The 57,671-nt window shown below is 65.2% G+C and carries 43 protein-coding genes (2 of these 43 only partly in view); 25 read left to right on the top strand and 18 right to left on the bottom strand.

The features are described 5' to 3' along the window. The 3 genes from AB0P23_RS11580 to AB0P23_RS11570 form a co-directional block, all read left to right on the top strand. Positions 1–612, top strand: partial view of an amino acid adenylation domain-containing protein gene (locus AB0P23_RS11580; RefSeq protein ID WP_363797645.1) — the 3' portion only. 10,293 nt of this gene lie to the left of the window's left edge; only the last 612 of its 10,905 coding nucleotides appear in the window; its start codon lies off the left edge, out of view; it ends in the stop codon at positions 610–612. A 53-nt stretch (positions 613–665) separates the two neighbouring features. Then, positions 666–22,421: a non-ribosomal peptide synthase/polyketide synthase gene (locus tag AB0P23_RS11575; RefSeq protein WP_363797643.1), complete on the top strand. Its 21,756-nt coding sequence runs from the start codon at positions 666–668 to the stop codon at positions 22,419–22,421. A gap of 111 nt (positions 22,422–22,532) precedes the next feature. Continuing rightward, positions 22,533–28,391 carry an amino acid adenylation domain-containing protein gene (locus AB0P23_RS11570; protein WP_363797641.1) on the top strand — a complete coding sequence of 1,953 codons (5,859 nt, stop codon included), beginning with the start codon at positions 22,533–22,535 and terminating at the stop codon, positions 28,389–28,391. A gap of 70 nt (positions 28,392–28,461) precedes the next feature. On the opposite strand, the gene AB0P23_RS11565 is transcribed toward AB0P23_RS11570, so the two are convergent. From AB0P23_RS11565 to AB0P23_RS11530, 8 genes are all read right to left on the bottom strand, one after another. Continuing rightward, positions 28,462–29,445 carry an alpha/beta fold hydrolase gene (locus AB0P23_RS11565; protein ID WP_288124402.1) on the bottom strand — a complete coding sequence of 328 codons (984 nt, stop codon included), beginning with the start codon at positions 29,443–29,445 and terminating at the stop codon, positions 28,462–28,464. Positions 29,446–29,545: 100 nt separating this feature from the next. Further along, positions 29,546–30,400 (bottom strand): glycosyltransferase, encoded by an 855-nt coding sequence (locus AB0P23_RS11560; protein ID WP_176458062.1) that lies wholly within the window; start codon positions 30,398–30,400, stop codon positions 29,546–29,548. Positions 30,401–30,481: 81 nt separating this feature from the next. Beyond that, the gene (locus AB0P23_RS11555) at positions 30,482–31,336 is read right to left on the bottom strand and encodes an ABC transporter permease (protein WP_032365640.1); all 855 of its coding nucleotides are present in this window, start codon (positions 31,334–31,336) and stop codon (positions 30,482–30,484) included. A gap of 10 nt (positions 31,337–31,346) precedes the next feature. Further along, positions 31,347–32,204 (bottom strand): ABC transporter permease, encoded by an 858-nt coding sequence (locus AB0P23_RS11550; protein WP_032365639.1) that lies wholly within the window; start codon positions 32,202–32,204, stop codon positions 31,347–31,349. Beyond that, complete coding sequence (locus AB0P23_RS11545; protein WP_135046975.1) at positions 32,201–33,172, bottom strand: ATP-binding cassette domain-containing protein; 972 nt, start codon at positions 33,170–33,172, stop codon at positions 32,201–32,203. Before AB0P23_RS11545 ends, AB0P23_RS11550 begins: the two co-directional genes overlap by 4 nt. A gap of 128 nt (positions 33,173–33,300) precedes the next feature. Next, on the bottom strand, positions 33,301–34,254 hold the full coding sequence (locus AB0P23_RS11540; RefSeq protein WP_027496306.1) for a diiron oxygenase: 954 nt from the start codon (positions 34,252–34,254) through the stop codon (positions 33,301–33,303). A 32-nt stretch (positions 34,255–34,286) separates the two neighbouring features. Further along, a complete protein-coding gene (locus AB0P23_RS11535) occupies positions 34,287–35,195 on the bottom strand; it encodes a prephenate dehydrogenase dimerization domain-containing protein (protein ID WP_363797639.1) in 909 nt (302 codons plus the stop codon). Between the two features lie 12 nt (positions 35,196–35,207). Further along, a complete protein-coding gene (locus AB0P23_RS11530) occupies positions 35,208–35,702 on the bottom strand; it encodes a hotdog fold domain-containing protein (protein ID WP_027496308.1) in 495 nt (164 codons plus the stop codon). 488 nt (positions 35,703–36,190) lie between these two features. On the opposite strand from AB0P23_RS11530, the gene rpsJ reads away from it, so the two are divergent. Genes rpsJ through rpsQ form a run of 11 tightly spaced genes read left to right on the top strand, consistent with a single transcriptional unit; the run spans position 36,191 to position 41,491 of the window. Continuing rightward, entirely contained in the window at positions 36,191–36,496 is a 306-nt protein-coding gene (rpsJ, locus tag AB0P23_RS11525; protein WP_003938093.1) for a 30S ribosomal protein S10, read from the top strand. 14 nt (positions 36,497–36,510) lie between these two features. Then, a complete protein-coding gene (gene rplC, locus AB0P23_RS11520; protein ID WP_027496309.1) occupies positions 36,511–37,176 on the top strand; it encodes a 50S ribosomal protein L3 in 666 nt (221 codons plus the stop codon). Then, positions 37,173–37,850, top strand: a complete 678-nt coding sequence (gene rplD, locus AB0P23_RS11515) for a 50S ribosomal protein L4 (RefSeq protein WP_008718317.1) — start codon at positions 37,173–37,175, stop codon at positions 37,848–37,850. The genes rplC and rplD overlap by 4 nt, the downstream gene beginning before the upstream one ends. Continuing rightward, a complete protein-coding gene (rplW, locus tag AB0P23_RS11510) occupies positions 37,847–38,152 on the top strand; it encodes a 50S ribosomal protein L23 (protein ID WP_027496310.1) in 306 nt (101 codons plus the stop codon). The genes rplD and rplW overlap by 4 nt, the downstream gene beginning before the upstream one ends. Before the next feature lie 39 nt (positions 38,153–38,191). Then, complete coding sequence (gene rplB / locus AB0P23_RS11505; RefSeq protein ID WP_008718311.1) at positions 38,192–39,028, top strand: 50S ribosomal protein L2; 837 nt, start codon at positions 38,192–38,194, stop codon at positions 39,026–39,028. Positions 39,029–39,041: 13 nt separating this feature from the next. Continuing rightward, on the top strand, positions 39,042–39,323 hold the full coding sequence (gene rpsS / locus AB0P23_RS11500) for a 30S ribosomal protein S19 (RefSeq protein ID WP_008718309.1): 282 nt from the start codon (positions 39,042–39,044) through the stop codon (positions 39,321–39,323). Continuing rightward, the gene (rplV, locus tag AB0P23_RS11495; RefSeq protein ID WP_027496311.1) at positions 39,320–39,742 is read left to right on the top strand and encodes a 50S ribosomal protein L22; all 423 of its coding nucleotides are present in this window, start codon (positions 39,320–39,322) and stop codon (positions 39,740–39,742) included. The genes rpsS and rplV overlap by 4 nt, the downstream gene beginning before the upstream one ends. Next, positions 39,742–40,551: a 30S ribosomal protein S3 gene (gene rpsC / locus AB0P23_RS11490; protein ID WP_027496312.1), complete on the top strand. Its 810-nt coding sequence runs from the start codon at positions 39,742–39,744 to the stop codon at positions 40,549–40,551. Before rplV ends, rpsC begins: the two co-directional genes overlap by 1 nt. A 3-nt stretch (positions 40,552–40,554) precedes the next feature. Then, positions 40,555–40,971, top strand: coding sequence for a 50S ribosomal protein L16 (gene rplP / locus AB0P23_RS11485; protein WP_027496313.1), 417 nt, complete (start codon positions 40,555–40,557; stop codon positions 40,969–40,971). Beyond that, on the top strand, positions 40,971–41,216 hold the full coding sequence (gene rpmC / locus AB0P23_RS11480) for a 50S ribosomal protein L29 (RefSeq protein ID WP_027496314.1): 246 nt from the start codon (positions 40,971–40,973) through the stop codon (positions 41,214–41,216). Before rplP ends, rpmC begins: the two co-directional genes overlap by 1 nt. Next, positions 41,213–41,491 carry a 30S ribosomal protein S17 gene (gene rpsQ / locus AB0P23_RS11475; RefSeq protein WP_027496315.1) on the top strand — a complete coding sequence of 93 codons (279 nt, stop codon included), beginning with the start codon at positions 41,213–41,215 and terminating at the stop codon, positions 41,489–41,491. The genes rpmC and rpsQ overlap by 4 nt, the downstream gene beginning before the upstream one ends. A gap of 65 nt (positions 41,492–41,556) precedes the next feature. On the opposite strand, the gene AB0P23_RS11470 is transcribed toward rpsQ, so the two are convergent. The 4 genes from AB0P23_RS11470 to AB0P23_RS11455 are packed head-to-tail and all read right to left on the bottom strand — an operon-like array spanning position 41,557 to position 47,739. Further along, positions 41,557–42,882: an AIM24 family protein gene (locus AB0P23_RS11470; RefSeq protein ID WP_363797635.1), complete on the bottom strand. Its 1,326-nt coding sequence runs from the start codon at positions 42,880–42,882 to the stop codon at positions 41,557–41,559. Positions 42,883–42,914: 32 nt separating this feature from the next. Next, positions 42,915–46,034 (bottom strand): ATP-binding protein, encoded by a 3,120-nt coding sequence (locus tag AB0P23_RS11465; protein ID WP_363797684.1) that lies wholly within the window; start codon positions 46,032–46,034, stop codon positions 42,915–42,917. Between the two features lie 17 nt (positions 46,035–46,051). Further along, a complete protein-coding gene (locus tag AB0P23_RS11460) occupies positions 46,052–46,705 on the bottom strand; it encodes a hypothetical protein (RefSeq protein ID WP_032383556.1) in 654 nt (217 codons plus the stop codon). Next, positions 46,702–47,739, bottom strand: a complete 1,038-nt coding sequence (locus AB0P23_RS11455; protein ID WP_363797633.1) for a DUF559 domain-containing protein — start codon at positions 47,737–47,739, stop codon at positions 46,702–46,704. The genes AB0P23_RS11460 and AB0P23_RS11455 overlap by 4 nt, the downstream gene beginning before the upstream one ends. Positions 47,740–47,974: 235 nt before the next feature. Between AB0P23_RS11455 and rplN the strand changes: the two genes are divergently transcribed. From rplN to AB0P23_RS11435, 4 genes are read left to right on the top strand one after another with little or no spacing between them, the layout of a single operon-like run. Further along, positions 47,975–48,343, top strand: a complete 369-nt coding sequence (rplN, locus tag AB0P23_RS11450; RefSeq protein ID WP_027496320.1) for a 50S ribosomal protein L14 — start codon at positions 47,975–47,977, stop codon at positions 48,341–48,343. Then, positions 48,344–48,661 carry a 50S ribosomal protein L24 gene (rplX, locus tag AB0P23_RS11445; RefSeq protein WP_008718278.1) on the top strand — a complete coding sequence of 106 codons (318 nt, stop codon included), beginning with the start codon at positions 48,344–48,346 and terminating at the stop codon, positions 48,659–48,661. Between the two features lies 1 nt (position 48,662). Next, positions 48,663–49,235 (top strand): 50S ribosomal protein L5, encoded by a 573-nt coding sequence (gene rplE / locus AB0P23_RS11440; RefSeq protein WP_008718275.1) that lies wholly within the window; start codon positions 48,663–48,665, stop codon positions 49,233–49,235. Positions 49,236–49,239: 4 nt separating this feature from the next. After that, positions 49,240–49,425 carry a type Z 30S ribosomal protein S14 gene (locus tag AB0P23_RS11435; RefSeq protein WP_008718273.1) on the top strand — a complete coding sequence of 62 codons (186 nt, stop codon included), beginning with the start codon at positions 49,240–49,242 and terminating at the stop codon, positions 49,423–49,425. Between the two features lie 91 nt (positions 49,426–49,516). On the opposite strand, the gene AB0P23_RS11430 is transcribed toward AB0P23_RS11435, so the two are convergent. Both AB0P23_RS11430 and AB0P23_RS11425 read right to left on the bottom strand, forming a co-directional pair. Then, the gene (locus AB0P23_RS11430; protein ID WP_363797631.1) at positions 49,517–50,215 is read right to left on the bottom strand and encodes a hypothetical protein; all 699 of its coding nucleotides are present in this window, start codon (positions 50,213–50,215) and stop codon (positions 49,517–49,519) included. A gap of 1 nt (position 50,216) precedes the next feature. Next, on the bottom strand, positions 50,217–51,584 hold the full coding sequence (locus AB0P23_RS11425; protein WP_363797629.1) for a glutamine synthetase family protein: 1,368 nt from the start codon (positions 51,582–51,584) through the stop codon (positions 50,217–50,219). A gap of 151 nt (positions 51,585–51,735) precedes the next feature. Between AB0P23_RS11425 and AB0P23_RS11420 the strand changes: the two genes are divergently transcribed. Continuing rightward, positions 51,736–52,359, top strand: a complete 624-nt coding sequence (locus tag AB0P23_RS11420) for a hypothetical protein (protein WP_283551203.1) — start codon at positions 51,736–51,738, stop codon at positions 52,357–52,359. 365 nt (positions 52,360–52,724) lie between these two features. Here AB0P23_RS11420 and AB0P23_RS11415 read toward each other — a convergent pair whose 3' ends face one another. The 4 genes from AB0P23_RS11415 to AB0P23_RS11400 are packed head-to-tail and all read right to left on the bottom strand — an operon-like array spanning position 52,725 to position 54,866. Further along, complete coding sequence (locus tag AB0P23_RS11415) at positions 52,725–53,075, bottom strand: hypothetical protein (protein ID WP_283542226.1); 351 nt, start codon at positions 53,073–53,075, stop codon at positions 52,725–52,727. Next, positions 53,072–54,274: a colicin E3/pyocin S6 family cytotoxin gene (locus tag AB0P23_RS11410; RefSeq protein ID WP_230593434.1), complete on the bottom strand. Its 1,203-nt coding sequence runs from the start codon at positions 54,272–54,274 to the stop codon at positions 53,072–53,074. Before AB0P23_RS11410 ends, AB0P23_RS11415 begins: the two co-directional genes overlap by 4 nt. Beyond that, positions 54,274–54,561, bottom strand: a complete 288-nt coding sequence (locus AB0P23_RS11405) for a WXG100 family type VII secretion target (RefSeq protein ID WP_032400139.1) — start codon at positions 54,559–54,561, stop codon at positions 54,274–54,276. The genes AB0P23_RS11410 and AB0P23_RS11405 overlap by 1 nt, the downstream gene beginning before the upstream one ends. Next, positions 54,561–54,866, bottom strand: a complete 306-nt coding sequence (locus AB0P23_RS11400) for a WXG100 family type VII secretion target (protein ID WP_196250999.1) — start codon at positions 54,864–54,866, stop codon at positions 54,561–54,563. The genes AB0P23_RS11405 and AB0P23_RS11400 overlap by 1 nt, the downstream gene beginning before the upstream one ends. Before the next feature lie 509 nt (positions 54,867–55,375). Here AB0P23_RS11400 and rpsH point away from each other — a divergent pair. The 6 genes in view from rpsH to rplO are tightly spaced (at most 34 nt apart) and all read left to right on the top strand, a layout consistent with a single transcriptional unit that may run on beyond the window. Further along, positions 55,376–55,774, top strand: a complete 399-nt coding sequence (gene rpsH, locus AB0P23_RS11395; protein WP_008718266.1) for a 30S ribosomal protein S8 — start codon at positions 55,376–55,378, stop codon at positions 55,772–55,774. 13 nt (positions 55,775–55,787) lie between these two features. After that, positions 55,788–56,327, top strand: a complete 540-nt coding sequence (gene rplF, locus AB0P23_RS11390; protein ID WP_027496323.1) for a 50S ribosomal protein L6 — start codon at positions 55,788–55,790, stop codon at positions 56,325–56,327. A gap of 1 nt (position 56,328) precedes the next feature. Continuing rightward, positions 56,329–56,745, top strand: a complete 417-nt coding sequence (gene rplR / locus AB0P23_RS11385) for a 50S ribosomal protein L18 (protein ID WP_032365631.1) — start codon at positions 56,329–56,331, stop codon at positions 56,743–56,745. 34 nt (positions 56,746–56,779) lie between these two features. Beyond that, positions 56,780–57,454 carry a 30S ribosomal protein S5 gene (gene rpsE / locus AB0P23_RS11380; protein ID WP_032365630.1) on the top strand — a complete coding sequence of 225 codons (675 nt, stop codon included), beginning with the start codon at positions 56,780–56,782 and terminating at the stop codon, positions 57,452–57,454. Next, the gene (gene rpmD / locus AB0P23_RS11375) at positions 57,454–57,633 is read left to right on the top strand and encodes a 50S ribosomal protein L30 (protein ID WP_008718256.1); all 180 of its coding nucleotides are present in this window, start codon (positions 57,454–57,456) and stop codon (positions 57,631–57,633) included. The genes rpsE and rpmD overlap by 1 nt, the downstream gene beginning before the upstream one ends. A gap of 2 nt (positions 57,634–57,635) precedes the next feature. Continuing rightward, positions 57,636–57,671: the beginning of a 50S ribosomal protein L15 gene (gene rplO / locus AB0P23_RS11370; RefSeq protein WP_027496326.1), read on the top strand. The gene runs 408 nt beyond the window's last position; only the first 36 of its 444 coding nucleotides appear in the window; its start codon is at positions 57,636–57,638; its stop codon lies off the right edge, out of view.

The raw sequence follows: 57,671 nt of genomic DNA, 5'->3' as shown, positions 1-57,671 counted from the left end.
GCGATGTTGACGTTCCAGAACCATGCGACGGGCACGTTCGAGTTGCCGGGCCTGCAGGTGCAGGCGCTGCCGGCAGGCGACGATCAGGCGAAGTTCGACCTTCAGCTGACCGCCGTCGAGAACTTCGACGAGACCGGAGCGCTGCAGGACATCGAGGCGACGTTCACCTACGCGACGTCGATCTTCGACGAATCGACGATAGCGACGTTCGCCGAGCGGCTGTCGAAGATTCTGCGGACGGTCGTCTCCGATCCCGAGGTGGTGCTGCGATCCATCGACATCCTCACGGACGAGGAGAAGGCCGAGTTCGCGCCGCGCGCCAAGCCGAAGACGGTCGACGACCTACCGCAGTTGATTGCCGACGCAGCGGCGACCGCGCCCGATGCGGTGGCGCTCGAGCACGAATCGACGAGTGTCGATTTTGCGGCCCTGAACGCCAAATTGACGCAGATGTCGGCGACGATGGGCGCGGCGATGAAGCCGCAGGCTCTGGTGACGGTCACGCTGTCCGCACTGATTCCGGGCATCTTGCCCGCCCTCGGTGCAGAGGGGTTGTCGACCGCTCTGGCATCGTTGATCCAACGGGCGGAGTCGGTGATCGCGTCGTCGTGACGAAAGCCGAGCTCGCCGGTTGTGCACGTGGATCGATCAGGAGGAAAAGTTAGATGGCGGTTGGACGTCGACGCGAGGCAGCATTGACGGTCGAGGACCTTCCGCGCTTGGTTCGGAGCGTCGCTGCGGTAGAACCGGACCGCGTGGCGCTCGCGCACCTCGGCACGGAGTTGACCTACGCCCGGTTGGACGAGGAGATCACCACCCTCGACACGGCCATGGGTGGGGTTCTCGGCCCGGACGCGCTGGTCCCGGTCGTGCTGTCCAACACCGTTCCCGGCCTCATCGAGGCCACCGACGGTGGTCTCGACGCCGTGGTCTCGTCGGTGGTCTCCGATGCCGCGACGGTTCTCGGTGACGACGACTCGGCGTCGAGCCCGGCCGAACCCGAGGCAACCACCCTCTACACCCTGTTCGCCGATCAGGCCGAGCGCACACCGGACGCACCCGCGCTCGTGTTCGGCGGCGAGAGTCGGTCCTATTCCGAGTTCGCAGAGTCGGTCGAACGCCTCGCCCGGGTTCTGATCCAGCGGGGAGTCGGCCCGGATTCGACGGTGGGGCTGTCGATCCGCCGCTCGTTCGATCTGCTGGTGGGTATGTACGCCATCTCGGCAGCCGGTGGTGCCTACGTTCCGTTGGACCCCGAGCACCCGGTGGATCGACTCGCCTACGTCCTCGATACCGCGCGACCGGTTCTGGTGCTCACGACATCGGAGGACCTGCCGCAGTTGCCGGACGGCACGCAGACTCTGCTCGTCGATGCCGTCGACGTCACCGGCGTGACTGCAGGGCGCATCACCGATGCGGACCGGCTCGGCACCCTCGGCGAAGACGACCTCGCGTACGTCATCTTCACGTCCGGTTCGACCGGGCGTCCGAAGGGCGTGGCGGTGGGCCACCGCGCGATCGTCGCCAATATTTCCTGGCGGCAGCGGGAATACACGATGACCCCGGCCGACGTCGTCTTGCAGAAGACGCCGTTCACGTTCGACGTGTCGGTCTGGGAGTTCTTCTGGCCGTTGCAGATCGGCGCGACACTGGTGATCGCCGAGCCAGACGGGCACCGCGACCCCGCCTATCTCGCCCGCGTCATCGCTGAACACGGCGTGACGGTGACCCACTTCGTACCGTCGATGCTGTCGGTCTACGTTGCCGAACCCACCGCCGCACAGGCCGATTCGCTTCGCATGGTGTTCGCCTCCGGCGAGGCGCTGCCGGCGCGAACCGTCAACGCGTTCCACGCGATCTCCAGTGCCGAGTTGCACAACCTCTACGGTCCCACCGAAGCAGCCGTCGACGTCACGTACTACCGAACCCCGCAGGTGGAGGACGGCTCGGTACCGATCGGCGCTGCCGTCGACGACACCGACCTCTACGTGCTCGACGAGGGTCTGCGGCGCTCACCCCGGGGAGTCGAGGGAGAGCTCTATCTCGCGGGCGTGCAGCTCGCTCGCGGATACCTCGGACGCACGGACCTGACGTCCGATCGATTCGTCGCCGACCCGTTCGGTGAGCCGGGGGACCGGATGTACCGCACCGGCGACCTGGTGCGCCGACGCGCCGACGGCCAGATCGAGTACATCGGCCGCACCGACTTCCAGGTCAAACTGCGTGGCCTCCGTATCGAACTCGGCGAGATCGAGCAGGCGCTGTTCGCCGAGCCGCAGGTGACCCAGGCTGCAGTACTCGTTCACGCCGACCACTCGCAGGCGCAGTTGGGCGAGCAGCTCGTCGGCTATGTCGTGAGCACCGAGCCCGATATCGATCACGACGGCCTGGCCGATGCGGTGCGCCGGCGCATGCCCGAGTACATGGTGCCGTCGGTGTTCGTCGTGCTGGACGAATTCCCGCTGAACGCCAGCGGCAAGCTGGACCGAAAAGCCTTGCCTGCGCCCGATTTCGCCTCGCTCGTACGCGAATACCGAGCCCCGGGCACCGACACCGAGACGGCCATGGTGGCAATTTTCGAGACGGTGCTCGGGATGGACCGTATCGGCGTGGACGACGACTTCTTCGTCCTCGGCGGAAACTCGCTCAACGCGACCCGCGTGATCGCGCGAGTCAACGCGGAACTGGGCACAGCAGTGGATGTGCGGTCGTTCTTCGACGCACCGACCGTCGCCGAACTCGCCGCGGCCGTCGATGCCGCAGGCTCGACGCACGCGCGACCTCCGTTGGTGGCGCAGCAGCGGCCCGAACGTGTGCCACTGTCGCTGGCCCAGCAACGGATGTGGTTCCTCAACCGATTCGAGCCGGACTCGGCTGTCAACAACATCCCGGTCGCCATCGCGTTGAGCGGCGAACTCGATTTCACCGCCCTGCAGGCGGCCTTGATCGACGTGTTGGACCGGCACGAGTCGCTGCGGACGGTCTACCCCGATCACGACGGCATCGGCTTCCAACAAGTACTCGAATCCGATTCGGTGGCAGTGGAATTGGAGCGCGCGACGGCAACCGATGCCGACGTTCCCGCCGTGCTGCTCGAGTTCGCGCTCAGGCCCTTCGATCTGGCGGTACAGCTGCCCTTCCGGGCGGTGCTTCTCGAGACGGCCGAGACCGAGCACGTGCTCGCGTTCGTGGTGCACCACATCGCGGCCGACGGATTCTCGATGGGCCCGCTGACCCGAGACGTGGTGGCCGCATACGTGGCGCGCACCAACGGGCAGCAACCACAGTGGACTCCGCTGGAGGTGCAGTACGCCGACTTCACGCTGTGGCAGAGGGCCGTCCTCGGCAGCGAGGACGATCCGGAATCTCTGATCTCGGCGCAGGAGAACTACTGGCGGCACCGACTCGGCGGCGCACCCGACCAGTTGGAGCTACCCACCGACCGTCCCCGCCCGGCGGTCGCCACGACCAACGGCGGCACGCACACGTTCGAGATCGACGCCGAACTGGTCCGCGCGCTGGAGAAGCTCGGAAGAGACCACAACGCAACGACATTCATGGTCGTGCACGCCGCGCTGGCCGTGCTGTTGGCCAAGCTCGCGGCCGCCGACGACATCAGTATCGGTACGCCGGTCGCCGGCCGTGGAGACGCGGCCCTCGACGACGTCGTCGGCATGTTCGTCAACACACTGGTGCTGCGCACCGAAGTCGATCCACGGACGTCGTTCGACGATCTGCTGCGCGAGATCCGGGAGGTGGACCTCGCTGCGTTCTCGCACGCCGACGTGCCCTTCGAGCGTCTGGTGGACGTGTTGGCCCCGGCGCGCTCGCAGGCACGCCACCCGCTGTTCCAGGTCATGTTGACGTTCCAGAACCTGGATCGAACCTCGGTCGAGCTCCCCGGCCTGACCATCGCAGCGGTCGACTACGAGGCAGACCTGGCCAAGTTCGATCTGCAGGTGACGCTGTGGGATTCGGCACCGGCCGGCTCCGAGCCCGCGGGCCTGACCGTCGCCCTGACCTATGCCGCGGACCTCTTCGACAAATCGACGATGGCTCGATTCGGAGAGCGGTTCGTTCGGGTTCTTCGTGCGATCACCGCAGCGCCCGCCGCAGCCGTCGGAGAGATCGACCTGCTCGACTCGGTCGAGCGGGAGTCGGTGCTGACGTTCGGTTCGGGACCGGCGCACGAGATCACCAGCGGAACAACGTTGGTAGGGCAGTTCGATGGTCGCGTCGAGCAGACCCCCGACGCGCAGGCCCTGGTGTTCGAGGACGTTCGGCTGACGTACGCCGAGCTCGATGCGCGCGCGAACCGCCTGGCGCGGTACCTGTTGTCGGTGGGTGTCGGGACCGATTCGACGGTCGGCCTCGCAGTCGGCCGCAGTATCGAGTTGTTCGTCGGTATGTACGCGATCGTCAAGGCCGGTGCTGCGTACGTACCCATCGATCCGGCTCAGCCGTCGGAGCGCAACGAGTACATCGTGAGCACGGCCTCGCCGGTACGGGTGCTCTCGAGCACCCGAGATCACGTCGAGTTCCCCGGCGTGGAGACGGTGGACATCGATACCGTGGACGTGTCGGAATTCTCGTCGGCGCCGGTCACCGATGCGGAGCGGACGGCACCGCTGCGGGCAGAGAACCTCGCATACGTCATCTTCACCTCGGGGTCGACGGGTCGGCCGAAGGGCGTCGGCGTATCGCACGCGGCGATCGTCAACCGGTTGTCGTGGATGCAGCACGAGTACCCCCTCGGTCCGCAGGACGTGGTGTTGCAGAAGACACCGGCTACGTTCGACGTGTCGGTGTGGGAGTTCTTCTGGGCCTTCCAGGTCGGCGCATCGGTGGTCGTCGCGGTTCCCGAGGGTCATCGGGATCCGTCGTACCTGCTCGATGTCATTGCACGCGAACATGTCTCGGTAGTGCACTTCGTGCCGTCGATGATGTCGGTGTTCACACCGGAGGCGCTGCGTAGGCCCGACGCGGGAGCGTCGCTGCGTACGGTGTTCGCCTCGGGGGAGGCGCTTGCGCCTGCTACTGCACATTCGCTGCGCCGCGCGCTCCCACAGGTGTCGGTGCACAACCTGTACGGCCCGACCGAAGCTGCTGTCGACGTGACCTATCACGCGGTCTCCGACGCGGACACAGCCGTGGTGCCGATCGGTTCACCGGTGTGGAACACCGATGTGCGCGTTCTGGATTCGTCGTTGCGGCCGGTTCCGGTCGGGGTGTCGGGAGAGCTCTATCTCTCGGGTGTCCAGCTCGCCAGGGGATACGTGAGCCGACCCGATCTGACCGCGGATCGCTTCGTTGCCGATCCGTTCGCGGTCGACGGTACGCGGATGTATCGAACCGGCGACGTGGTGCGGTGGCTGCCCGCCGGTGAGTTGGAGTACGTGGGCCGGTCCGACTTCCAGGTGAAGTTGCGTGGTCTCCGTATCGAACTCGGCGAAATCGAATCGGCTCTGTTGGATCTTCCCGAGATCGCTCAGGCCGTGGTGCTCGTGCGACGAGAACAACTGGTTGCCTACGTCGTCCCCACCGAAGGCCCGGTCGATGTGGACCGGGCACGCACCGCGCTACGTGGACGTCTGGCCGAGTACATGGTACCGACCACCGTCGTGGAATTGGCCGAATTCCCGCTCGGCGGAAGTGGCAAGCTCGATCGAAAAGCGCTGCCCAATCCCGAATTCGAGGCAACGCCCTACCGAGCACCGTCCGATCCGGTCGAAGAGATCGTCGCGAACGTGTTCGGCGCGGTCCTCGGACTCGACCGAGTCGGTGTGGACGACGACTTCTTCGCGCTCGGCGGCAATTCGCTCGTCGCCACTCAGGTCGCCGCACGACTCGGTGCCGAGCTGGGCACGACGGTGCCCGTCCGAACGATGTTCGAGGCAGGCACGGTGGCAGCCTTGGCTGCTGCGTTGGAAAGTCACGTCGGCCACGGAGTCTCCGCGCCTCTGGTGCCGCAGGAACGCCCCGAACGAATTCCGCTCTCGCTCGCCCAGCAGCGGATGTGGTTCCTCAACCGATTCGAGCCCGAATCGGCGGTCAACAACATCCCCGTGGCGATCCGGCTCACCGGAGCACTCGACACTGCGGCCCTGAACGCAGCGGTCGTCGACGTTCTCGACCGGCACGAAGCACTCCGCACCGTCTACCCGAGTGTGGACGGAGCGGGGCATCAGGTGATCCTGCCTGCCGAATTGGTGGCACCGGACCTGACGCCCACCACACCGTCCGCCGACGGTGCGGTGGCCGACCTGATCGCGTTCGCCTCCGAAGGATTCGACGTCACCCAGTCGATTCCCCTGCGCGCGAAACTGTTCCAGGTCACCGACGACGAGTACGTGCTGGTCGTCGTGGTTCATCACATCAGCGCAGACGGGTGGTCCATGGGACCGCTGACCCGCGACGTGATGACGGCTTACCTCGCTCGTGTGGCCGGCGACGCTCCGCAGTGGACGCCGCTGGCGGTGCAGTACGCCGACTTCGCGCTGTGGCAGCGCGCCGTGCTCGGCGACGACGCGGATCCGAGCAGCCTGACGGCAGCACAGGCGGACTACTGGCGTTCGGCCCTGGCGGACCTGCCCAGTGAGCTGACCCTGCCGTACGACCGGCCGCGTCCTGCGGTGCAGTCGTACTCGGGCGGGCGGTTCCAGTTCGACATCGATGCGGATCTGCGTGCCTCGCTCGACGATCTGGCCCGGTCGACCGGAACCACCCTGTTCATGGTGCTCCACGGTGCGCTCGCGTTGTTCCTGGCTCGCATGTCCACCTCGGACGACGTTGCGGTGGGTACCGCCGTCGCAGGCCGCGGCGAGGCCGTCCTGGACGACGTGATCGGCATGTTCGTCAACACCCTGGTGCTCCGCACCTCGGTCGATCGAAGCAAGGGATTCACCGACCTCCTCGGCCACGTCCGGGACGTCGACCTCGATGCATTCGCACACGCGGACATCCCCTTCGAGCGGCTCGTCGATCTGCTCGAACCCGAGCGAACGACGGCCAGGCACCCGCTGTTCCAGGTGGCGATCGCGTTCGAGAACCTGCCGCCGAGCGAATTCCATCTTCCCGATCTGACGGTCTCGGCGGTCGACGTCGAGGTCGACACCGCCAAGTTCGACCTGTCGCTGACGCTGCACGAGAAGTCCGACGGCACCGGTCTGTCCGCCGGTTTCCTCTACGCGCGAGACCTGTTCGACGAGGACACGATCGAGGTGTTCTCGCGTCGTTTCCGCTGGCTGCTCGAAGCGATCGTGGCGACACCGAACACCCCGGTGGGCGATCTGTCCATCCTCTACGACGACGAATACGACCGGCTCACCCACGTCCACGGTGACGACGTGTTGGCCGGCGGCACTCTGGCCGAGATCTTCGCTGCCGGAGCCGCACTCGACCCGTCGGCGACCGCGATTCGCTACGAGGGCCGCTCGATCTCGTACGCCGAACTCGATGCGACGTCCTCGCAGCTCGCCCGGGTGCTCATCGAGCGCGGGGCCGGCCCCGAATCCGTTGTGGCTCTGGGATTCCAACGCTCCTACTTCATGGTGCTCGCGGTCTGGGCAGTGGCGAAATCGGGGGCCGCGCACCTACCCGTCGACCCGACGTATCCGCAGGATCGCGTCGCCCACATGGTCTCGGACTCCGAGGCCCTACTGGGCCTGACCACCCGGGCACACTCGGATCGGCTCGCCGGCGGACAGCAGGACCTGACCTGGCTGAGCGTCGACGACGACGAGTTCGTGGCCGAGGTCCGCACCCGCTCTGCCGACCCGGTCACCGACGCCGACCGCCTGCGACCCGTCACGTTCCAGAACCCCGCCTACGTCATCTACACCTCGGGCTCGACGGGCAAGCCGAAGGGCGTTGTCGTCACGCACGCCGGACTCGGCGGCGTCCTCGACGCAGCAACCGATCTCTATCACCTGAAACCGGCCTCGCGGTTCCTCCACGTCTGCTCGCCGAACTTCGATCCGTCGGTTCTGGAGTGGATGGCGGCGTTCTCCGTCGGCGCGACGTTGGTAGTGGTACCCGCATCGATTCTCGGCGGCACCGAACTGGCCGAATTGTTGAAGGCGGAGAGGGTCACTCACACGATCATCACGCCCGCGGTGCTCGGCACGATGGATCCCCACGGGATCGATTCGCTCGAGGTGCTCTCGGTGGGCGGCGACGTGACCACTCCCGAACTGCTCGCCCGCTGGGCAGGGGACCGGAAGTACTTCAACGGGTACGGACCGACCGAGACCACGATCATCTCCAGCTTCGCCGAGTTGACGCCCGGCGAGCCGATCACCATCGGTCGACCGATTCACGGCATGTCCGTGCTCATCCTCGATTCCAGGCTCGAACCGGTTCCGACCGGTGTCGCGGGTGACCTGTATCTGTCGGGCGGTGCGCTCGCTCGCGGCTATCTCGGTAGGCCGAGTCTGTCCTCCGAGCGCTTCGTGGCCAACCCGTACGGCATCGACGGCGCACGGATGTACCGCACCGGCGACGTCGTGCGATGGACGGACGACCTGCAGCTGCAGTTCGTCGGCCGCACCGACTTCCAGGTCAAGGTGCGCGGGTTCCGTATCGAGCTCGGCGAGATCGACTCCGCGCTCACCGCTGTTCCCGAGGTCGACTTCGCCGTCACACTCGGACACGAACTGCCCTCGGGTGTCACCACCCTCGTGTCCTACGTGCTGCCGACGCGTGGTTCCGTCGTCGACGTCGAGGAGCTGACCGCCTTCGTCGGAAAATCATTGCCCGCCTACATGATCCCGTCGTCGATCATCGTTCTCGACACCGTTCCACTGACCCCGGTGGGCAAGTTGGATCGCGCCGCGCTTCCCGCACCCGTGTTCGAGGCCCGGGAATTCCGCGCACCCACCACCGCGGTCGAAGAGATCGTCGCCGGAGTGTTCGCCGACGTCCTGCACCTCGAGCGAGTGGGACTGGACGACGACTTCTTCGCCCTGGGCGGTAACTCGTTGATCGCCACCCAGGTGGTCTCGCGGCTCGGCGCGGCCCTGGACACGGTGGTCCCGGTGCGGGCGCTGTTCGAGAGCTCGACCGTGGCCGCACTGGTGGCGCACGTGGAGAGTGCTGTCGGTTCGGGCGGGCGCGCTGCACTCGTGGCGGGTCCGCGTCCCGAGCACCCGCCGCTCTCGCCTGCGCAGCAGCGGTACTGGTTCCTCAACCAGTTCGACACGACGTCGTCGGTGGACAACATTCCTTTCGCCGTGCGGTTGTCGGGTGAGCTCGACGTCGCTGCGCTGCAGTCGGCGGTGCGTGATGTCGTCGAGCGCCACGAGTCTCTTCGTACCCGGTACCCGGACTCGGCACAGGGCCCGTTCCAGCAGGTGTTGCCGGCGTCCGAGGTACCGATGGACCTCGCCGTCCGAGACGTGGCCGGTGTAAACGTCGTTGCCGCCGTGACCGAATTCTTTGCGCGGGGCTTCGACGTCACCGTCGAGGTGCCGGTCGACGCGCGCGTGTTCCGCGTCGACGAGAACGAGCACGTCCTGGCCTTCGTCGTCCACCACGTGTCGGCCGACGGCGCGTCGATGGGCCCGCTGGCCGTCGACGTCATGACCGCATACACCGCGAGATCTGCAGGGACGGCTCCGGACTGGGAGCCACGCGAGGTGCAGTACGTCGACTTCGCGCTGTGGCAGCGAACCGTACTCGGCACCGAATCGGATCCCGATTCGGTTGCAGCGCAGCAGGTGTCGTTCTGGAAGGATACGCTCGCCGAGCTGCCGGATCAGCTGGTGCTGCCCACCGATCGCCCGCGCCCGCCTGCGCAGAGTTTCCGCGGCGATGCCGTGCGGTTCACCGTCGACGCCGGCACGCACGCTGCTCTCGCCGAACTCGGACGTACCGAGCAGGCAACGTTGTTCATGGTGGTGCACTCGGCATTCGCCGTGTTGCTCGCACGCCTGTCCGGTTCCGAGGACATCGCGGTCGGAACGCCCATCGCCGGCCGCGGTGAGCGGGCTCTGGACTCGATGATCGGTATGTTCGTCAACACCCTGGTCTTCCGGTCGTCGGTCGAATCGTCGATGACCTTCAGCCAGTTGCTCGCTCAGGCCCGAGAGCGGGACCTGGCCGCGTTCGCGCACTCCGACGTTCCGTTCGAGCGTCTCGTGGAGGTGCTGAACCCGGTGCGGTCGACGGCACGCAACCCGTTGTTCCAGGTAGGCCTGTCCTTCCAGAACCTTGCCGAGTCGACGTTCGAGCTGCCGGGTCTGACGGTGAGTGCCGTCGAGGCGGATGCGGTGACTGCGAAAACCGATCTGCAACTGTCGATCTCGGATCGCTACGCCCCGGACGGCTCGCCCGCGGAACTGTCGGCCGAATTCAGTTACGCCACCGATCTTTTCGATCGCGCCACGATCGAAGGTTTTGCCGACCGGTTCGTTCGCCTCCTCGCCGCCGTGGCCGAGGACCCGTCGGCCGTCGTCGGCGATCTGGAGCTGCTCTCGCCCGAGGAACGCACCCGGATCGTCCGCACGTGGAACGACACCGATCACGATGTCGATGCGTCGCAGACGCTGGTATCGCTGTTCGATCGACAGGTGCAGGCGCAGCCCGACGCGGTCGCGGTGGTCCATGCCGGGCAGTCACTGTCGTACGGCGAGTTCGATCGTCGAATCAACCGGTTGGCCCGCGTCCTCATCGGTGCCGGTGTCGGCCCGCAGGTGACGGTTGCTCTGGCGATCAGGCGCTCGCTGGATCTGCTCGTCGCGATGTATGCCGTCGCCAAGGCGGGTGGGGCGTACGTGCCCATCGATCCGGATCAGCCGGCGGACCGCAATGCCTACATCCTGGAGGTAGCTGCTCCCGCTCTGGTCCTGAGTACTGCGCGGGACGGTGTCGATGTCGACTCGGTTCCGGTGCTGTTGGTCGACACCGATCCGCGAGTGCTCGACGCAGAGGTCTCGGACGCGCCCGTCACCGACAGTGAGCGCACCTCGCCGCTGCGGCCTGCGAACACCGCGTACGTCATCTTCACGTCCGGATCCACCGGCCGCCCCAAGGGTGTCGCGGTGAGTCATGCCGCCATCGTCAACCAATTGCTGTGGCAGAGCGCCCATTACGGACTGGGCAGCACCGACCGAGTGCTGCTCAAGACCGCGGCCACCTTCGACCTGTCCGTGTGGGAGTTCTGGGTCGCCACCGTCTCCGGTGGTGCGATCGTCGTGGCCGACGCCGAGGGCCACCGCGATCCCGCCTACCTCGTCGATCTGACGAACCGGGAATCGGTGACGACACTGCACACCGTGCCGTCCGTGCTCGACGCGCTGGTCACGGCGTCGGCGGGCACCCTGCCCGAACACCTGACGCGGATCCTGGCGATCGGCGAAGCGCTGCCGGTCGCCACGGCCGAGCGCGCGCTGCGCAGTTCTGCTGCGCGACTGGACAACTTGTACGGCCCGACCGAGGCCGCGGTCTCGGTGACTTCGCATCGGGTGACGACCGTCGACGGCACCACGGTTCCGATCGGTGGCCCGGAGTGGAACACCCGTGTCTACGTTCTGGATTCGCGTCTGGCTCCCGTTCCGGTCGGCGTCGCAGGTGAGCTCTACCTCGCGGGTGCGCAGCTGGCCGACGGGTACTTCGCGCGGCCGGATCTGAGCGCCGAGCGATTCGTCGCGGACCCGTTCACCCCCGGCGGCCGTCTGTACCGCACCGGTGACCTCGTATCCTGGCGCGCCGACGGCGAATTGGAGTACGTCGGGCGCACCGACTTCCAGGTGAAGATTCGCGGTTTCCGTATCGAGCTCGGCGACATCGATGCCGCTCTCGGATCGCTCGACGAGATTCGCGACGTCGCCGTGATCGCTCTCGCGGACACGGGATCAGGCGCGCGGCTCGTGGCCTACCTCGTGCCCGCCGATGGGGTGACGCTGGATCAGGACGGCATCCGTCGTGCACTCGCCGAACGTCTGCCGTCGTACATGATCCCGGCGGCCTTCGTCGTGCTCGAGGCTCTTCCTCGCGGCGTCAACGGAAAGCTGGATCGACAGGCGCTCCCCGAACCGCAGTTCGAGACAGCCGAATTCCGCGCGCCGACCAATCCGGTGGAAGAGGCCGTCGCGGCGGTCTTCGCCGAGGTGCTCGCTGTCGAGCGCGTGGGTCTGGACGACGACTTCTTCGCGCTCGGCGGTAACTCGCTCATCGCCACTCAGGTGGTCTCCCGGCTGGGTGCGGCGCTCGATACTCAGGTGCCTGTCCGCTCGATCTTCGAGTCTCCGACGGTGCAGTCGCTCGCACGTGCGATCGAGTCCGAGGTGGGTACCGGTGCGCGCCGGGCACTGACGGCTCGAACACGACCGGACTCGGTGCCGCTGTCGATGGCTCAGCAGCGCATGTGGTTCCTGAGCCAATTCGATCCGACCTCCGCCGTGAACAACATCCCGGTCGCAATTCGGTTGTCCGGCAGCATCGATGTCGATGCACTCACCAACGCCGTGCACGACGTGCTGGCGAGGCACGAAATTCTGCGCACCGTGTACCCGGAGGTCGACGGACGGGGCCATCAGGTGGTACTCGGTACCGCGGAGGCCGGCGTGACGGTTGTCGTCGACGACGTCGACGAGAGTTCGATCGAGCAGGCCCTGCGCGACTTCGTGTCCGCGGGATTCGACGTGACCCGAGCTGTTCCGGTCCGAATCCGGATCCTGCGGGTCAGCGAGACCGAGCACGTACTGGCCTTCGTCGCCCATCACATCGCCGCGGACGGGTTCTCGATGGGACCCCTGACGCGCGACGTCATGGTGGCCTACACCGCCCGTGCCGCGGGGGAGAACCCGCAGTGGGCACCACTCCCGGTGCAGTACGCGGACTACGCGTTGTGGCAACGCGAGGTACTCGGTTCCGAGGACGACCCCGATTCGCCGTTGGCGAAGCAGCTCGCCTACTGGACGACGGCTCTGGCCGGTGCCCCGGCACAGCTCGATCTCGCGACCGACCGGCCGCGTCCGGCGGTGGCGTCGTATCGCGGTGCGGCATACAACTTCTCGATCGACGAGGCTCTGCAGTCGAACATCGCTCGCGCTGCCCGCGCCAACAACGCCACGAACTTCATGGTGGTCCACACCGCGCTCGCGGTGCTCCTCGGCGCGATGGCGGGTACCGACGACGTGACGATCGGAACCCCGGTCGCTGGCCGCGGTGACGCCGATCTGGACGAGCTCGTCGGCATGTTCGTCAACACGCTCGCCCTGCGTACCGCGGTGCACCCCGCGGCAACGTTGCGCGAGCAACTCGCCGCAGTTCGCGAGGCCGACCTGGGAGCCTTCGGGCACGCCGACGTGCCGTTCGAGCGGCTCGTCGACGAGCTGGCCCCGGACCGCTCACAGGCTCGCCACCCGATCTTCCAGGTCATGCTGACGTTCCAGAACCTGAACCGCCAGACGTTGGCCCTGCCGGGGTTGACTGTCGAGGGCATCGATTTGGGTAGCGCGTTCGCGAAATTCGACCTGCAGGTGACGCTCTGGGAGAACACGGACGACCGCGGTGCTCCCGCCGGAATCGACGTGCAGTTCGACTACGCCACAGATCTATTCGAAGAATCCAGCATGGCCTCCCTCGGGCGACGGCTCGTCCGGGTACTGCACGCGCTGACCGACACACCGGACGGGGTCGTCGGCGACATCGACATCCTCGAGGAGGGCGAACGTACCCGCGTCCTCGAGGACTGGAACGCCACCGCGCACGAGGTGGATCCCGGCGCAACTCTGGTGTCGCTGTTCGAGACCCGAGTTGCCGAGTCCCCGGACAACACCGCCACGAGCTTCCTCGACGATCGGGTGACGTACCGCGAATTCTCCGAACGGGTCAACGCGCTCGCGCGTCTGCTCATCGCCGAGGGAGTCGGCCCGGAAACCGTGGTGGCGACGGCCATGCGCCGCTCCATCGACATGCTGACGGGTATCTACGCAGTGCTCGCCGCCGGTGGTGCCTACGTTCCGGTCGACCCGGATCTACCGGCCGAACGAATCGGCTACATCCTGGACACGGCGGCACCGGTGGTGCTGCTCACGACCGAGCGCGACGGTACAGATCTCGTGACCGACGCCGCCAGAATCCTGGTCGACACCGTCGACACGACAGGTCTGTCCACGGCACCGGTGACCGATGCCGAGCGAACCGCACCGCTGCGACCGGCGGACACCGCGTACGTCATCTTCACCTCCGGCTCCACCGGTCGCCCCAAAGGCGTTGCGGTCAGCCACGAGGCCATCGTCAACCGTCTGCTGTGGATGCAGGCCGAATACCGTCTGACCGAGCAGGACAAGGTGTTGCAGAAGACGCCGGTCACGTTCGACGTGTCGGTGTGGGAGCTGTTCTGGCCGTTGCAGATCGGTGCCGAACTCGTCATCGCGGTGCCCGACGGCCACCGAGATCCGGCATATCTGGTGAGCACCGTCGCCGAACGCGGCGTCACGGTCGCGCACTTCGTGCCGTCTTTGCTGGCCGTGTTCGCCGCTGCGGACGGTGTGTCGAACTGCACCGGCCTGCGTGCGGTGTTCGCCTCCGGTGAGGCATTGCCTGCATCGGTTGCCTCGGCCCTGCGCACTGCTCTGCCCGCAACCGAGCTGCACAACCTGTACGGCCCGACCGAGGCCGCTGTCGACGTCACCTATCACCATGTCCTGCCGTCGGACACCGTGTCGGTTCCCATCGGCGCACCGGTGTGGAACACGAGGGTGACCGTGCTCGACGCGCGACTGCACCCCGTTCCCGTCGGGGTGCCCGGAGAGCTGTATCTCGCGGGGTGTCAACTGGCCCGCGGATACCTCGGCCGCCCGGACCTGACCGCCGACCGGTTCGTCGCCGACCCGCACGGCAGTGCCGGCTCGCGGATGTACCGCACCGGAGACCTGGTGCGGTGGAGGCGCGACGGTGAACTCGAGTACCTCGGCCGCACCGACTTCCAGGTCAAGCTGCGCGGACTGCGCATCGAACTGGGCGAGATCGAAGCCGCGCTGACTGCAGATCCGTCGGTCGACCAAGCCGTCGTTCTCGTGCGCCGGACGCCGTCGGCAGGTGAACTCCTGGTCGGCTACGTCGTTCCTGTCGCCGGTGAGACGATCGACACCACAGCGGTCACCGCCTCGGTTGCGACCCTGGTTCCGGAATACATGGTTCCGGCCGGGCTCATCGTGCTCGATGCCCTGCCACTCGGGCCGAACGGCAAGCTGGACCGCAGAGCACTACCCGAACCGGAATTCGGCAGCGATGCCGAATTCCGCACCGCGACAACCGACACCGAACGCATCATCGCCGAGGTCTTCGCAGACGTCCTCGGCCTCGACGCCGTCGGGGTCGACGATTCGTTCTTCGCGCTCGGCGGCGACAGCATCGTCTCGATTCAGCTCGTTTCTCGCGCCAAGGCCAGGGGAATTCAGTTCGGGCCGCGAGATGTGTTCGAGCGCAAGACCGTTGCCGGTCTCGCCGAGGTCGCCGTGATCGTCGGTGAGGGCAATGACGCGGTCGTGCTCGAGGAACTCGACGGCGGCGGCGTCGGTTGGATGCCGCTACCCCCGTTCGGTGTAGCGATGATCGAGCGCGGCGGCGGGTGGTCACGCTTCCATCAGGCCGTCACACTGGAGCTGCCGCTCGGTATCGACCGAGCCGGGATTCTCGCCACGGTGACCGCAGTGGTCGATCGACACGACGTGCTGCGGTCGACCCTGGTACACGACGACCGCGGCTGGGGCCTCGAGGTTGCGGGCACCGGAGCCGTCGATGTGGATGCGTTGCTCACCCGCGCCGATACCGATTCGGCTGCAACAATATTCGACGATGCGGTGGGAACGCTCGACCCCACCGCCGGTCGCATGCTCGCCCTCGTCTGGGTCGATCGAGGACCCGAGGTGCCGGGCACGCTGACCGTGGCGGCGCACCACCTCGTGATCGACGGAGTGTCGTGGCGAATTTTGGTCCCCGACTTCGTCTCCGCCTGGGCTCAGGTGTCGGGGGGAGTGACCCCGACCCTCCCCGAGGTCGGGACCTCGATGCGGCGTTGGACCCATGCACTGGTCGACGCGGCAGCGAGCGAGGCGCGGCTGGCCGAATTGCCGCTGTGGCGTTCGATCGCCGACACCGAGGACCCCGTGCTGGGCAACCGCCCCTTCGATCCCGCGGTCGATGTCGTGGCGACGCTCGAACGGGTGAACATCGAACTGACACCCGACGTCACGCGCACCTTGCTGACCACCGTTCCGGAGATCTTCCGCGGCGGAGTGGGCGACGGGTTGCTGGCCGGGCTCGCTCTGGCCGTCACGAGACTGCGGTCCGAGCGCGGCATCACTGCACCGGCAACACTGGTGCAGCTCGAAGGCCACGGCCGCGAGGAAGCGGTGGTTCCCGGAGCTGATCTGGGACGGACCGTCGGCTGGCTGACCAGTCTGTTCCCCGTTCGCCTCGACCTGACCGGAATCGACGTCGATGCTGCGTTCGCGGGAGGGTCGCAGCTCGGAGACGCAGTCAAGGCAGTCAAGGAGCAGATGCTGGCGCTGCCCGATCGAGGCATGGGCTGGGGACTGCTCCGCTACCTGAACTCGGAGACCGCTGCGGAACTGGCCGAACTCGGTACCGGACAGATCAGCTTCAACTACCTGGGCCGGGTCGACGCCGGCGAGGTCCCGGACGAGATGAAGTCGCTCGGCTGGTTGCCGGCCGCCGACGGCGAGCTCTCCGCGCCCGGTGACGCCGACATGGCCGCGAACAAGACCGTCGACATCAACGCCATCGTGCTCGACACCGACGAGGGCGGGGTCCTGAGCGCCAGCTTCGCGTTCCCGACCGGAGCCGTGTCCGCGGACACGGTCGAGCGTCTCGCCGGGCTGTGGTCCGAGGCGTTGTCGGCGCTGGCCTCGTACGCCGAGGTACCCGGCTCGGGTGGCCTGACCCCGTCGGACGTGCCTCTGGTGGCGCTGTCGCAGGCCGACATCGCGTCGTTCGAGGCGCGTTACCCACAGCTGACCGACATCTGGTCGCTGTCACCGTTGCAGCAAGGACTGCTGTTCCACGCGTTGTTCGCCGACGCGTCGATCGACGTCTACACCATGCAGGTCGTACTCGACCTGGCCGGCGAGGTGGACGCCGAACGGTTGCATCACGCTGCCCAGACGCTGCTGGATCGGTACGACAATCTGCGTACCTCGTTCACCGCGACCGCAGACGGCGAGACGGTGCAGATCGTCCATCAGGACGTCGTGTTGCCCTGGACCACGATGGACCTGTCGCACCTCGACGAGCCGGAACGTGGCACAGCAGTCGCCGATGCCCTGGCGGCCGAGCAACGACGGCATTTCGACGTCTCCACTGCACCGCTGCTGCGTTTCGTCCTCGTGCGAATCACCCCGACCACCTACAAGCTCGCGATGACCAACCATCACGTGCTCCTCGACGGGTGGTCTCTGCCGCTGGTGATGAAGGAACTGTTGTACCTGTACGCCGCTCGTGGTTCCACCTCGTCGATGCCGAGGGTTCGCTCGTATCGCTCCTACCTGGCATGGCTGAACCGACAGGACCCGGCCGTGTCTCTCGGTGCGTGGACCACCGCGCTGGCCGGAGTCGAGGAGCCGACGTTCGTCGCACCGCCGAGTGTCGGACGAGAGATCTCCGCCCGCTCGGCAGAGACGGAGCGATTCGTCGATCCCGAGACCACCGCGTCGCTCGTGGCGCTCGGTGGCAGGCTCGGCGTCACCGTCAACACGCTGGTGCAAGCGGCCTACGGCCTGCTGATCGCACACATCACCGGCCGCACCGATGTCGTGTTCGGTGCCACGGTCTCCGGCCGTCCCGCTGCTCTTCCAGGCGTCGAGTCGATGATCGGCCTGTTCATCAACACCATCCCGGTGCGCGTTCGATTCGATCCGGCCGACACTGTCGAGAACTACCTGGTCCGGATTCAGGGAGAACAAGCAGACCTGCTCGACCACCATCACATGGGACTCGTCGACATCCAACGGGCGATCGGAATGGGGAATCTGTTCGACACCCTCACCATCTTCGAGTCCTACCCGGTGGACGAAGCCGAGCTGACGCAGCAAGCGGCAGCGATCGACGGAATGACCGTCGAGTCGGTGAGCTCGAACGACAACACTCACTACCCACTGACGTTGTTGGTCGTGGCCGAGGATCGAATCTCGTTCACGCTCAAGTACATCAGCGATCTGTTCGACGCTACGTACGTCGAGTCCATCCTGTCCCGGCTCGTCGGTGTTCTCGAAACCTTCGTCTCCGACACCACGACGGCGGTCGGCGATATCGATCTGCTCGGCTCGGAAGAACGAACCCGCGTGATCGACACCTGGAACGACACCGCGCACGAGGTCGACGCGGGCATCATGCTGACCGCGCCGTTCCGGGCTCGGGTTGCGGCGAACCCGGACGCCACGGCCGTGCTCTACGAGGGCACCGCAGTGACCTACGCCGAGTTCTCGGAGCGGGTCAATCGTCTTGCCCGACACCTGATTTCGCTCGGCGTCGGCCCGCAGTCGCTCGTCGCTCTCGGCATGAGGCGAGGCATCGATCTGATGGTCGGCATGTACGCCGTCATCGAAGCCGGCGGCGCGTACGTGCCCATCGATCCGGACCACCCGGCCGAGCGCATCGAGTACATCCTCGACACCGCGGTGCCGGTCGCCGTTCTCTCGACCAGCCACGATCGGACGGGACTGCCGGAACGGTTCCCGATTCTCGAACTGGACACCCTCGATCTCGCGTCCTACCCGGCAGACGCCGTGGCCGACGCCGACCGACTGGCACCGGTACGCCCGGAGAACACCGCCTACGTCATCTTCACGTCCGGGTCGACCGGGCGACCCAAGGGCGTCGCGGTGCCGCACCGCGCGATCGTCAACGAGATGGCGTGGATGATCGACCAGTACTCGCTCGACGAGAACGACGTCTACCTGCAGAAGACGGCGACGACGTTCGACGTGTCACTGTGGGGCTTCTTCCTCCCACTCCAGGTCGGTGCGAGCGTCGTTCTCGCGACCCCCGACGGCCACCGCGACCCGGCGTACGTCGCGGAGCGCATCGCCCGGCACGGCGTCACCGTCACGGACTTCGTGCCGTCGATGCTCACGGTGTTCGCCGCGTACGCCACCGAGGAGCAGTGCCGGTCGTTGCGACACGTCTACGTGGTGGGTGAGGCACTGCCGCCGGAGACGGTGACGGACTTCCGCGCGATCACCTCTGCCGGGATCCACAACCTGTACGGCCCCACCGAAGCCGCAGTGAGTGTGACGTACTGGGAGACGTCTGCCGACGAGGGCGCGACCGTCCCGATCGGTGCGCCGGAATGGAACACCCAGGCCTACGTTCTCGACGGCAGGCTGCATCCGGTTGCCGCAGGGACCGCGGGTGAGCTGTATCTGGCGGGAACGCAGCTCGCCGACGGATACCTCGGGCGGGTCGACCTGACGATGGACCGCTTCGTCGCGAACCCGTTCTCGGCTGCCGGCGAGCGCATGTATCGCACCGGAGACCTCGTCCGATGGCGATCGGGGCCGGGCGCTGCAGGAGTCCTGGAGTACATCGGGCGCACCGATTTCCAGGTCAAGTTCCGTGGCCAGCGGATCGAGCTCGGTGAGATCGAGACCGCACTGTTGGCCCATCCCGACGTCAACCAGGCCACGGCCGTGGTGGCGACCACCGGTGCCGGCGACCAGCTCGTCGGATACGTGGTGCCCGCGCCGGGTAGAACGCTGGACCCGGCCGAGGTACGCACCTTCGTCGGCGGCGCTCTGCCGAAGTACATGGTGCCGGCGACGGTGATGGTGCTCGCCGAATTCCCGCTGAACACCAGCGGCAAGCTGGACCGAAAAGCACTGCCGGAGCCGGTGTTCGAGGTTCGCGAGTTCCGTGCTCCCGCAACGCCGGTCGAGGAGATCGTGGCGGAGATCTTCGCCGAGCTGCTCGGCGTGCAGCGGGTCGGATCGGACGACGACTTCTTCGATCTCGGTGGTAACTCGCTGATCGCCACAAGAGTGGCGGGACGGGTGTCGGCTGCGCTCGGGAAGAAGGTCGGTGTCCGAGACCTGTTCGAGGCCTCGACGGTCTCTGCACTCGCCGCGCGCGCCGAATCACGCATCGACGACGCGAACGATATGCCGCTGCGTCGCCGACCGGCCGGCCAGACCGTTCCGTTGTCGCTCGCGCAACAGCGCATGTGGGTACTGAACCGACTCGACCCCGAGTCCGGGGCCTACAACATGCCGCTGGCGCTCCGTCTGCGAGGCGAGCTGGATGTCGCGGCACTGCAGAGCGCCGTGTCCAGCACCGTGGAACGCCACGAGGCACTGCGCACGCGCTACCCGGAAGATGCGAACGGTTCGCCCTACCAGGAGTTCGTCGACGCCGGATCGGTCGTACCCGATCTGACTCCCATCGACGCGACCGACGACTCCGACACCGCCGAACGGATTCGCGCACTCGTCTACGAGGGCTTCGACGTCACCGTCGCACCCCCGGTCCGGGGAGCAGTGTTCCGCTTCGGCCCGGACGAGTACGTCTTCGTCATCGTGATGCACCACATCAGCGGAGACGGCGCATCGATGGCACCACTGGCCCGTGACGTCATGACTGCGTACCTCGCTGCCGCGTCGGGAACCGACTACACGCCCGAACCGCTGACGGTGCAGTACGCGGACTTTGCGGTATGGCAGCGGCAGGTGCTGGGCTCGGACAGCGACCCCACGTCGATTCTGTCGCAGCAGTTGGCCTTCTGGGCGGACGAGCTCAGCGGGATCACCCCGGTCGTGTCGTTGCCGTGGGATCGGCCGCGAGCGGCTACCGCCAACCTGCGCGGAGCCAGTGTGAGTGTCGAGCTGGACGAGTCGGTACACACCGGACTCGCGGCGATCGCGCGCGAGAACAACGCGACTCTGTTCATGGTGTTGCACGCGGTCCTCGGGGTGCTGTTGTCGCGGATGAGCGGCTCCCGCAGCTTCGCCGTCGGCACGCCCATCGCCGGCCGCGGGCACGAGGCGCTCGACGGACTGGTGGGCATGTTCGTCAACACGTTGGCGCTGCGCACGGACGTGGACCCGGATGCGACGTTCGCAGAGCTGCTGACCGCTCTACGGGAGACCGACCTTCGGGCCTTCGCGAATTCGGACGTCCCGTTCGAGCGGGTCGTCGACACGATCGCACCGGACCGGAACGCCGGGTACACCCCGCTGTTCCAGACGGTTCTGTCGGTGGAGCCCCACGGCGAGGCGCGCTTCGAGCTGCCGAACCTGGTGGTCGAACCCGTCAGCGGCTTCGAGCCGACGGCGAAATTCGACCTGCAGGTCACGGTGGAGGCCCAGCACGCCGACGGGAATAGCGGCACCGGAACCCTGAACGTCGAATGGGTGTATGCCGCCGATCTGTTCGACGAGTCCACGGTCGCGTCGCTGGCGGAACGATTCGCACGCATCGCCGGTGCAGTGGCGGCAACACCAGCGGTCGTCGTCGGCGACATCGACGTGCTCGACGCCGCCGAGCGGGCGGCACTGACCGAGACCCCGCAGACCGCTGACTCCACTGCGGCACCGGTTCGGTCGGACCTGACCTTGCCGCAGGTACTCACCTCGACGGTGGACGCAGATCCCGATGCGCCCGCGTTGTCGTCGGACGGAGTCGAGACCACCTACCGTCAGCTCGACGAGCAGTCCTCACGTATGGCTCGGGTACTGATCGAACGTGGCGTCCGAACCGGAGTCGTGGTCGGCGTATTCGTCACCGACGCTGTTGCAGCCGTCGTGACGCAGTGGGCGGTGGCCAAGGCAGGCGGAGCCGTGGCTCCGATCGCCGCGTCGAACTCCTCCGACGTTCTGGAGCGAACAGGCGCGTCCGTGCTCGTCCTGGACGGTGACGACGCGCCGAGCTGGGCCGGGTCCGCCACGACCATCCACCTCGGACATCCGGATGTCGTCGACGCCATTGCCGCGAGTTCTGGGCGGCCGGTGACGTATTCGGACAGAACGGCGGTTCTGGGACCCGACAGCCCAGCGTTGGTCGTGGTCGAAAACGGCGCTGCGATCGACCACGGAACACTCGCTGCATTGGCGACGAACGCAGTGACGGAGTGGGCCGTGGCCTACGATTCGCGGCTGGCCGTTCCCACCCGGTTCGGTTCCGGTGCAGCAGTTCTTGCCGGTGTGGTCGCCGTGACGGCAGGTGCAGCCCTGGTCACCGATCGGGCGGAGTCCGCCGAGGACGCCGCCGATATCGTGTCCGCAGAATGGGTCACCCATGCGTTCCTTGCCTCAGCAGATGCTGCCGCGGTCGATCGACTGCAACCCGAGGACATCGAGGACCTCGTTGCGATCGTGTCGGTCGACGGTGACGGTGCCGAGATGAGCGGTGTCGACATTCCGGTGCATCGTCTGCCCGGGTCGATAGGAACCGCCGCCCGATAAGGTGAGGCGAACTGCAACGCTCGCCGCGTCGTGGACGATGAACGGTCGGATCGGCCGACGCGTCGTCCACGACCGAGCGCGGGGCAACACTGGTGAGGAGTCATAGTTCAGATGAGTTCGGATGGATCGACCGGCACACCGTCCGAGTCGGGCGGCCGAGTGGGTGGACGGTCGAGCCGCCCCAGGCCTACCCGTGCACGACCCACCCGACAGCGACCGGCCCGTACGGTCGCGCTGCCGACTCTGCTCGCCGCGGCGGTGGAAAAGAACCCGGACGGTATCGCGGTGGAGTGCGGCACCCGGTCGCTCACCTATCGGGAGATCGACTCCCGGTCGTCCAGGCTGGCCCGGCTGCTCATCGAACGCGGGGTCGGCCCCGAGGATTTCGTGGCTCTGGCACTGACCCGTTCGATCGAATCTGTCATGGCCGTGTGGGCCGTGGCGAAGACCGGTGCTGCATTCGTGCCCATCGACCCCAACTACCCGGCCGCCCGCATCACGCACATGGTGAACGACTCCGGCGTGCGAATGGGTGTCACTGCAACACAATTCGAAGAGGCGATGCCGACGTCGGTGTCGTGGATCAGTCTCGACTCGTCCGACACCGAAGGCGCACTCCAGGGGTTGTCCGACGATCCCGTCGTGGCGGACGACCGACGGGCACCGATTCGCCCGTCCACGCTTGCGTACGTCATCTACACCTCCGGCTCGACCGGTCTGCCCAAGGGCGTCGCCGTCTCCCACGCTGGGCTGGCACCGCTGACCTCCACTCAGGTCGAGATCTACGGGCTGGACTCCGATTCGCGCACACTGTATTTCGCGTCCCCCAGCTTCGATGCGTCCGTGCTGGAGCTACTGATGGCTGTGGGCGCAGGTTCGACGATGGTCATCGTCCCGCCCGGTGTCTACGGCGGTTCCGATCTGGGTGACATGCTCCGCCACCACCGCGTCAGCCATGCGTTCATCACCCCGGCGGCGCTGGCCTCACTCGATCCGGCAGAGGTGCCCGACATGCGAGTGCTCGCGATCGGCGGCGAGGCCTTCACCTCGGAACTGATGTCGAAGTGGGCACCGGGCAGACGTTTTCACAACGTCTACGGCCCCACCGAAGCGTCGATGGTGTGCAACATCTCGCCGCCGTTGAACGCGGGCGAAGCCGTACTGCTCGGGCCGTCCACCAAGGACATGGGCTACCACGTGCTCGACGACCGGTTACGGCAGGTGCCCGCCGGGGTGCCGGGGGAGCTGTATCTGACCGGTGCCGGCCTTGCGCGGGGATACCATCGACGATTCGCGCTGACCGCAGCGCGTTTCGTCGCCAATCCGTATGCAGCCGAGGGTAACTCGGAGCAGAGCCGACTGTACCGCACCGGTGACCTGGTGCGCTGGCGGGAAGTGGTGTCCGGACGGGCCATCGAATACCTGGGCCGCAACGACTTTCAGGTCCAGATCCGAGGCTTCAGAATCGAACTCGGTGAAATCGACGCCGTTCTCACCGCGCAGGACGGGGTCGATTTCGCGGTGACTCTCGGTCACCGCAGTCCCACCGGCGCAACTGTTCTCGCAGCGTACGTATTGCCGGTGGCAGGGACGGACGTCGACCTGGACCGGGTGCTGGACGAGGCCGGGCGGAGTTTGCCTGCGCACATGGTGCCCTCGGTGATCACACGGATCGAGTCGATCCCGCTGACTCCCACCGGCAAGCTGGACCGAGACGCACTGCCGGAACCGGTGTTCGAGGCCGCGGAGTTCCGGTCCCCGTCGACCATTACCGAACATGTGGTGGCCGATATCTTCGTCGAGCTGCTCGGGGTCGAACGGGTCGGCCTGGACGACGACTTCTTCGCGCTCGGGGGTAACTCCCTGATCGCCACACAGCTCGCGGCTCGATTGGGTTCGGCTCTGGGCGTTCATGTTCCGGCGCGCTCGGTGTTCGAGTCCTCCACCGTCGAGGCCTTGGCGCAGGCCGCCGATTCGGCGGACGGTCCGGTTCGAGCTGCGCTCGACACGTCGAGGCAGCGGCCCGAGCGCATCCCGCTCTCGTCCGCACAGCAGCGCATGTGGTTTCTCAACCGCCTCGACACCGACTCCGCCCTCAACAACGTGCCGGTCGCTCTGTTGCTGCGCGGAGAACTCGATGTCGACGCGCTGCAGGCTGCCGTAGGGGACGTGGTCGGTCGACACGAATCGTTGCGCACCGTGTACCCGGAGATCGACGGTGTCGGGTATCAACAGGTGCGGGACGAGGCCGAGACGCACGTCGGGATGGACGTGGTCCGCATCGCTCGTGACGACGCGCTCGCTGCGGTCACACAGTTCTTCACCCGGGGATTCGACGTCACCGTCGAGATCCCGTTTCGTGTCCGGCTGTTCCACATCACGGACCCCGCCGGTGCAGCACCGGAGTACGTGCTGGCCTTCGTTGCACACCACATCTCGGCGGACGGGCTCTCGATGGCCCCGCTGTCCCGCGACGTCATGACGGCCTACCTCGCGCGGCACGGCGGATCGGCACCGCAGTGGGCACCGCTGCCGGTCCAGTACGTCGACTACACACTCTGGCAACTCGACATGCTCGGCTCCGAATCGGATCCGAAGTCGGTGGCCCGCAAGCAGATCGACTATTGGCGTCGCACGCTCGACGGCCTCCCCGAGCAGTTGGATCTGCCCTCCGACCGGCCGCGCCCGCGGGTCGCATCGGGACAGGGGGCGGTGACGGCGTTCGAGATCGACGCTGCACTGCACACCCGCGTACTCGAGTGTGCACGCGAGCACGACGCCACCGCGTTCATGGTGGTGCACGCAGCGTTGGCGGTGCTGCTGGCCACGTTGTCCGGGACGTCCGACATCGCCGTGGGAGCACCGGTGGGTGGTCGCGGCGACGCACGGTTGGACGACCTGGTGGGCATGTTCGTCAACACGGTGGTCCTGCGAACGCAGATCGCTCGAGACGCCTCGTTCGGTGCGGTACTCGATGCCGTACGTACCTCCGACCTGGAGGCATTCGACAATGTGGACGTACCCTTCGAGCGTCTTGTCGAGGTACTCGATCCGGTGCGATCGCAAGGGCGGCACCCGCTGGTCCAGGTAGCGCTGTTCTTCCAGAACTTCTCCCAGGGATCGTTCGAGCTCCCCGATCTGGGCGTCGAGGCATTCGGGTCCGGGGCGGCGTCGGCAAAGTTCGATCTCCAGGTGACGCTCACCGAACTCGGAGACGGCGCAGGTCTGGCCGGCGAGCTGATGTACGCGACGGATCTGTTCGACGAGTCGACGGTGGCGTCGTTCGGGCGACGGTTGGTGGCTGTACTCGAGGCGGTGACCGCTCGTCCGGATGGCGTGGTCGGTGATATCGACGTTCTCGATTCGGCCGAGCGTGAACGAATCATGGTGCGCGGCAACGGCGACGAGGTGGCCATCGAATCCGCCGAGGTGTTGTTGGACGGCTTCGATCGGGTGGTGGCCGACACGCCCGACGCGGTCGCGGTGGTGTTCGGCGAACGGTCGCTGACGTATCGGGAGTTCTCGGCTCGGGTGGACGCGACTGCGCAGCTGTTGCAGGAGCACGGTGCCGGGCCAGGTGTTCTGGTGGGGCTCGCGATGCGGCGGTCCGTCGAGTTGGTCGTCGGCATGTATGCGGTGCTGCGATCGGGCGCGGCGTACGTTCCGGTGGACCCGGATCAGCCGACCGAACGTAACGACTACATACTCGACACGGCCGCCCCGGTGGTCGTGTTGTCCACGGCCAGAGATGGTTTCGTCACGGCGACCGCTGTTCCGGTCGTCGACATCACCGATCCACCGGAGCCGTCCGGGTCGGTGGTGTTTCCGCGCGCCGCCGGGGACGACCTGGCGTACGTGTTGTTCACGTCCGGGTCGACCGGTCGTCCGAAGGGCGTGGCGATCGAACACCGGGCCATCGTCAACCAGATGGCGTGGATGGCGCAGGAATACGGTCTCGATGCGTCGGATGTGTACCTGCAGAAGACGGCGACGACGTTCGATGTCTCGCTGTGGGGTTTCTTCCTGCCGCTGCGAACCGGCGGTCGGTTGATCGTGGCGGCCCCGGGCGCGCAGCGTGACGTCGAGGCGGTCGCCGCCGATATCGCGCGGCACGGGGTGACCGTGACGGACTTCGTGCCGTCGATGCTGACGGTGTTCGTCGAAGCGGTGTCGGCGCAGTCGATCTCGTCGCTGCGGCATGTTTTCGTCATCGGTGAGGCGCTGCCCGCGGGTACCGTCGATGCCTGTCGGGCAGTGTCGGATGCGCGGGTGCACAACCTGTACGGGCCTACCGAGGCGGCGGTCAGCGTCACTTATCGCGATGTCTCCGAGGACGGGGCGGGGTCCGGATCGGTGTCCATCGGTGTGCCCGAGTGGAACACCTCGGTGCACGTGCTGGATTCGCGTCTGCATCCGGTACCGGCGGGCGTTCCGGGGGAGTTGTACTTGGCGGGTGTGCAGTTGGCGCGGGGTTACGTTGCGCGGCCGGACCTGTCGGCGGAGCGGTTCGTGGCGAACCCGTTCGACGGCGTGGGGACGCGGATGTACCGGACCGGTGATCTGGTGCGGTGGTCGATGGATGCCGATCGGCTCGAGTACATCGGTCGCACCGATTTTCAGGTCAAGTTCCGTGGGCAGCGAATCGAGTTGGGAGAGATCGAGACTGCGCTGACGGCGCGGTCGTCGGTGAGTCAGGCTGTCGTCGTGGTGTCGCACTCGGCGGTCGGTGAGTCGTTGGTGGCGTACCTGGTCCCTACACCCGGTACCGACATCGATGTCGAGCTCGTTCGGGCGGAGGCAATTTCTGCGCTGCCGTCCTACATGGTTCCGTCGGCCTTCGTGGTGCTCGACGCTCTACCGCTCAACGCTGCGGGAAAGCTGGATCGTCGTGCGCTGCCGAGTCCGGAGTTCGAGACCCGCGAGTTCAGGGCACCGCAGACACCGGTGGAGGAAGCTGTTGCCGGTGTGTTCGCGGACGTTCTGGGAGTCGAACGCGTGGGACTCGACGACGACTTCTTCTCGCTCGGCGGCAACTCGCTGCTGGCCGTGAAGTTGGTCTCCGCGCTGAAGGGGGCCCTCGGTGGTCGGCCTGTTCCTCTGAACTGGTTGTTCGTGGACGCGTCCGTTGCCTCCCTTGCGGCACGGATCACTGCTGCCACGGCATCGGGAGTCGACGGAGCGGAAGCAAGCGGGCTCGAGGTCCTGATACCTCTACGGGTAGGCGGTTCTTCGGCCCCGCTGTTCTGTATCCACCCCATCGTGGGTCTGTCCTGGGCCTTCGGTGCCCTGGCGTCTCACATCGGCGACGACCGTCCGATCTACGGATTGCAGTCGCCCGCGCTGTCCGGTGCAGAACCTGTGCCGCAGTCGATAGAACAGTGGGCTGCGGTATTCGTGGACAAGATTCGCGCCGTGCAACCGTCGGGCCCGTATCACCTGCTGGGGTGGTCCATGGGCGGACTGATCGCGCATGCGATGGCCGTGCAACTGCAACGTGAGGGCCACGAGGTCTCGACGTTGGCCATGATGGACTCGTTCGTTGCGGGTGGGTCGGACCACCTCGTCGACAGGCCGGTATCGGCGGACGAGATTCTCGGCGGGCTGGGTGTCGGTGCGGACAACCACCTCGAGATCGGTGAACTCACGGTCGACTCCGTGGCCGAACTGTTGAAGTCGATGCCGGCACCTTTCGACTCGATTTCCCGCGAACGCGTCGCCGGGATACTCGACGGGATCGCACAATCGGCAGAGCTCATCGAAACCTATGTGCCACAGACCTTCACAGGACGAGCGCTGCTGTTCGCATCGGTCACCGACGATCCCACGGGCAACGTGGCGGCGGCGACGTGGCGCGGTGCGCTGAGCGAGGGCGTGACGGTCGTCCCGGTCCATTCGACCCACTGGCAGATGGCGTCGTCGCCGGCATCGACCGAGATCGGGCCCGTGCTGGACGCGGAATTGCACCGGTAGTCCGTTCGGCAACGACGAAGGCCTCCCGACATCGTGTCGTGAGGCCTTCGTCGTGGCGTGTGGAGAATGTTCAGCAGGGTGCGGGCGTGGTGGTTGCGTAATCGGGATCGAGTGCGGTCTTCACCATGTACAGGGGAGCGGGATCGGCGACGAGACCGACGTGGGACGTCGTCGCCGTGGGGCACACGTCCTGAACCCAGACGTTGTGCACCATCGCAGGGTCGCCGGACTTGAGGAAGGTGTTCGCGGGCGGTGTCGAGACGGTGTCGTTGCGCGTGGCGATGACGGTGTACTCGACCCCTGGTTCGACGTCTCCGCCTTCGTTCAAGCTCGTCAGCGTCGTCGAACCGACGAGTTGCTGGGCACCCGCCATGTTGTATGTCAGGGGGGGGAGTGCGTCGCCGGGCAGGCCGAGAGAGGTGAGCAGTTCGGAGAGCTGCTGCAGACCACCGAAGGTCGTGCCGTGGTTGGTGGCACCCAGTGTGACCAGTGTGTGCACCTTGTTGCGGGCGGGGTCCTGCGCATCGGTGCCGCCATCGAACTTCATGTACTGCCGAGTGGCGGTGCCACCCTGCGAATGGCCGACCATGTCGACTTGCTCGGCACCGGTCGCCGCGAGTACTTCGTCGACGAAACGGCCGATCTGACGGCCCGACTCAGCGATGTCGCCGGAGCCCCAGATTGTCGTGCCCGGGTCGAGCAGCAGCGATACTCCGCCGTAGTTGGGTGCGAAGACGCAGTAGCCCTCGCTCTTCAGCTGCGGTGCCAGGATCTTCCACGTGGACGCATCCATCTTGGTTCCGTGGACGAGCACGACCGGACGGGGATGGGCCGCGCTGGGAACACAGCCGAAGTCGTTGGCACCCTCGAGGGTAGGCGTGGCGGAAACCGAGGTTCCGGTGGGCGAGGGCGCAGCGACCGCTGTGCCCGTCCCGGTGAAGGACAGGGCACCGGCCACCGCGACAGCAATCGCCGTGGGCAATACTCTCGTGAACTTCTTCGGCATGGCCTCTATCTCGTCCGGGGCGTGGGAATCCGCCGCTGTCACCTGCATCTGCGTCACCGACCGTAACAGCCGGACACACAGGCGTAACAGGCGTGCAGGTCAAGGGTGCCGGTCGGGCAGGCCGGTCGGCGAGCCCGTGTGGTGGACATCACCAACCGATGGCTCCGTATCTAATTCCTGCGCGAAGCTCGCCGACCCGGATGACGAACGCACGCAGCCAGTGGCCGCGTGACATCCCGGTCAGCGACGTCGGCAGCAGGGGATTGCGCAGCAGCAGCGCCATCCACCAGGACGCGACTCGGCGCACTTTCAGTGCCGGGCAACCCTGGGGCCGGTAGATTCCGCGAAGCTTGGCGAAGCCGAACCCGAGGCGAAAAGACTGGCGCAGGAGAGGGCGTAGCTCGTCACGCAGTCGATACGCCACTACTGCCTCGGTACTGAACCCCAAGGTGTAACCCGCCAGTTGCGCCCGCCAACTGAACTCGACATCCTGGCTTGCTCGGTAGCGGTTGTCCATGCCGCCGAGATCGCTGTAGACCGATGCCCAGCAGGCCATACTCGCGCCGATCGCGAACGGCAGGAAGTCGGTGCGGCCCTGGTTCTCCGGCGCTGTCGTGGGCGTCCACGACAGCGCCCGGACGCTGTTCAGCGTGTCGGTTTCGACCGCAGTACCGACAACATCGAACGACGACGCCTCCTGTACGAGCGTGGTGAGCCACGACGAGTGCACGACATCGTCCGAGTCGCAGAACGCTAACAGATCGCCGGACGCCTCTCGGGCACCGCAGTTGCGTGCGTAACCCGCTCCGGTCTCGCGGGAAGCATCGACCGACCTGAGCCGCAGCCGCTCTCGCAAAGGATGAGTGAGTACGTATTCGCCGAGGTCCCCGCCTCGCGTGTTGTCCGCAACGAGCACCTCGAACGGAAACCCGACATCCTGATCGGCCAGAGCCTGCAACTGTGCGTCCAAGTGCGGATCGAGGCCACCGACAGGAATGATCACCGAGACCGACGGATGCTCAGGTCGTGCCCGGTCGACCACAACGAATCCCCCAACGTAGAAATGTCGGCCCGGGCGACGCGATCAGCCCGACGCAGATGCCTTCTTGTACCCCCGAATCGCAGGGTAGAGGAAGATCACGACCATTCCCAGAGACCACGCGAGAGTTTGGAGAATCGGAGTCATGACGGGCCCTCCGAGTGCCAGCGCGCGCATCGCGGAGACCGCAACCGACATCGGCTGCGCTGCAACCACCGGCTGCAGCCAGAGCGGATACGCGAGGACGGGGACGAACCCCGCATTGAAGAACATCAACAACGTGCAGAAGATCGACACCACTTCGACCAGTGGTGCGTCGCCGGCCACCGTGGCGAGGAACGTGACCATGACTGCGAACCCGATACCGAACACGACAGGAATCAGCAGCAACAAGATGCCGGCCTGAATTCCCTGGGTGAACCTGAACCCCAGCGCTACACCGGCACAGATGATGACCACGGTGGTCACGAGCACCCGAACTGCTTCGGCAATCATCCTGCCCAGTAGGCCGGCCGCTCGGTGAGTGGGCGTTGTCCAGAACCGAGCCAACAGACCCGACTTTCGTTCGCCCTTGAGGCCGACAGCGCTGACGATGGAACCGAACATGGCTCCGACCAGAGCGATCATCGGCACCTGGCCGTAGATCGCCGGCGATCCGGTGGCCGCGGAAATCGAGTTCCCGAGCACGACACGGAACATGACCAGCATCAACGCGGGGTACAGCAACGCCTGAATCATCGTCGACGGATCGCGCATCCACCGCATCAGAAGTCGTTTGGCCTGTATCAGGCTGTGTGTCCCGAGCGCACGAATCGACCCTTCTCGCAGGGCCATGTTGGGTTCGGGAAAGGTCAGGTTGGATACGCGTGCAGCGTTCACCGACGCTTCTGTCATCGTCATCTCGGACTCGTCATTCTGGTCTCGAGCTCGCCCAGATGGCGAGCGGGACGAAGAACAGGAGCAGGCCGGCCACCCAGGCGAGGGATGGCCACAACACCTGGAAGCTGACTCCGCCCTCGGCCATGTCGCGCATAGCGAACGAGAACTGCGAAATCGGTTGATTGCGAACGAACGGTCGGATGAGTTCCGGGAAGCCGCTTTCGGGAACGAATCCGCACGAGGCCATGCCGAGGATGAGCTGGGGCAGGGTCAACACCTGGCTGGTCGCTTCGGGGCTCTTCGACAGCGTTCCGATTGCGTCGGCACCGATCGACAACGTGGTGCTGATCAGCATGGCGAGCGCGCAGAACAACAGGGCCTGACCGAATCCTGCGGAGAACCGAAAGCCGATGACGTAGCCGAAGCCGAGTGCGGATACGAGCGATACCAGTGAGCGGACAACACCGCTCGAGATTCGCGACACCAGCGGGACGCCGCGTACGACGGGCATCGTTTTCAACCGAGAGTTGAGTCCACTCATCGCCTCAGTCGATGCCCTCTGCGCGGCGGAGATGGCGGTGAACGCCATTGCCTGCAGCACGATGATCGGCATCAGAAACTGTGCGTAGTCGATGCCCTGCAGGCCCATCACGAACTTGAGCGGAAGGTAGAAGCCGATAGTGAAGATCAGCGGAGCGATGACCGCGATCAGCAGCTCACCCTGGGTGAGCATCGTCCACAGTGCACGCCCGGTCAGTGCCTGCCACTGCACGAAGCCGGACGGCCGCGTTCGTGACCGGCGTTTGGGCTGCTGCGTCGTCGACCCGGTGGTTGTCCGAGGAGCGGTGACCGCACGCGTATTCGAGACGCCTCGCGTCGTGGCCGTCACGGCGTGGGGCTCGCTTGCGAATGGCCGGTGAGGGTGAGGAAGACGTCGTCGAGCGAGGGGCGGCGCAACGCGATGTCGGCCAGCACGATGCCACGGGCGTCGATACGGCGGAGGATCTCGGACAAGGTTGCGGCACCGTCGGGGGCAGGCACGGACAGGCGGTCGGACGCGGCAGTGATCTCGGCGTGCACCGCCGGAGGCACCATATCGCCCAACGCTTCGGCTGCCGCGCGGAGCTGACCGGGATCGAGGGGAACGACCTCGCAGTAGCTGCCGCCGGTCATGGCCTTGAGTTGGTCGGACGTACCTTCGGCGATGACCGTGCCCTTGTCGATGACGATGATGTTGTCGCTCAGCACGTCTGCCTCTTCGAGGTACTGCGTCGTCAACAACACGGTGATGCCCTGCGCCTTCAGTGCCTCGACCAACGACCACACACCCTGTCGGCTCCGAGGGTCGAGTCCGGTGGTCGGCTCGTCCAGGAACACGACTTCGGGACGCACGACCAGGCCACATGCGATGTCGATACGGCGGCGCATGCCACCGGAGTAGCCGCGGACCGGACGCTTGCCGGTATCGGACAGGTCGAATTCGTCGAGCAGGGCCTTGGCGCGAGCCTTGGCAGCCTTCTTGTCCAGACCCATGAGGCGGCCGAACAATTCGATGTTCTCGCGCCCCGAAAGAGTGTCGTCGAGGGCGGCGTACTGGCCCGTCATCATGATCGACCGCCGCACTGCGGGAGCGTCGGCAGCAACATCGTGGCCGGCGACGAAGGCTCGGCCGCTGTCGGGCGCGATCAGCGTCGACAGCACTTTCACAGTCGTGGTCTTGCCCGCACCGTTGGGGCCGAGGATGCCGAGTACGGTTCCCCGCTCGGCCGAGAAGCTGATGCCGCGCAGCGCATGCACATCGCCGAAGGACTTGTGTACGTCCTCCACGTGTACGGCTGCGTGCTGAGCTGACGACATCGGATCTCCGAGCTGTGGGGTGAATGGGGCCGGGGCAGTGCCGGGGCCCGTGGAGGGGAGGGCCACTACTTGATACGGGAACTGCCGGGAAATGTTACCTGTGGATTGCAGTCGCAGATGTTCTGCCGTCAGCCCCAATCGATATCGATACTGTCCTCGACGTCCAGCTTTCGGCACAGGGATCGCAGTCCGCTGTAGTCCTGAACCAGCGCTCGACGGCTCTTGTCGGCCTCGACGTCGGCGATCATGGCCTCGGCTCCGCGGACACCTTCGAGTTCGAGAATGCGCGCCCACGTCGAGAAGTCGCTGCTCGAGAACGCATCCATGCCGTCGACGAGGCCGTCGAGAAACTTCTGCCGATCGTTGGATCCGAGCCTGTCGAAGACGATCGCCGCCATGTCGTCGGCAATCGATGCGTGGCAGTACTCGTCGCGATTGTGGAGTTTGACCGTCGCCCGATTGATCGGCTGAATGACGTCGTCGTCCTCGATCAGATCGAGGTACGACGTGATGGAGATCTCTGCGACCGTCATGAAGGCGAGCGAGCTGATCGCCGCAGACCACGGGTCGTCGCTCTTCGCCTGAGCGGTCCGCTGGCGACGGACGGTGGAACTGAACGGCAGGGATCGTTCGGACAACGCCCAACCGCGACCGCGACGGGTCGCCGCACTGGCGTTGAGGTGCATCAGCGTGTGGTACTGCTCGTCCACCATGGCCTGAGTCACCGCGACCGCAAGGGTGTCGCCCATCCCGGTCTCGAACACATCCTGGGCGAGCAGCGAAAATCCCGGGTGAACGACGTGCTGCTCGACATCCATCACGTTCTTGTTGAACGCGATCCAGCCCCAGGCCCGCAGCCGATCCTGCTGTTCCGGTTCGGCACCGAGGAATGTGTCGTGTTCTCCGAACGGGATCAAGGCGTCGGGGAAATCTCGCTTGGTCGTGTCGAACAAATCGTCCAACTGGGGTTCGGGCTTCTTGACGGTGGCACGCTGCGACCAGTTCTTCGCCAACCGCGCTACGACCGCGCTCTCGACGACATCGTGGGGGTCGTGCTCCGGCAAGGTCGGCTGTTCCAACATCGTGTGCCCCGCCTCCGCGTCCGGACCGGCGATCACGAATTGTCGCCGGAACCTCGAACGATACCGAACAACTCGGCACAGACGGATCGATAGCGATCGGCGGAGCTGCCGAGGGCGCTGCCTGCTCGGTTCATCAGTTCGGCGAACTCGGGCTCCGAGCCGGATTCGACGGTCTCGCCGAGCAGTTGCGTCGCGCGGTGCAGCGCCGCCCGCGCGTCGGCGGCGTGTGGGTTACCTGCCTGAACGTCCCAGTACACCTCGGGCTCCCCACCGGTGATGCGTGCGAGGAGGGCGAGCATCGTCGTGTGTGGGGGAGGAGCGACGGCATCGATGTCGGCGAACGGCAGATCGAGCTCGGCCAGGGCGAGCCCGAACGCGAGAACACTGGCGTGGGTGAGCGCTTGGGTCGCCGCAGCGAGTCGGTCGTGACGCTCGGCGTCGAGGAGAACGGTCCGGCCACCCCAGTGCTGCAGTCTGTCGACGAACGCGTCGGCCGAGGTGCCGGGTCGGTGCACGACGACGGCAACGGGGCGTCCGTTCATGCCCAGGGACGGTGCGAACATCGGGTTGATGCCCAGCGTCGGGCCGAGGTGTCCGCCGCGGCCGGCGTACTGCGAGTAGCCGGACTTGACCGACAGCGTCTCCACCAGCAGTGCGTCGGGGCGTACCGCGGTCAGATCGGCCGACAGTGCCACGGACTCGGGCACAGCGAGCACGACCGTCGACGCAGTCGACAATGCAGCTGTGACGCGGTGGTCGGGTGCGGTGATGTCGCCGACGAGCGTCGCGGCGTCGACCGATGTCGAAGCGGCTCGAGCGTCGACGACGGTCACCTGCACGCCGTCGCCGCGCAGGAGATCGACCAGTAGCCGGCCGACGGCTCCGGAGCCCCCGACCACCACTACCGAATTCTGCTGCTCCGACCGCGTCACCGTGTCCATCGGTCGAGTATGTCAACGAGAGGCTGCAGATACCCAGATCGTGATGTCGGCGTGCACCACCTCGACGCCCGCGGTGTCACGGATGGCAACCGGCACGACGATCTCGCATCCGTCGGTGATGGTCGCGAAATCGGGAATGGTCTCCAGTTCTGCCACCGCGCGCAGTGACGTGGTCGCCTTCGTCAGGTACTGGACGGTCATCGACTTGGGGATCCAGCGGTGCGACGTCGGAACGGTGGCCTCGGCGAGCATCCCCATCGCAACCTCGGCGAGGTTGCACGCGGCGATCGCGTGGAACGTGCCGAGGTGGTTGCGGATCCCCAGCCATTTCGGGGCCGTGACCTCGCAGCGCCCCGGTTCCAGCGCAACCACCCGCGGCAGCACGGACGCGAAGTAGGGCACACGTAGACACATGCCGATGGAGAACACGGTGGATCCGATAGTGTTGTTCGGGAGCTTCGACCAGGCTCGATACGTGGCCCCGGTGGTGGTTGCGACTGTGTTCATGGGCTTACCTTACTGCTGAGTAAGGTCGTGCGGAGCGTATGGATCGACCCCGAGTTGATCTGTCGCGCATACTGCGGCATACTGGTCGGGTTGCCTGGACACGGGACGCGCTTGCGTGCGGCCTGAACCAGGTGAGTCGATCGAGAGATCGGCTGAGCAGAACATGAGACCAGCGCTCCACGTGAGCGCGTCCGGACCACCAGCTCGATCGGTGTGGGTTTCCTCCCTCGGATGGTTGAAGCGAAAGTTTCAGCGCAGAAGAATGAGCGGAATCGCGACACGCCCGACCGCGTGGACCGGAGAACCATGACAGATGAAGAGCGGCAACGGATACAGGTCACGCCTGGTCGTCAACGTTTTTCACTGTCGTGTGTGCACGAAGGCAGTTCGAGTCGGAGGGTTTCCCCCGGCTCGGGGACTGTGCAGACGAGGTGGAGCAGGCCGAACGGCCCGTTCTACGACCAAGCGGCAAGAAAAGGACACTAAGCGTGGCGGGACAAAAGATCCGCATCAGGCTCAAGGCCTACGACCATGAGGCGATCGACGCGTCAGCGCGCAAGATCGTCGAAACGGTCACCCGTACGGGTGCCCGCGTCGTCGGACCGGTGCCGTTGCCGACAGAAAAGAACGTGTATTGCGTCATCCGTTCGCCGCACAAGTACAAGGACTCGCGCGAACACTTCGAGATGCGTACTCACAAGCGGCTCATTGACATCCTCGACCCGACACCGAAGACGGTGGACGCGCTCATGCGCATCGACCTCCCGGCCAGTGTCGACGTCAACATCCAGTGAGCGCGGAGACAACGATGACTGATAACAAGAACCGGCCTGCGACAGGAATTCTGGGCACCAAGCTCGGAATGACCCAGGTCTTCGACGAGAACAACCGCGTCGTTCCGGTGACCGTGATCAAGGCAGGCCCCAACGTGGTCACCCAGATCCGCACCCAGGAACGTGACGGCTACAGCGCCGTCCAGGTCGCATTCGGTGCGATCGACCCGCGCAAGGTGAACAAGCCCACCACCGGCCAGTTCGAGAAGGCAGGTGTCACGCCGCGTCGCCACATCGTGGAGATTCGCGTTGCCGACGCCTCGCAGTTCGAGGTCGGCCAGGAGCTCACGGCTGCAGTGTTCGAGGACGGCGCATACGTCGACGTCACCGGCACCAGCAAGGGCAAGGGCTTCGCCGGAACCATGAAGCGTCACGGCTTCAAGGGACAGGGCGCGAGCCACGGTGCACAGGCTGTGCACCGTCGTCCCGGATCCATCGGTGGCTGTGCAACGCCGGGTCGCGTGTTCAAGGGAATGCGCATGTCCGGACGTATGGGTGGCGACCGCGTCACGACGCAGAACCTCTCGGTCCACAAGGTGGACAGCGAGAACGGTCTGCTGCTGATCAAGGGAGCGATCCCGGGCCGTCGCGGCAACGTCGTGATCGTCAAGTCTGCATTGAAGGGTGGTGCACGGGCATGACCAGCCTCGAGAAGAACACCGAGACCAAGCTGACGCTCGATGTCAAGGAAGCCGGCGGCAAGACCAACGGCACCGTCGATCTCCCCGCGGAGATCTTCGACGCACCGGCGAACATCGCGCTGCTGCACCAGGTCGTCATCGCACAGCTGGCAGCTGCTCGTCAGGGAACCCACTCCACGAAGACTCGTGGCGAGGTTCGCGGCGGCGGCAAGAAGCCGTACCGGCAGAAGGGCACCGGCCGCGCCCGTCAGGGCTCGACCCGCGCTCCTCAGTTCGTCGGCGGTGGCACGGTCCACGGACCGCAGCCGCGCGACTACAGCCAGCGGACCCCCAAGAAGATGAAGGCCGCCGCACTGCGCGGAGCCCTCTCCGATCGGGCCCGCAGCGAGCGCCTGCACGTCATCACCGAATTGGTTGCCGGACAGGTTCCGTCCACCAAGGGTGCGAAGACGTTCCTCGCCGAGATCTCGGACCGCAAAAAGGTCCTGCTCGTCGTCGGCCGCGAGGACATCGCAGCCTGGAAGAGCGTTCAGAACCTGGACGGCGTGCACCCCATCGCACCCGACCAGCTCAACACGTACGACGTGCTCAACGCCGATGATGTCGTTTTCAGCGTGGAAGCGCTGAACACCTTCATCGCTGGGCCTGCAAAGAACGAGGAGGCAAGCAAGTGACCACGATCGCCGATCCCCGCGACATCTTGCTGGCACCGGTCATCTCCGAGAAGTCCTACGGACTGATCGAAGAAGGCACGTACACGTTCCTGGTGCACCCGGACTCGAACAAGACGCAGATCAAGATTGCCGTCGAGAAGATCTTCGACGTCACCGTGACCAGCGTCAACACGATGAACCGTCAGGGCAAGCGTAAGCGGACCCGGTTCGGTTACGGCAAGCGCAAGGACACCAAGCGCGCGCTCGTAACGCTCTCCGCCGACAGCAAGCCCATCGAGATCTTCGGAGGTCCGGTCGCGTAAGCGACTGGGACTCTTCGGATATAGAGGACGAGAAGACTCATGGCAATCCGTAAATACAAGCCGACAACCCCGGGCCGTCGTGGCTCCAGCGTGTCCGACTTCGCTGAGATCACGCGTTCGACCCCCGAGAAGTCGCTGATCCGCCCGCTGCACGGTCGCGGTGGACGTAACGCACACGGTCGTATCACCACCCGGCACAAGGGTGGCGGTCACAAGCGTGCGTACCGTCTCATCGATTTCCGTCGCAACGACAAGGACGGCGTGCCGGCCAAGGTCGCTCACATCGAGTACGACCCCAACCGCACCGCGAACATCGCACTGCTGCACTTCGCAGACGGCGAGAAGCGCTACATCGTCGCACCCAAGGGCATCGCCCAGGGCTCGCCGATCGAGCAGGGTGCCAATGCCGACATCAAGCCCGGCAACAACCTGCCCCTGCGCAACATCCCGACGGGTACGACCATTCACGCGGTCGAGCTCCGTCCGGGTGGTGGCGCGAAGATGGCCCGCTCCGCCGGAGCGAGCATCCAGCTCCTCGGTAAGGAAGGCCCCTACGCCACGCTGCGTATGCCGTCCGGTGAAATCCGTCGCGTCGACGTGCGCTGCCGCGCAACCGTCGGCGAGGTCGGCAACGCCGAGCAGTCGAACATCAACTGGGGTAAGGCCGGCCGCATGCGCTGGAAGGGCAAGCGCCCGACCGTTCGTGGTGTCGTGATGAACCCGGTCGACCACCCGCACGGTGGCGGCGAGGGCAAGACCTCCGGTGGACGCCACCCGGTCAGCCCCTGGGGACAGCCTGAAGGCCGTACCCGCAAGAACAAGGCGAGCGACAAGCTCATCGTCCGTCGTCGTCGTACCGGCAAGAACAAGCGCTAGGAGGGAGTTCAGAATGCCACGCAGCCTGAAGAAAGGCCCGTTCGTAGACGATCACCTCCTCGCGAAGGTTGACGTCCAGAACGACAAGGGAACCAAGCAGGTCATCAAGACCTGGTCCCGTCGATCGACAATCCTCCCCGACTTCATCGGTCACACTTTCGCCGTCCACGACGGTCGCAAGCACGTACCGGTGTTCGTGTCCGACTCGATGGTCGGCCACAAGCTCGGAGAGTTCGCACCGACCCGCACGTTCAAGGGTCACATCAAGGACGACCGGAAGGCGAAGAGGCGATGACCAACTTCACCCCCACCGCCAATCCGACTGCCAAGGCCGTAGCGAAGCACGTTCGCGTCACGCCGATGAAGGCACGTCGCGTCGTGGATCTGGTTCGTGGGCGCTCCGTCGAGGACGCGCTCAACATCCTCAAGTTCGCGCCGCAGGCAGCGAGCGAGCCGGTCGCCAAGGTGATCGCGTCCGCAGCCGCCAACGCAGAGAACAACCTGGATCTCGATCCCAGCACGCTGATCGTCGCCACTGCATTCGTCGACGAGGGCACCACCCTCAAGCGATTCCAGCCGCGTGCTCAGGGCCGGGCATTCCGGATCCGCAAGCGCACCAGCCACATCACGGTGATCGTCGAAAGCCTGCCCAAGACCGGCGGAACGTCTCGTAACCGTCGTAAGGGCCAGGCGTCCAAGGAAGGGGCTCAGTAGTGGGTCAGAAAATCAACCCGCACGGCTTCCGCTTGGGTATCACCACTGACTGGAAGTCGCGTTGGTACGCAGACAAGCAATACTCGGAGTACGTCAAGGAAGACGTCGAGATCCGCAAGCTCCTCGCCACCGGCATGGAGCGCGCGGGTATCGCCAAGGTCGAGATCGAGCGCACTCGTGACCGTGTTCGCGTGGACATCCACACGGCACGTCCGGGCATCGTCATCGGTCGCCGTGGTGCCGAGGCCGACCGCATCCGCGGAGCTCTCGAGAAGCTGACCGGCAAGCAGGTTCAGCTCAACATCCTCGAGGTCAAGAACGCCGAGTCCGAGGCTCAGCTCGTGGCCCAGGGTGTTGCCGAGCAGCTCAGCAACCGCGTCGCATTCCGTCGCGCAATGCGTAAGGCCATCCAGTCGGCCATGCGTCAGCCGAACGTCAAGGGCATTCGTGTTCAGTGCTCCGGCCGTCTCGGTGGCGCTGAAATGTCTCGCTCGGAGTTCTACCGCGAGGGACGCGTTCCCCTGCACACGCTCCGCGCCGACATCGACTACGGGCTGTACGAGGCCAAGACCACCTTCGGCCGCATCGGCGTCAAGGTCTGGATCTACAAGGGCGACATCGTCGGCGGACGGCGTGAACTCGCTGCCGCTGCGGCTCCGGCCGCCGGCGCAGACCGTCCCCGTCGTGAGCGTCCCACTCGTCCGCGTCGCAGCGGTGCCTCGGGCACCACGGCGACCAGCACCGAGGCCGGCCGCGCGGCATCCGCAACCGAGGCTCCGGCCTCGACCGAGCCCACTCAGGAGGGCTGACGCATGTTGATCCCCCGCCGGGTCAAGCACCGCAAGCAGCACCACCCGAAGCGTTCGGGTGCCGCCAAGGGCGGAACTCAGGTGACATTCGGTGACTACGGCATTCAGGCTCTCGAGCCCGCCTACATCACCAACCGTCAGATCGAGTCCGCTCGTATCGCGATCACTCGCCACATCAAGCGTGGCGGCAAGGTCTGGATCAACATCTTCCCGGACCGCCCGCTCACCAAGAAGCCTGCCGAGACCCGCATGGGTTCCGGTAAGGGTTCGCCCGAGTGGTGGATCGCGAACGTCAAGCCGGGTCGCGTGCTCTTCGAGCTGTCGTACCCCGACGAGACCATTGCGCGTGAGGCACTGACTCGCGCCATCCACAAGCTGCCCATCAAGGCACGCATCATCACCAGGGAGGAGCAGTTCTGATGGCTACCGGAACCCCAGCCGCAGAGCTCCGCGAGCTCACCGGTGAAGAGCTGGTCACCAAGCTGCGTGAGTCGAAGGAAGAGCTGTTCAACCTTCGTTTCCAGATGGCTACCGGCCAGTTGGACAACAACCGTCGACTGCGCACCGTCCGTCACGAGATCGCGCGCATCTACACCGTCCTGCGCGAGCGTGAGCTCGGCTTGGCATCTGGTCCTTCCGAGGACACTGCAGGTGACGCGGCATGAGCGAGGAAAAGACTGTGACTGAAGAGCGCAACAACCGCAAGACTCGGATCGGCTACGTCGTATCCGACAAGATGGAGAAGACGATCGTCGTCGAGCTCGAGGACAGGGTCAAGCACCCCCTCTACAGCAAGATCATTCGTCGTACCACCAAGGTCAAGGCACATGACGAGAAGGGCGACGCCGGCGTAGGCGATCGCGTTCAGCTCATGGAGACCCGTCCGCTGTCCGCCACGAAGCACTGGCGACTGGTCGAGGTTCTCGAAAAGGCCAAGTAGGACCTTCACAAAAATGCCCGCTCCCTTCCCGGGGGCGGGCATTTGTGCTTTCCGAAGCGTGCGGCTTACCTGCCCAGCAAGCCGCCCAGCGCTCCGCCGACGCCTGCTTGCTCGCCGCCACCGGTACCGCCGACCGGTCCACCCGGCGGCTGTTCCGACGGCTGCACCACCACGAACCCCTGGCCGGCGAATTCCAGCGTGAACCTCTCTCCGGTCGAGCGGCCGATCAACGTTCCGAGCCCGAACGAGTCGTTCTTCTTCACTCTCGTCTGCAGAGACGACGACCACGCAACTGCTGCCTGCGGGTCGGCGAACGTCGGCTGGTCGACGTTCAGGACGACCGGCACTCCGTCGGTGGTGATGGCGATACGGCCCCGACCGGTGAACACACAGTTGAAGAACCCCGCGTTTCCACCCGCAGCGGCACCCTGGACACGCTTGATGTCGTAACTCAGCGAGGAGTCGAACGCGAGAACGTTGGCCCCGTTGATGGTGAGCCCGTCCGTGCCGTCGAGATCGATCAGATGAACGTCCTGTGCGGCGTTGGCGAGGAACAGGTCGCCCTGGCCCGTGACCTTCATCAGGGGGACGCCTTCGCCGGACAGGGCTTGTTTGAGGGCTCGACCTATACCCCCGGAGCCCTTGGCCTCGAACTGCAGATTGCCCTGGTACGCGACCATCGAGCCGGCCCGAGCCATGATCTCGCCGTTCATGCCGACCCGGCACATCTTGCTGCCCTGTTTCTGGATCCCGGATCCGGGAACTTCGGCGTGGGCGGGCGCGAACAGTTCACTTCTCATGGCCAGGACTCCTTGTGGGACAGGTGAATTCACGATCGCATCGCGTCGGTGCGAGGGCGGTGCCGTCGGTGCCTCGGATGTGGGCGGATCGTCGTCCTCGACGCTGATACCGAACGCGGTGGCCAGGCCCGCCAACCCATCGGCGTACCCCTGGCCCACCGCCCGAATTTTCCATTGCTGGTTGCGGCGATAGAACTCCAGGATGACGAGAGCACTCTCGTCGCCGAGTGCGTCGGCGGTAAATCCGACAATCGCACCGCCCGACGCGTCGGAGACGGTCACCGATGTCGGGCCGGCGGCAGAGAACGTTGCCGGACCGGTACCGTCCAGCGATGCCGCGATGACAACGGTCTCGATATCGGCTGGAATCGCGGAGGGATCGATCAGGACGAGATGGCCGGACGGCCCGCGCTGGTACTCGAGGCCCGCGCCCTCGGGTTGGTTGTAGAACACCAGATCCGCGTCCGAACGCACCCGTCCGTCCGGCCCCAACAGCAGCGCGGACACGTCGACCGACGTCGAGGCGGCAAGTGTCACCGTCAGCCGGCCGGTCGGAGCGGGGCAGTTCTCCCCGCGAGCGAGGTTTTTCATCGGATCCAGTGTGCCAGTGTCGACGCGTGCTGTCAGGAACGCGCGAGTTCGATGACTTCTTCCTCGGTCGGCGGGCTCTTCGGGTGGTAGGACAGGCACAGGGGAGTGGCGGTTCGCCGGAACTCTGCGCCCTCGACGGCAGCGTAGAACTGCCCCGCGGGCAAACGGCCGACATCGGGTACCGAGCCGCCTTTGACGCGGGCCATCTCCTTGGCCGCCTCGACCTGGGACGGGCTGTTGAGCAGTCCGTAGAACTGTGTCGACGCGTTTCCGGCGATGCGGTTGTGCAACCCCTTCGGTGCCTGCGTGGCAAACACGAGACCGAGACCGTACTTACGCGCCTGCGACGCCAGCGCAAGTGTGCTGTGTGTCGCTGCGGTCGTGCGATCGGAGGGGGCGAAGTTCTGCGCCTCGTCCATCACGAACAGTCCGCCGAGCGGCCGGTCACCCGCGGGGTTCTTCTTGATCCAGGAGAACAGGCCCATCTGCAGCTGATTGACGAAGCTCTGCTTCTGCTCGTCGGTGGTCAGGCCCGCAAGATTGATCACCGATACTCGGGCCTTCTTGCCGTCGGCCGGAGTCAACAGCACTGCCGGGTCGACCGGGGTGCCCGCCCCTGCGAACATGGGGTCGTTGGCCACGGCTGCCTTCAGATTTTCGGCCAGTCCCTGCGCGATCCGTACGGCATCGCGCAGGTCGCTGGTGTCCTCGGGCAATTCTTCGAGCAGGTCGATGAAGTCCGCCAGCGTGCCGCCCTGTGGGCGTCGACCGAAGAGATCGAGCGCCGACTTCAGCACTGCGCGGCCGTGTTTCGCCTTCTGGGAAGTACCCAGGACGCCGGCGGCGGGCTCGAGCGACGCCAATGCAGATTCGACGGAGGAATCGAACTCGTCGGCATCACCGAGAACGCTGACGAAATCGGGCAGTGGCTGAAAGCTCAGCGGTCGGCCCGCCGACTTGCGGGGCGTCCACACCACGACGTCGGTGTCGCGTAAATACGCCGCCGCCTTGGCCTCGTCGCCCGGCGGCCACGTCCGTTCGTCCTCGGGCCACGCGGTGCCGAGGCGAGCCAGGTCGTTGTTGACGTCCAACACGATCGCCGAAACACCTTGCAGCGCACATTCTTCCACCAGTCGGCGAATCAGTACCGTCTTCCCCGATCCGGAACCCGCGAAGATCGCTGTGTGCTTACGGAGCGCCTCGAGTTGGATTGCGACGTCCGCACCGGTGCTCACTTCCGACCCGGCGACGATCGACGGTCGGCGGCTCGCAATCGGTTCGGCCGCGACGGTGTTCTCGGGTTCGATCAATGCGGTGTCGTCGTCGACGACGCTGACCGCAGGCAACACGGAGGAGAACAGTTCGACCTCGTGTGCGGGCTTGCGTGCGAGCAACCACGACGTGAGAGCGGGGGAGTTCTCGGCCAGCAGGACCGACAGAGCCGCCAAGGCCCTGCGGTCCTCGTCGCCGAACGGAACGACAATGCCGCCGGCACGTCGCAGAGCGGCGACGGTCTGCTCGGTCTTCGCGCCATTGGGCCACGGGTCGTTTCTGATGAGGATCAGTCGCCGTTTCGGCATGTCTGCCCTGAGGCCGGCCGTGGTCACTGCACGCTCCACACGGGCCAACGCGGCCCTGGCGTTGCCGGAGGTGACCGCGCGGAAGCACCAGTGCTCCTCGTCGTCCGTATCGGTGTCGACGGTATGTCGCAGCCTGGCATGCAGGGCAGGCTTGCCGCTCGGAGGTGGGTCCTGGGCAAGGCTGTCGTCCGAGGACTGATGCTCGTGGATCCACGCGGTCAGGCCCGCAGACAGGAGTGCGGGGACGATCGAGTCCTCACTGTCGGGCTTCAGCGGAATGGAGACGTCGACCTGTTTGCGCAGTTCTGCGTAGCGATCGTCGAGTATGTCGAGTTCGTCGACCCGTGCTTTGGGGAGGTCCTGCGCATCCGCGGGCCCGGACTTGTCCGTGAAACTCTCCAACTCCGACGCGACGCCGGTGTCGAGGCAGTGCCTGATGTGACGGTCGACCGCGATCAGCAGCTGCCGCGGAGTGAAGTCCGGGGCCTGCTCGAATGCGTCGGGTGCCACCGGCCACGTCGGATGCGGAGGGGTGAAGCCGGCCTCGAGAAAGCACGCCGCCAGACGTCGTCCCAGTAACAGGCGTCCGATGTCGGACGACGGAATCGGCTTGAGAGGCTGCGTCACTCGGAAGCGGTCGCGCATCGGTGCCACGCCGCGGGCGGCGATCAACTCCCACGCGCTCGACAGTGCCGAGAGTACCGACGCGGTGCGAGGAAGTGTTTCGCGCAGCGACATCAGACCGTGCGCCAGTTGCTCGACGACCTTGTCTTCCTGTGCGTCGGCGAACTCCTGATCCGATCCCGTTCGGGATTGCGCGACCAACGTGTCGATCTGGTCTATCGCGAGAATTGTCGGACCGGTGATGGCCAGCAGCCGTGAGATGTTCTCGGCAATGCCTTGGTGACCGAGCTCGGCCCGGCGGATTCCCCAGGGCGAGAATTCTTCGGCATCGACGTCGTCGATCGACTGCAGGTATGCGTCACCGAGATCCTGGACGGCCGAATCGGGGGCGATGGACAGCACCAAGGCGCGCAGAGTGTGCTGCGAGGTGCGCCGATGTCGGGGGTGAACCTTGTATACGGCGGTGACGAAGTCGTTCAGCGTCTCGGCGTCGATCATGTTCTCGCCCATGATCTTTGCGCGTTGTTCGTCGGGAATGTCACCGATCGTGCACAAGCGACGCAGCAGAAGTGCGAGTTGGCTGTCGGATCCTTGGCCGGAGGGCCGCATCAGGTCGTCGAGCATCCCCATGAGAGTCGACCGCCAGAAGCCCGCGGCGTCGAGCAGCCTGATCAGGAAGAAGTACCCGCCCTTCTGCTGCACGCCCTCGCGCACCTGCCCCAGCAGATGCGTCTTGCCGGATCCGGCCGGCCCGCGTACGACGACTCCGAGCGGACTGGCGTCATCCGACGTCTCCGCGTCGTCGTAGGCGTTCATCACCTCGAGGAACACCCGCTCGTGCATGCCGGGAACGTGCACGTTGGACTGCGAACGCCACACGTCGTCGGGGGTCGGGGCCCAGCTCAGCCGTACCGATTCCAGAGCCCGGATCTGCTCGTTGTCCGTCATCGTGGAGTTCACGCCCATCATGATTCGATCGAGAGAAGGTGGTTCTGCTGATTACCGACGACGACGGCTGCAGCGCGTTCCTCGTCGGTCAGCGTCTTCTGGTTCTCCTCGGGTATCAGCGAGACGTCCGCGGCGCGTCGCAGCCGTGCGAGAGCATCGTCGAGATCGCCACGAGGGATGTCTCGCAACTCGTTTCGCAAGCGAGACAGCCGAACGGTGCTACCGGGTTCACGTGCGAGCGACGCGTACGCGGTGCGAATCGAGGCCTCGATGTCGACGGTCTTGTCGGCCTTCTCGGAGCTGTCGAGGGGGGCGGTCTCGTCCCCGCGGGGCGAGAACACATCGGCCGGACGGCTGTCGGTGCGATCCAGCCAGCGACGTAACCCTGCCAACACGGTGAACATGGCCTTGCCTGCGCCTGTCGACCGAGCCGGTGGTTCACCGCCGATGAGCTCACCGCAGGTGCGCCACCCTTTGTCGGTCAGCTCCAGGGTCATCGGGCGCACCGAAGAATCGACCTCGATCAATCCCGCATTCTTCAGTTTGTCGCGGGAAGCCTTCGGTAGTTCGGGGCCGAGTCCCTTGAGGGCGCTGTTCTTCACCGGACTCGCTTCGGCCATCAGAACGAGCAGTACTGCTGCTTCGGTGCCGTTCAGGTCTTCGGTACTCATCGAGGATCCCCCTTCGATCGTCTTCTCGATACTGCCTCGCGGATGGTAGCCACAGCGCGGTGCGGGTCGTCGATCACCTGAGCGTTGGTGAACCGCAACACCATGTACCCGTGTGTCTGCAGCTGGTTGTCGCGCACGCGGTCCTCGGCGAAGCGCTGGGCGGCACGGTGCTCGTCGCCGTCGATTTCCACGATGACTCTCTCGGTGCGCCACAGTACGTCGACTGTGAACGGACGGCTGAGTTCGCCGAGCCGAATCGAGCGATTGTGCTCTCGACCGGTGGCCCATTCGTGCTGGTCCAGCGCTCTGTACAGGCGCTTCTCCGGACCGCTCGCCGGGTGTGGGTGCCCGGCGATCGGCGGATAGCTCAACGGCCGGAAGCGATCGAGGACAGTGCTGACGCCGGCAGGCACTTCGGGTGCGCGCACCGATACGGACGGGAATCTGTCCATCCTCGACGAGCCACCGCCGGTGAGCCACACGCCCGCCCGTGCGTGAGCACACAGCCATTCCGCTGCGGTCGACACGAAGTCGGCGTCCACGGCGTCGGGTACGACCAGCACGAGAGCGACAACGTCGCGGCCGTGAGCTGCCGCGAGAGCTCGCGCCGAACCTGCCGCGCGGGTCTCGACGGTGAACACCGCCCGGCGTATCGGCCGTCCCGAGGAGGCCGACTCGGCCAGAGCCGCTATGTAGGGGCCGAAGTGTGCCGAGTCGGCAGCCAGGCGAACGGCGGACGTGCGAGCGGCACGCCGCTCCAACGTGGAGGTCCCTGCGTTGTGCTCGAACTCGGGGAGCCACAGCGCGGTCGAGTGGACCGCTGCGGTCTCCAGCGACGTGACCACCATCTCGACCAGGTCTGCCGAACGACGAGATGCCGGCTCGTCGACAGTGAAGAAGACGATCGCAGGTGCGTCGGCGGGGAGCGGGTTCGCGGATTCGGCGAGCTCGCGTTCGGACGCCCCGCGAAGTCGAGTCACTCGATCTGCGGGAAGACTCGACCACCAGCCTGCGGTCTCACCGTTCCCGGTCACAGCTGCTCCCCGCCCACCCCTGTTGCCCCATCTCCGAACCGTACCGACAAGGTCCGACACGTAGGGGGCGAGCACGTCTCCGTGACGGCGATTTGGCTCTGGCATCGGCGTTCCCCTACACTTGACCGGTTGCCTGTGGCAGCGGTGTGTCTTCGTGCGCCCGCTCTCGGCAGCCGACCGCGCGTGTCGGGACGGAAATCCGGCACGTACGTACATCCAGGTCAAGGAGAAGTTAGTGATTCAGCAGGAGTCGCGAGTACGCGTCGCTGATAACACGGGCGCGAAGGAAATCCTTTGCATCCGCGTTCTCGGTGGTTCGTCACGTCGCTACGCCGGAATCGGCGACATCATCGTAGCTACGGTGAAAGACGCCATTCCCGGTGGAAACATCAAGAAGGGTGAGGTCGTCAAGGCCGTCATCGTCCGCACCGTCAAGGAGCGTCGCCGTCCGGATGGCTCGTACATCCGTTTCGACGAGAACGCTGCGGTGCTGATCAAGCCGGACCACGACCCCCGTGGAACCCGCATCTTCGGCCCGGTCGGCCGCGAGCTGCGTGAGAAGAAGTTCATGAAGATCGTCTCGCTCGCCCCGGAGGTGCTGTAAATGAAGGTGCACAAGGGCGACACCGTTCTCGTGATCGCAGGCAAGGACAAGGGTGCCAAGGGCAAGGTCATTCAGGCCTACCCCGCTGACTCCAAGGTTCTGGTCGAAGGCGTGAACCGCATCAAGAAGCACACCGCGGTCTCTGCCAACCAGCGCGGCGCATCCTCGGGTGGCATCGTCACTCAGGAAGCCCCGATCCACGTATCGAACGTCGCAGTTGTCGACTCGGACGGAAACCCCACTCGCGTGGGCTACCGGACCGACGAAGAATCCGGCAAGCGCGTTCGTGTTTCCCGCAAGAACGGGAAGGACATCTGAGATGACTACCACCGAGAACATCGCGGGCGAACAGCCCCGCCTCAAGGCGCGCTACCGCGCTGAGATCAAAGACGCCCTGAACACCGAGTTTGCATACGAGAACGTCATGCAGATCCCCGGCATCGTCAAGGTCGTCGTCAACATGGGTGTCGGCGACGCCGCCCGTGACGCCAAGCTGATCAACGGCGCAGTTGCAGACCTCGCTGCCATCACCGGCCAGAAGCCGGAGATCCGCAAGGCTCGCAAGTCCATCGCACAGTTCAAGCTGCGCGAAGGAATGCCCATCGGCGCACGCGTCACCCTCCGTGGCGACCGCATGTGGGAGTTCCTCGACCGTCTGGTTTCCATTGCCCTTCCCCGAATCAGGGACTTCCGCGGCCTCTCGGGCACGCAGTTCGACGGCAACGGAAACTACACGTTCGGCCTCAACGAGCAGTCGATGTTCCACGAGATCGACGTGGACAAGATCGACCGTCCGCGCGGCATGGACATCACCGTAGTAACCACCGCAACCAACAACGAAGAAGGCCGCGCGCTGCTCAAGCACCTCGGCTTCCCGTTCAAGGAGAACTGAGTCCATGGCGAAGAAGGCATTGGTCAACAAGGCCAACAAGAAGCCGAAGTTCGCGGTGCGTGCATACACTCGCTGCAACCGCTGCGGCCGTCCCCATTCCGTGTTCCGCAAGTTCGGCCTCTGCCGTATCTGCGTGCGCGAGATGGCACACGCCGGAGAGCTTCCCGGAGTTCGCAAGAGCTCCTGGTGATCTGAAGCCTCCGGGCTTCACCACACCACGCTGATGGGCGTGGGTTCCGAAAGGAACCCACGCCCATTTTGCGTTGCTCAGGTCCTGACTTTCACACCGACCACACGTCGTGTCGTAGATCCAGAGAGCGGACCAGATCCACCGCCGCATGATGATCCTGGCTGTCGACGAGCAGCAGCAGGCCACGCTCGGACATCGCCGACGCGAGGGCATCGGTGGAGACGGTTCTACATCCAGGCGGCATGTCCGGGTCTCCGAGTTCCCGGTAGGTGTCGGCAATCGCCACTACGTCCTCGACTGGATCGAATCCCCAGACGGTCACGAAATGTCCTACGTTCCAGTCGAAGTCGGTCAACTCTGCAGTATGTACATTCGCCAACGATGCGAAGCGGAAAGGCCTGTCGGCAAGACGGTCGAGTAGTAGACGCAATCGCTCGACGGAGGGCCCCACGATGGGAACCACGGCGACGCGGTGATCGGTCGCGGTCTCGATGCCCTCCGTGAGACCTGCTGCCGTGGTCCCGGCTGCGTCGATCGATGCGGCTCTCGGCAGTAGATCCCACCCGTCGGTGATTCGGGGGGTTCCGGGAGGACGGGCCGAGTCGATTGCACCCGGCCAGATCGCGGACCTCGACGCGACCGCGAGTGCCGTTACGCCCGGTGCGTCGTCGCCCATGACGGCCGTCAGCGCAACCGATGCCGAGAACGGTCCGCAGAGTTGATCCGGTTGTGGCAGAGCATGATCGAGGGCCGAGACGATTGTGGTTGCCCCGACAAACCGTCGCAACACGTCAGTAGATCCAGCGCAGCGATTCGAGCAGTTCGTCCTCGGTATGGCTCTCCGCCCACGTGGCATCGGCGTCCCGGCAGGCGACGAACGCGCCCAGAAGTTCCATGCCCAACACGTCTCGGACCAGTGCGGACGACAGGAGGTCTTCGCGCTGTTGCGCGTGGGTCGTCGCGAGTGGGGAGATCCCCGCGGCATCCCGACGAGCATCGTCCCAACCTCCTACGTCCTCCTGGACCGGAGACGGCAACTGCGCCGAATCCGCCACTCCCGCCAGACCGGCCGCGATCGTGACGGCCAGCGCTAGATACGGATTGGCGGACGCGTCGCACGCCTTCAATTCGACGTTGGTGTGTTCCGGGCCGAGAAGGGGCGTGGCCGGTACGAGTCGCACTGCAGCCTCGCGGTTCTCGACGCCCCAGAATCCGAAGGCACCTGCCCAGTACCCCGGTCGACGACGCAGCAGTGACCCCGAACTCGGTGCCGTGATGGCAGTGAGTCCCGGGAGTTCTCGAACGAGGCCCGCGATGTACGCCTGCCCGGTGTCGGACAGTCTGTACTCTCCGTCGCCGGTCAGAGCGTTGTGACCGTCGCGAACCAGTGATGTGTGTAGGTGCCATCCGTTACCCGCACTGCTCGACGAGGGCAGGGGAGCGAAGCTTGCCCTCAGGCCCTGGGCTTTGGCCGCTGAGTGGATGGTCTGCCGCGCGAGTACCTGCGCGTCGGCCGCAGCAAGTGGATCGAGTGGACTCAATGCTATCTCCAGCTGGGAGCCGCCGTACTCGGCATGAATCTGCCCGATGTCGAGGCCATTCGCAGACAGCGCCTCGAGCAGCAGTACTACGAATTGATCGACATCGCGGAGTGCGTTCGCCGAGTAGGCAGGTCCGCGATGAGCGGACAGTCCGTCCGACTCGCGAGTCAGGGCGAACTCGATTTCGAATCCGGCCCGTACCTCGAAACCGGCATCGGACGCCTTCTGCACCTGCCGCTCGAGAACTGAGCGCTGATCGTAGGGCCACGGTGTGCCGTCCGCCGAGACCTGTCGTCCGTGCGCCCAGGCCAGCCCCGGCTGTCCGGACAGGGCGACCACGCTCGACGCGGTCTCGATCACCGGAATCAACCGCACATCGCCGGACGGCGTCGACAGTCCTTCGTGGGCGAATGTGATCCCGTCATGCGAATCGAATACCGCGAACACCGCGGTGACTCCGACTCCGCGACGTGCGACTGCAGTCAATTCTGCGGTGGGCACGGTGCGTGATCGGACAATCCCGTTGTTGTCGACCCAGCCGATGGTCACCCCCGCGATGTTGCGGTCGCGCAGAGTGTGGGTGAGGTGGTCGATGTCGACTGCCTTCGAGTCCGTCATGGTCCGACGTTAGCGAAGAAGTGGGAGTTCGGGTGTCCAACTGGGTCTGCGGATTGCGGAATGGCTTGGCTGCGCGCGTGCCGCGCCGAACTGAGCGGTTGCCCGCGCTTCATCGTCTCTGCGGTGGAGTCCAGAGCGGCGTCGACGCGGCGTGAGTCTCACGGACGACATTGGAACAGGGTTGGAACGTGCCCGAGGCTCTTATCTGAACCTCCAGGCCGCCGCGTCGTGGCGCGCCTTCTCCTTGGATTCAGTCTGCGAAGAGGCCTACGAAATAGCTGCAGCTGAAGTCGATCGAAAGCTCGCCATCAATATATTTCGCAAATTTTGCCAAATCCGTGGGCGCAACCTCGTGCATTGCGGCTTCAACTGGTCCGTATCCTTCGTCTACTTCGATCAACTCTTTTATGATCGTGGTGGTAACACCCCGAAGCGGGTAGCTCTTGGTAAGAAGCTCAGATTTTTTCTCGTACGCGTCCAGGTACCACATTTGTCATCTCCGTGGTTTTCGGCCGGGCACCGGCGCTTTTGTCATATCGCCGGTGACTGGGTCGAACTTGTCGAGGCGGTGCCCGTTCCTCGTGTGCATTCGGACCCCATGTCGGTAAGTGCATACGAATCGATATCTTCTGTTGCCTGTCCGATGTGGCCGATCGTCCGGTGGACGTTCATCGCTGAGGTGCGGACACTGAGATTGAGATCCGACCAGAGCGATAACGATACCGAGGTCTACGCTGCAGGACGTGTTGTTGGTGATCGTCAATCTGAAGAATAGCCAACTTTGTACTCGCATTTCTCGTCCAGAGTGAAGTCCTCGTTCAGGAACGCTGCAAACTCTGACGCCTTGGACAGCGGAACGTCGTGTTGACGAATCCCAATGGGAAGTTCGTTCTCGTCATCTGCTATTCCGAGAATCCTCCCGACTACCGCGGCTGACATGTCGTGAAGGACATGTTCGCCCATAAGGAGTTGGGTAGTCTTATCGAATTTCTCTAGGTGCCACATCTTAGTTTTCAGAAGTTAGTGAGGACAAGCGCGCTCCGTGTGACCGGCAATCGCTTGATCAGTCGAATAGATTCTGGTATCACGTGTGCTCCAGTCTCAGGTAGTTCACCACCCACGTATCGAATTTCCCATTCCTCAGTCGGTGAACAAGCCGATGAAGTATTCATTATCGGAGCTGACTCTGAAATCGCCCTCGATGTACTTGGCGAACTTCGGCACGTCGGCCAATGCGACTGGGTACGGTCCCATTTCGAGTGGAAGTTCACTTTCATCGACGTCAATCAGTTCTCTGATTTCGTCTCCGGTGATAGCAGTCAGGAGATAGCTGTCCGCGATCAAATCGGTTTGGTTATCGTATGATTCCAAGTACCACATTGTCTTCTCCTTGTTGGTAGTAGTCAGACCGTGCTGCCTTATTCTCGAGCGGTCGTGAACCGGCGTCGTGTCAGGTTCGAGTTGCCAGGATGTCGGGCCTTGGTTGGTCATCGACCAGGCTTTCTAGTGGGATCTGGGGGCTTGGTTTGTGCTCCGGTATTCGGATCGAATTCGCCTAAGTGCTTGCCGTTCTTGCTGTATTTCTCGACTGCGCCGTGCTGGCTATCCCATTCGTAGATGTTCCCTTTGTCGTCAGTCCACCGCGTTCTGCGGTTGAGCGGTTTTCCTCGTGTGGCGTTTGGAAAGCCTGGCAGACCGCCCCGGGGCGCGGGATGGTAGTGCCAATTTCCTCCACCAGTGTTTGCGTGGAATGTCGTCGGACTCGCTTCGAGGAGCGGTTGCACGTCCGATGCGATTCCGATGGCCGCCGCCCCGGTTGCCACAGTGACACCGACGGCAATTGCCGACGCCGCTTCCACTCCGGTGAGGACGGCGATGACACTTCCGGCAATGACGCTGCCCGTTGCGCCCGTGACGGCGACCGTTCCCACACCGAGTGTGAAGAAGCCGGCAACTGCACCGGCGATCGTGCCGGCAACGATGGCCGTCCCCACGATATCGATGACGCTCTGGTGAGCCTCCTGAATGGTGGTGGCCCATTCGCCGCAAGCGCTCGCGAGAATGTCGAATTGGTCGGCGACGTTGTGCGCAGCGATGAAGACGCCGTCCATCTGGGCGAGGACCTGCGGCAATTCGTCGGAGGCAAGTTCCTCGATGCCGGTCCATGCGGAGTTCGTTTCGTCGCTCGCTCGGCGTAGCTCCTCGGCGGCGGTGCGCCACGCGCTTCCGAGACCCCGCAACTTGTCCGGATCGCCGTTGGGCCACATGTGGCCCTGCAGCCATCGCGTGATCAGGCCCCACCCCATCGGAGCGTCGGTGTCGCCGCCGTAGGAACCGTTGAAGCGCGGTGTATCCGTATGAGGAAGTTGTGGGGGAGTGGGTAGCGGTGGGGGCGGCGGAACGGTGTTCGCATTCTCCGCGTTGGCGTGGTTGATGCCGGTTGCCGCCAGCAGATCGTGAAGTTTGCCGAACGCATTCGTGATGTCGGTTCCTGTGGAAACCGCGTCGAATGCCGCGGAATCGTAACTGTCGGCCCAAGACTTTCCGGCGTTGTCGGTGCCTGCGCAGCCCCAGTTGCGGTCGAGTTCCGCGGCGAGTTCCGCCATCGCGCCGCTCGATATGGTCTTGGCGCTGCCGTACCGGGAAGCCGCATCGGCAAGGATGTCCGGGTCGACGCTGATCGGGGCCATCAGGGCCACATTCGCTTGTTGTGGTCCACGGCTGCGCGGTAGCGATCATGGGCGCCTCGTGCCAGCGTGCCGAGTTGGGCGAGCGCGGTTCGCATATCGTTCAGTTCCTGCCGGAGTAGCTCGTGCTTCGAGCGGTGCGCCTCGGCCGCTTCGCCCTCCCATTCGATGCCGAGATCGTTCACCTCGCGCTCGACATCGGCGATCGCGGATTCGATCGTGGCTCCAACTACATGCGCGCGATCGACAAGAGCGAGAATCCGCTCGACGTCGGCGACATAGCGTGCCATCAACGGTCCAACCGCAGGCCGGAATCCATCACGTGCGCGTCGATCTTCTTGTCCGCTGCGGTGTAGTCGATTGCAACGCGATCGAGCAGCACAGCGTCCTCGGTCAGCGCGCCACACATCTTCCGAGCCGAATCGACCCATTCCGCCCACAGAACTGCGTGGGAATCGGCCGCGTTGCCCGTCCAGGAGGAATCCATCAACTCGTCGGCGTCACGGCGGATGAGGTCGATGTCGTCCCACAGCGCATCGGCGAGACCGGATATTCGGGCTGCGGCTCGACGTATGCGGTCCGGATCGGCTCTCACAGCGTCTTCCGGGACGGACCCGGCCACGGCCGGACGCCGACCGTTTCGAAAAAACCAATCGAATGCATCGAACCCCCCGGAGCGATGGAATGATGTCGGAAGGCTACTGCACCGAACCGACGAACGCGGTCGTGTTTGCCGCCTCGCACCGGCAGCGTGCCCCTGGAGCACTACCACGATCGATTTTGAGAATGGCACCCGGTTCCCTACACTAGAGCGGTTGCCCGGGCTTCGTCGTGCCTGCACGCGAGTCCTTGCAATACAACAAACGCAACCTCGAGTTCTCCGCACGTCAGCATTGAACATGCGGAAGCTCGTAACACCTGGCAGTGCAGCGATGCATTGCTTGGAGCGCAACCCCTGACCGGCAACAGTCGGTCAGGACATGTTCACTTCGCTGTAGGCCCACGATGTGACGAGCCAGGCCCGATGGGTTCTCCGGAACCGGAAGGCACCAGCCCGCGCGTGCTGCATGGGAACCGCTGCGAGAAAGGTGCACAGGTCACACCATGACGATGACCGATCCAATTGCAGACTTCTTGACCCGTCTGCGCAACGCCAACTCGGCGTACCACGACGAGGTGAAGCTTCCCCACTCGAAGCTCAAGGCGAACATCGCCGAGATCCTCAAGCGCGAGGGCTACATCTCCGATTACCGCACGGAAGACGCCGAGGTGGGCAAGACCCTCATCGTCGATCTGAAGTACGGCCCGAGCCGTGAGCGCAGCCTCGCCGGCGTGCGACGCGTCTCCAAGCCCGGTCTCCGGGTGTACGCAAAATCCACCAATCTGCCCAAGGTTCTCGGCGGCCTGGGCGTGGCGATCATCTCCACGTCCACCGGTCTGCTCACGGAGCGTCAGGCTGCCAAGCAGGGTGTGGGCGGAGAAGTCCTCGCCTACGTCTGGTAGGGGAGGCCACACCATGTCACGTATTGGAAAATTGCCGGTCGCAGTCCCCGCTGGCGTCGATATCACCATCGACGGCCAGGACGTTGCGGTCAAGGGCCCCAAGGGTGCCCTGAGCCTGACAGTCGCCGAGCCCATCAAGATCGCCCGCGCCGACGACGGCACCATCGCCGTCACTCGGCCCGACGACGAGCGTAAGAGCCGCTCGCTGCATGGTCTCTCGCGCACTCTCGTCGCGAACCTCATCACCGGTGTCACCAACGGTTACACCACCAAGATGGAGATTCACGGCGTCGGTTACCGCGTCGTACTCAAGGGCAAGGACCTCGAGTTCGCACTCGGTTACAGCCATCCCGTGCTGATCGAAGCACCCGAGGGCATCACGTTCACGGTCGAGTCGCCCACGCGATTCACCGTTGTCGGCATCGACAAGCAGAAGGTCGGTCAGATCTCTGCCAACATTCGTCGTCTGCGGCGTCCGGACCCGTACAAGGGCAAGGGCATCCGCTACGAGGGTGAAGTGATCCGCCGCAAGGTCGGAAAGACGGGTAAGTGATATGAGCCAGCAAACAGCAGACAAGGCGAACGTCGTCAAGCGCACACCGCGCGGCACCGACGTCTCGACGAAGCGTCGCCTGTCGAAGGCACGTCGTCACTTCCGCCTTCGCAAGAAGATCTCCGGAACGCCCGAGCGTCCGCGCTTGGTCGTCAACCGGTCCTCGCGTCACATCCACGTGCAGTTGATCGACGACCTGGCGGGCCACACGCTGGCCAGCGCGTCGAGCATCGAAGCCGATGTGCGCGCACTCGAGGGCGACAAGAAGGCCGTCAGCGCGAAGGTCGGCGAGCTCATCGCCAGCCGTGCGAAGGCAGCCGGCGTCGAGGCAGTCGTGTTCGACCGCGGCGGCAACAACTACAGCGGCCGCATCGCGGCACTCGCAGACGCTGCCCGCGAAGGCGGGTTGACGTTCTGATGATGACAATGACTGACAACGGAAGGACAGCCTGATGCCGGGACGTCAACGGCGTGACGGCGGAAGCGGCCCCGCCGGACAGAACAGTGGCCCCAACGCAGGTGGCGACAACAACCAGCGCGGCGACAACCGCGGTGGTGGCGGTCGCGATCGTCGTGACAACGGCCGTGGCGGCAACGCTGCGGACAAGTCGAACTTCATCGAGAAGGTCGTCACGATCAACCGCGTCTCCAAGGTGGTCAAGGGTGGTCGACGCTTCAGCTTCACCGCCCTCGTCATCGTCGGTGACGGCAACGGACTGGTCGGCGTCGGCTACGGCAAGGCCAAGGAAGTTCCCGCGGCCATCCAGAAGGGTGTCGAGGAGGCTCGCAAGAGCTTCTTCCGCGTCCCGATGATCGCCGGCACCATCACCCACCCCATCCAGGGCGAAGCCGCTGCCGGCGTCGTCATGTTGCGTCCGGCCAGCGCCGGTACCGGCGTCATCGCCGGTGGTGCTGTTCGCGCAGTTTTGGAGTGCGCCGGTGTCCACGACGTGCTGTCGAAGTCGCTCGGTAGCGACAACGCCATCAACGTCGTGCACGCGACCGTCGCAGCCCTCAAGGGTCTGCAGCGTCCCGAGGAAGTTGCGGCTCGCCGCGGCCTGACCCTCGAAGAGGTTGCACCCGCCGGAATGCTGCGCGCACGCGCACAGGCAGGAGCGGTGAAGTAATGGCTCAGCTGAAGGTCACTCAGATCAAGAGCACCATCGGCCAGAAGGCGAACCAGCGTGACAGCCTGCGTACTCTCGGGCTCAAGGGCATCCGCCAGACGGTCGTCCGCGAGGACAACCCGCAGAACCGCGGACTGGTCAACACGGTGCGCCACCTCGTAACTGTTGAGGAGGTCTAACCATGACCATCAAACTGCACCACCTGCGCCCCGCAGCC

Source organism: Rhodococcus sp. NPDC077669, assembly GCF_040686915.1.
GTDB classification, from domain to species: domain Bacteria; phylum Actinomycetota; class Actinomycetes; order Mycobacteriales; family Mycobacteriaceae; genus Rhodococcoides; species Rhodococcoides fascians.
This window is presented reverse-complemented; position numbering and strand designations above follow the sequence as displayed.

Excerpts from the sequence above, each read along its gene's own strand:
- AB0P23_RS11575 (WP_363797643.1), top strand. The coding sequence starts at position 666 with ATGGCGGTTGGACGTCGACGCGAGGCAGCATTGACGGTCGAGGACCTT.
- AB0P23_RS11570 (WP_363797641.1), top strand. The coding sequence starts at position 22,533 with ATGAGTTCGGATGGATCGACCGGCACACCGTCCGAGTCGGGCGGCCGA.
- AB0P23_RS11565 (WP_288124402.1), bottom strand. The coding sequence starts at position 29,445 with ATGCAGGTGACAGCGGCGGATTCCCACGCCCCGGACGAGATAGAGGCC.
- AB0P23_RS11555 (WP_032365640.1), bottom strand. The coding sequence starts at position 31,336 with ATGACGATGACAGAAGCGTCGGTGAACGCTGCACGCGTATCCAACCTG.
- AB0P23_RS11545 (WP_135046975.1), bottom strand. The coding sequence starts at position 33,172 with ATGTCGTCAGCTCAGCACGCAGCCGTACACGTGGAGGACGTACACAAG.
- AB0P23_RS11540 (WP_027496306.1), bottom strand. The coding sequence starts at position 34,254 with ATGTTGGAACAGCCGACCTTGCCGGAGCACGACCCCCACGATGTCGTC.
- AB0P23_RS11535 (WP_363797639.1), bottom strand. The coding sequence starts at position 35,195 with ATGGACACGGTGACGCGGTCGGAGCAGCAGAATTCGGTAGTGGTGGTC.
- AB0P23_RS11530 (WP_027496308.1), bottom strand. The coding sequence starts at position 35,702 with ATGAACACAGTCGCAACCACCACCGGGGCCACGTATCGAGCCTGGTCG.
- rplC (WP_027496309.1), top strand. The coding sequence starts at position 36,511 with ATGACTGATAACAAGAACCGGCCTGCGACAGGAATTCTGGGCACCAAG.
- rplD (WP_008718317.1), top strand. The coding sequence starts at position 37,173 with ATGACCAGCCTCGAGAAGAACACCGAGACCAAGCTGACGCTCGATGTC.
- rplB (WP_008718311.1), top strand. The coding sequence starts at position 38,192 with ATGGCAATCCGTAAATACAAGCCGACAACCCCGGGCCGTCGTGGCTCC.
- rpsS (WP_008718309.1), top strand. The coding sequence starts at position 39,042 with ATGCCACGCAGCCTGAAGAAAGGCCCGTTCGTAGACGATCACCTCCTC.
- rplV (WP_027496311.1), top strand. The coding sequence starts at position 39,320 with ATGACCAACTTCACCCCCACCGCCAATCCGACTGCCAAGGCCGTAGCG.
- rplP (WP_027496313.1), top strand. The coding sequence starts at position 40,555 with ATGTTGATCCCCCGCCGGGTCAAGCACCGCAAGCAGCACCACCCGAAG.
- rpmC (WP_027496314.1), top strand. The coding sequence starts at position 40,971 with ATGGCTACCGGAACCCCAGCCGCAGAGCTCCGCGAGCTCACCGGTGAA.
- rpsQ (WP_027496315.1), top strand. The coding sequence starts at position 41,213 with ATGAGCGAGGAAAAGACTGTGACTGAAGAGCGCAACAACCGCAAGACT.
- AB0P23_RS11470 (WP_363797635.1), bottom strand. The coding sequence starts at position 42,882 with ATGAAAAACCTCGCTCGCGGGGAGAACTGCCCCGCTCCGACCGGCCGG.
- AB0P23_RS11465 (WP_363797684.1), bottom strand. The coding sequence starts at position 46,034 with ATGACGGACAACGAGCAGATCCGGGCTCTGGAATCGGTACGGCTGAGC.
- AB0P23_RS11460 (WP_032383556.1), bottom strand. The coding sequence starts at position 46,705 with ATGAGTACCGAAGACCTGAACGGCACCGAAGCAGCAGTACTGCTCGTT.
- rplX (WP_008718278.1), top strand. The coding sequence starts at position 48,344 with ATGAAGGTGCACAAGGGCGACACCGTTCTCGTGATCGCAGGCAAGGAC.
- rplE (WP_008718275.1), top strand. The coding sequence starts at position 48,663 with ATGACTACCACCGAGAACATCGCGGGCGAACAGCCCCGCCTCAAGGCG.
- AB0P23_RS11435 (WP_008718273.1), top strand. The coding sequence starts at position 49,240 with ATGGCGAAGAAGGCATTGGTCAACAAGGCCAACAAGAAGCCGAAGTTC.
- AB0P23_RS11425 (WP_363797629.1), bottom strand. The coding sequence starts at position 51,584 with ATGACGGACTCGAAGGCAGTCGACATCGACCACCTCACCCACACTCTG.
- AB0P23_RS11415 (WP_283542226.1), bottom strand. The coding sequence starts at position 53,075 with ATGACCAACCAAGGCCCGACATCCTGGCAACTCGAACCTGACACGACG.
- AB0P23_RS11410 (WP_230593434.1), bottom strand. The coding sequence starts at position 54,274 with ATGGCCCCGATCAGCGTCGACCCGGACATCCTTGCCGATGCGGCTTCC.
- AB0P23_RS11405 (WP_032400139.1), bottom strand. The coding sequence starts at position 54,561 with ATGGCACGCTATGTCGCCGACGTCGAGCGGATTCTCGCTCTTGTCGAT.
- rpsH (WP_008718266.1), top strand. The coding sequence starts at position 55,376 with ATGACGATGACCGATCCAATTGCAGACTTCTTGACCCGTCTGCGCAAC.
- rplF (WP_027496323.1), top strand. The coding sequence starts at position 55,788 with ATGTCACGTATTGGAAAATTGCCGGTCGCAGTCCCCGCTGGCGTCGAT.
- rplR (WP_032365631.1), top strand. The coding sequence starts at position 56,329 with ATGAGCCAGCAAACAGCAGACAAGGCGAACGTCGTCAAGCGCACACCG.
- rpsE (WP_032365630.1), top strand. The coding sequence starts at position 56,780 with ATGCCGGGACGTCAACGGCGTGACGGCGGAAGCGGCCCCGCCGGACAG.
- rpmD (WP_008718256.1), top strand. The coding sequence starts at position 57,454 with ATGGCTCAGCTGAAGGTCACTCAGATCAAGAGCACCATCGGCCAGAAG.